General features: G+C 68.8%; 46 protein-coding genes and 6 pseudogenes (1 of these 52 only partly in view). 27 read left to right on the top strand and 25 right to left on the bottom strand.

Annotated elements, in window-relative coordinates; translation table 11 throughout:
- Positions 1-16, bottom strand: a pseudogene (locus ACFQVC_RS28185) (IS5 family transposase) (its annotated part extends 286 nt beyond the left edge of the window); the annotation flags it as partial.
- Positions 17-203: 187 nt separating this feature from the next.
- On the opposite strand from ACFQVC_RS28185, the gene ACFQVC_RS28180 reads away from it, so the two are divergent.
- Positions 204-341 (top strand): hypothetical protein, encoded by a 138-nt coding sequence (locus ACFQVC_RS28180; RefSeq protein WP_381835779.1) that lies wholly within the window; start codon positions 204-206, stop codon positions 339-341.
- A 332-nt stretch (positions 342-673) separates the two neighbouring features.
- Here ACFQVC_RS28180 and ACFQVC_RS28175 read toward each other — a convergent pair whose 3' ends face one another.
- Both ACFQVC_RS28175 and ACFQVC_RS28170 read right to left on the bottom strand, forming a co-directional pair.
- Complete coding sequence (locus ACFQVC_RS28175) at positions 674-1,627, bottom strand: esterase/lipase family protein (RefSeq protein ID WP_381835777.1); 954 nt, start codon at positions 1,625-1,627, stop codon at positions 674-676.
- Between the two features lie 1,581 nt (positions 1,628-3,208).
- Positions 3,209-3,556: a tetratricopeptide repeat protein gene (locus ACFQVC_RS28170; protein WP_381835775.1), complete on the bottom strand. Its 348-nt coding sequence runs from the start codon at positions 3,554-3,556 to the stop codon at positions 3,209-3,211.
- Positions 3,557-3,989: 433 nt separating this feature from the next.
- Here ACFQVC_RS28170 and ACFQVC_RS28165 point away from each other — a divergent pair, with 433 nt between their 5' ends.
- Complete coding sequence (locus tag ACFQVC_RS28165) at positions 3,990-5,504, top strand: nucleobase:cation symporter-2 family protein (RefSeq protein ID WP_381835773.1); 1,515 nt, start codon at positions 3,990-3,992, stop codon at positions 5,502-5,504.
- Positions 5,505-6,214: 710 nt separating this feature from the next.
- Here ACFQVC_RS28165 and ACFQVC_RS28160 read toward each other — a convergent pair.
- On the bottom strand, positions 6,215-7,180 hold the full coding sequence (locus tag ACFQVC_RS28160; RefSeq protein WP_381835771.1) for an alpha/beta hydrolase family protein: 966 nt from the start codon (positions 7,178-7,180) through the stop codon (positions 6,215-6,217).
- A 165-nt stretch (positions 7,181-7,345) separates the two neighbouring features.
- On the opposite strand from ACFQVC_RS28160, the gene ACFQVC_RS28155 reads away from it, so the two are divergent.
- Both ACFQVC_RS28155 and ACFQVC_RS28150 read left to right on the top strand, forming a co-directional pair.
- The gene (locus tag ACFQVC_RS28155) at positions 7,346-7,942 is read left to right on the top strand and encodes a TetR/AcrR family transcriptional regulator (protein WP_381835769.1); all 597 of its coding nucleotides are present in this window, start codon (positions 7,346-7,348) and stop codon (positions 7,940-7,942) included.
- Between the two features lie 333 nt (positions 7,943-8,275).
- A pseudogene (locus tag ACFQVC_RS28150) lies at positions 8,276-9,443 on the top strand (IS256 family transposase).
- Between the two features lie 143 nt (positions 9,444-9,586).
- Here the strand turns inward: ACFQVC_RS28150 and ACFQVC_RS28145 are convergent.
- The 4 genes from ACFQVC_RS28145 to ACFQVC_RS28130 form a co-directional block, all read right to left on the bottom strand.
- A complete protein-coding gene (locus tag ACFQVC_RS28145; RefSeq protein ID WP_381835767.1) occupies positions 9,587-10,927 on the bottom strand; it encodes a tetratricopeptide repeat protein in 1,341 nt (446 codons plus the stop codon).
- Between the two features lie 315 nt (positions 10,928-11,242).
- Positions 11,243-12,007 (bottom strand): bestrophin-like domain, encoded by a 765-nt coding sequence (locus ACFQVC_RS28140; RefSeq protein WP_381835765.1) that lies wholly within the window; start codon positions 12,005-12,007, stop codon positions 11,243-11,245.
- 2,001 nt (positions 12,008-14,008) lie between these two features.
- Complete coding sequence (glsA, locus tag ACFQVC_RS28135) at positions 14,009-16,555, bottom strand: glutaminase A (protein WP_381835763.1); 2,547 nt, start codon at positions 16,553-16,555, stop codon at positions 14,009-14,011.
- Positions 16,556-16,683: 128 nt separating this feature from the next.
- Positions 16,684-16,899: a cold shock domain-containing protein gene (locus ACFQVC_RS28130; RefSeq protein ID WP_381835761.1), complete on the bottom strand. Its 216-nt coding sequence runs from the start codon at positions 16,897-16,899 to the stop codon at positions 16,684-16,686.
- Positions 16,900-17,506: 607 nt separating this feature from the next.
- Here ACFQVC_RS28130 and trpC point away from each other — a divergent pair.
- The 5 genes from trpC (at position 17,507) to ACFQVC_RS28105 (ending at position 23,738) form a co-directional block, all read left to right on the top strand.
- Positions 17,507-18,373, top strand: coding sequence for an indole-3-glycerol phosphate synthase TrpC (gene trpC, locus ACFQVC_RS28125; RefSeq protein WP_381835759.1), 867 nt, complete (start codon positions 17,507-17,509; stop codon positions 18,371-18,373).
- A complete protein-coding gene (gene trpA, locus ACFQVC_RS28120; RefSeq protein WP_381835757.1) occupies positions 18,367-19,242 on the top strand; it encodes a tryptophan synthase subunit alpha in 876 nt (291 codons plus the stop codon). The genes trpC and trpA overlap by 7 nt, the downstream gene beginning before the upstream one ends.
- Positions 19,239-20,315, top strand: coding sequence for an anthranilate phosphoribosyltransferase (trpD, locus tag ACFQVC_RS28115; RefSeq protein ID WP_381835755.1), 1,077 nt, complete (start codon positions 19,239-19,241; stop codon positions 20,313-20,315). The genes trpA and trpD overlap by 4 nt, the downstream gene beginning before the upstream one ends.
- A gap of 10 nt (positions 20,316-20,325) precedes the next feature.
- Positions 20,326-21,684, top strand: coding sequence for a class II 3-deoxy-7-phosphoheptulonate synthase (locus ACFQVC_RS28110; protein ID WP_381835753.1), 1,359 nt, complete (start codon positions 20,326-20,328; stop codon positions 21,682-21,684).
- A gap of 92 nt (positions 21,685-21,776) precedes the next feature.
- Complete coding sequence (locus tag ACFQVC_RS28105) at positions 21,777-23,738, top strand: anthranilate synthase family protein (protein WP_381835751.1); 1,962 nt, start codon at positions 21,777-21,779, stop codon at positions 23,736-23,738.
- Between the two features lie 60 nt (positions 23,739-23,798).
- Here ACFQVC_RS28105 and ACFQVC_RS28100 read toward each other — a convergent pair.
- Positions 23,799-23,957: pseudogene (locus ACFQVC_RS28100) on the bottom strand (IS5/IS1182 family transposase); the annotation flags it as partial.
- Positions 23,958-24,143: 186 nt separating this feature from the next.
- Between ACFQVC_RS28100 and ACFQVC_RS28095 the strand changes: the two are divergent.
- The 10 genes from ACFQVC_RS28095 to ACFQVC_RS28050 all read left to right on the top strand — a co-directional run bounded on the left by ACFQVC_RS28095 (position 24,144) and on the right by ACFQVC_RS28050 (position 31,869).
- Entirely contained in the window at positions 24,144-24,743 is a 600-nt protein-coding gene (locus tag ACFQVC_RS28095) for an acyltransferase (protein WP_381835749.1), read from the top strand.
- The gene (locus ACFQVC_RS28090; RefSeq protein WP_381835747.1) at positions 24,740-25,477 is read left to right on the top strand and encodes an SGNH/GDSL hydrolase family protein; all 738 of its coding nucleotides are present in this window, start codon (positions 24,740-24,742) and stop codon (positions 25,475-25,477) included. Before ACFQVC_RS28095 ends, ACFQVC_RS28090 begins: the two co-directional genes overlap by 4 nt.
- A gap of 132 nt (positions 25,478-25,609) precedes the next feature.
- Entirely contained in the window at positions 25,610-26,041 is a 432-nt protein-coding gene (locus ACFQVC_RS28085; RefSeq protein WP_381835745.1) for a DUF6325 family protein, read from the top strand.
- 76 nt (positions 26,042-26,117) lie between these two features.
- Entirely contained in the window at positions 26,118-26,387 is a 270-nt protein-coding gene (locus ACFQVC_RS28080) for an SHOCT domain-containing protein (protein ID WP_381835743.1), read from the top strand.
- A complete protein-coding gene (locus tag ACFQVC_RS28075) occupies positions 26,384-26,620 on the top strand; it encodes an alkyl sulfatase C-terminal domain-containing protein (protein ID WP_381835741.1) in 237 nt (78 codons plus the stop codon). The genes ACFQVC_RS28080 and ACFQVC_RS28075 overlap by 4 nt, the downstream gene beginning before the upstream one ends.
- Positions 26,583-27,341, top strand: coding sequence for a response regulator transcription factor (locus ACFQVC_RS28070; RefSeq protein WP_381835739.1), 759 nt, complete (start codon positions 26,583-26,585; stop codon positions 27,339-27,341). Before ACFQVC_RS28075 ends, ACFQVC_RS28070 begins: the two co-directional genes overlap by 38 nt.
- Before the next feature lie 201 nt (positions 27,342-27,542).
- Entirely contained in the window at positions 27,543-28,067 is a 525-nt protein-coding gene (locus ACFQVC_RS28065; protein WP_381835737.1) for a DUF1269 domain-containing protein, read from the top strand.
- 238 nt (positions 28,068-28,305) lie between these two features.
- A complete protein-coding gene (wecB, locus tag ACFQVC_RS28060; protein ID WP_381835735.1) occupies positions 28,306-29,445 on the top strand; it encodes a non-hydrolyzing UDP-N-acetylglucosamine 2-epimerase in 1,140 nt (379 codons plus the stop codon).
- 48 nt (positions 29,446-29,493) lie between these two features.
- Positions 29,494-30,906 (top strand): glycosyltransferase family 2 protein, encoded by a 1,413-nt coding sequence (locus ACFQVC_RS28055; RefSeq protein ID WP_381835733.1) that lies wholly within the window; start codon positions 29,494-29,496, stop codon positions 30,904-30,906.
- Between the two features lie 531 nt (positions 30,907-31,437).
- Positions 31,438-31,869 (top strand): hotdog family protein, encoded by a 432-nt coding sequence (locus tag ACFQVC_RS28050; protein WP_381835731.1) that lies wholly within the window; start codon positions 31,438-31,440, stop codon positions 31,867-31,869.
- A gap of 359 nt (positions 31,870-32,228) precedes the next feature.
- Here ACFQVC_RS28050 and ACFQVC_RS28045 read toward each other — a convergent pair whose 3' ends face one another.
- Positions 32,229-32,417 (bottom strand): hypothetical protein, encoded by a 189-nt coding sequence (locus tag ACFQVC_RS28045; RefSeq protein ID WP_381835729.1) that lies wholly within the window; start codon positions 32,415-32,417, stop codon positions 32,229-32,231.
- A gap of 275 nt (positions 32,418-32,692) precedes the next feature.
- Between ACFQVC_RS28045 and ACFQVC_RS28040 the strand changes: the two genes are divergently transcribed.
- From ACFQVC_RS28040 to ACFQVC_RS28020, 5 genes are all read left to right on the top strand, one after another.
- Positions 32,693-33,838, top strand: a complete 1,146-nt coding sequence (locus tag ACFQVC_RS28040) for an SDR family oxidoreductase (protein WP_381835727.1) — start codon at positions 32,693-32,695, stop codon at positions 33,836-33,838.
- A 62-nt stretch (positions 33,839-33,900) separates the two neighbouring features.
- Complete coding sequence (locus ACFQVC_RS28035; RefSeq protein ID WP_381835725.1) at positions 33,901-34,899, top strand: GDSL-type esterase/lipase family protein; 999 nt, start codon at positions 33,901-33,903, stop codon at positions 34,897-34,899.
- Between the two features lie 83 nt (positions 34,900-34,982).
- Positions 34,983-35,897, top strand: coding sequence for an acyl-ACP desaturase (locus ACFQVC_RS28030; protein WP_381835723.1), 915 nt, complete (start codon positions 34,983-34,985; stop codon positions 35,895-35,897).
- Complete coding sequence (locus ACFQVC_RS28025; RefSeq protein WP_381835721.1) at positions 35,894-37,171, top strand: beta-ketoacyl-[acyl-carrier-protein] synthase family protein; 1,278 nt, start codon at positions 35,894-35,896, stop codon at positions 37,169-37,171. Before ACFQVC_RS28030 ends, ACFQVC_RS28025 begins: the two co-directional genes overlap by 4 nt.
- A complete protein-coding gene (locus tag ACFQVC_RS28020; protein WP_381835719.1) occupies positions 37,168-38,139 on the top strand; it encodes a beta-ketoacyl-ACP synthase III in 972 nt (323 codons plus the stop codon). Before ACFQVC_RS28025 ends, ACFQVC_RS28020 begins: the two co-directional genes overlap by 4 nt.
- Positions 38,140-39,117: 978 nt before the next feature.
- Here the strand turns inward: ACFQVC_RS28020 and ACFQVC_RS28015 are convergent.
- The 8 genes and pseudogenes from ACFQVC_RS28015 to ACFQVC_RS27980 form a co-directional block, all read right to left on the bottom strand.
- Positions 39,118-40,188 (bottom strand): COG1361 family protein, encoded by a 1,071-nt coding sequence (locus ACFQVC_RS28015; RefSeq protein WP_381835717.1) that lies wholly within the window; start codon positions 40,186-40,188, stop codon positions 39,118-39,120.
- 226 nt (positions 40,189-40,414) lie between these two features.
- Positions 40,415-41,794 (bottom strand): hypothetical protein, encoded by a 1,380-nt coding sequence (locus ACFQVC_RS28010; protein WP_381835715.1) that lies wholly within the window; start codon positions 41,792-41,794, stop codon positions 40,415-40,417.
- A 123-nt stretch (positions 41,795-41,917) separates the two neighbouring features.
- Positions 41,918-42,454, bottom strand: coding sequence for an SDR family NAD(P)-dependent oxidoreductase (locus ACFQVC_RS28005; RefSeq protein ID WP_381835713.1), 537 nt, complete (start codon positions 42,452-42,454; stop codon positions 41,918-41,920).
- Positions 42,455-42,574: 120 nt separating this feature from the next.
- A pseudogene (locus ACFQVC_RS28000) lies at positions 42,575-43,394 on the bottom strand (IS5 family transposase).
- Positions 43,395-43,925: 531 nt separating this feature from the next.
- Entirely contained in the window at positions 43,926-44,999 is a 1,074-nt protein-coding gene (locus tag ACFQVC_RS27995) for a hypothetical protein (RefSeq protein WP_381835711.1), read from the bottom strand.
- A 676-nt stretch (positions 45,000-45,675) separates the two neighbouring features.
- Positions 45,676-45,996 carry an STAS domain-containing protein gene (locus tag ACFQVC_RS27990; protein ID WP_381835709.1) on the bottom strand — a complete coding sequence of 107 codons (321 nt, stop codon included), beginning with the start codon at positions 45,994-45,996 and terminating at the stop codon, positions 45,676-45,678.
- A 114-nt stretch (positions 45,997-46,110) separates the two neighbouring features.
- Positions 46,111-46,857: a hypothetical protein gene (locus ACFQVC_RS27985; RefSeq protein WP_381835707.1), complete on the bottom strand. Its 747-nt coding sequence runs from the start codon at positions 46,855-46,857 to the stop codon at positions 46,111-46,113.
- 139 nt (positions 46,858-46,996) lie between these two features.
- Complete coding sequence (locus ACFQVC_RS27980; RefSeq protein WP_381835705.1) at positions 46,997-47,890, bottom strand: helix-turn-helix transcriptional regulator; 894 nt, start codon at positions 47,888-47,890, stop codon at positions 46,997-46,999.
- A 216-nt stretch (positions 47,891-48,106) separates the two neighbouring features.
- Here ACFQVC_RS27980 and ACFQVC_RS27975 point away from each other — a divergent pair, with 216 nt between their 5' ends.
- The 3 genes and pseudogenes from ACFQVC_RS27975 (at position 48,107) to ACFQVC_RS27965 (ending at position 51,047) form a co-directional block, all read left to right on the top strand.
- A complete protein-coding gene (locus ACFQVC_RS27975; RefSeq protein WP_381835703.1) occupies positions 48,107-49,084 on the top strand; it encodes an aldo/keto reductase in 978 nt (325 codons plus the stop codon).
- Positions 49,085-49,130: 46 nt separating this feature from the next.
- Complete coding sequence (locus ACFQVC_RS27970; protein WP_381835701.1) at positions 49,131-50,159, top strand: zinc-binding dehydrogenase; 1,029 nt, start codon at positions 49,131-49,133, stop codon at positions 50,157-50,159.
- Positions 50,160-50,194: 35 nt separating this feature from the next.
- Positions 50,195-51,047, top strand: a pseudogene (locus ACFQVC_RS27965) (aldo/keto reductase).
- A gap of 88 nt (positions 51,048-51,135) precedes the next feature.
- Here ACFQVC_RS27965 and ACFQVC_RS27960 read toward each other — a convergent pair.
- From ACFQVC_RS27960 to ACFQVC_RS27930, 7 genes and pseudogenes are all read right to left on the bottom strand, one after another.
- Positions 51,136-51,291, bottom strand: coding sequence for a hypothetical protein (locus tag ACFQVC_RS27960; protein ID WP_381835699.1), 156 nt, complete (start codon positions 51,289-51,291; stop codon positions 51,136-51,138).
- A 406-nt stretch (positions 51,292-51,697) separates the two neighbouring features.
- The gene (locus tag ACFQVC_RS27955) at positions 51,698-53,395 is read right to left on the bottom strand and encodes an alpha-keto acid decarboxylase family protein (RefSeq protein ID WP_381835697.1); all 1,698 of its coding nucleotides are present in this window, start codon (positions 53,393-53,395) and stop codon (positions 51,698-51,700) included.
- A gap of 83 nt (positions 53,396-53,478) precedes the next feature.
- Positions 53,479-54,624: a Leu/Phe/Val dehydrogenase gene (locus ACFQVC_RS27950; RefSeq protein ID WP_381835695.1), complete on the bottom strand. Its 1,146-nt coding sequence runs from the start codon at positions 54,622-54,624 to the stop codon at positions 53,479-53,481.
- Positions 54,625-55,421: 797 nt separating this feature from the next.
- Positions 55,422-55,745 (bottom strand): annotated as a pseudogene (locus ACFQVC_RS27945) (integrase core domain-containing protein); the annotation flags it as partial.
- A gap of 141 nt (positions 55,746-55,886) precedes the next feature.
- The gene (locus ACFQVC_RS27940; protein WP_381835691.1) at positions 55,887-56,360 is read right to left on the bottom strand and encodes an IS3 family transposase; all 474 of its coding nucleotides are present in this window, start codon (positions 56,358-56,360) and stop codon (positions 55,887-55,889) included.
- Positions 56,357-56,674, bottom strand: a complete 318-nt coding sequence (locus ACFQVC_RS27935; RefSeq protein WP_381835689.1) for a transposase — start codon at positions 56,672-56,674, stop codon at positions 56,357-56,359. Before ACFQVC_RS27935 ends, ACFQVC_RS27940 begins: the two co-directional genes overlap by 4 nt.
- A gap of 382 nt (positions 56,675-57,056) precedes the next feature.
- The coding region (locus tag ACFQVC_RS27930) for a hypothetical protein (RefSeq protein ID WP_381835687.1) at positions 57,057-57,303 on the bottom strand (247 nt) is incomplete at its 5' end.

Here is a 57,303-nt window from a genome sequence, read left to right as displayed (position 1 = left end):
GCGGGAAGTCGTGCGGGTTGAATACTCGCGCTCCCTCTCCGGACATCCGCCTGGCCGCAACGGCCCGGCCCGCGTGGACGGGCCCGCCCCCTGCCGGAGTCGGTGACCGGTCCTCGTCCTCATCGGCAGAAGGCTTGTTCGCGGGCGTTCACCTGGGAATACGCCTGCCGTCGGACAGGGGATCGAGCGTCCGGGGAGAGCTGATGGACATCCGGCAGTTGGAGTACTTCCTGGCGATCGTCGACTCGGGGAAGCTCGATGAGGTGATGGGTGTGGCTGGCGTGCTGGGGCTCGCCGAGGCCACCGAGATCTACCGTGCGCTGGACGGCAACCTCAACTGACCACCGCCCACGGCAGGGTGCGGCGGCGGAAGAAGCAGCCGTCCAGCATCGGCAGGGGGCTCACGAGCCGATGGTGTACGCAGCATGCGCCGCCGCCTCGTCCGGGCCGGGGAAGTGGCTGCGCGGGAGCGGGTTCATATACATCGACCATGGTGTGGAACCGCCGCCGCAGGTACTGCTCGGCGTACGGCGGCTCGTTAGCCCAGTTCACCCCTGTGATACGTGCGCTGCACCGCCGGCAGAGGCCGTGGGCGACGGAGATGAGGGGCACGGAAGGATCGGCTCGGGAGCCTGTGTGCCGTCCTCGGCCTCAGCCCGCCTTCGGGCCGGAATCAGAGGGCGGGTGCCCTCGGTACACAGGGAGCGGCCGGGGCTGAGGGGTCCAGGGCCCGTTTGACCAGTCCGATCGCACGCGGGCTGTACGACATGCTCAGGTGGGCGGAGAGGTCGACGGGGCAGCCCTCCTGCAAGGCGATGTTCCGCACCGTCGCTCCGGGCCCCGCCGTCATGAAGGTGCTCTGCCAGGGGGTGGTGATCTCGTCGTACTTCGTGCCGATCACGGTGTAGTCGACCCCGGGAACGGTGTCGCCGTCGGCGTTGAGTTCCTTGATGAAGTCGGACTTCACGAACTGCTGGACGCCCGCCATCCCGAACGGCTTCTCCCCGGCCTCCACCATGTGGAACTTGTCGGCGAGCGTCAGCGTGCCGCTCATGGTGGTGCCGTGGTTGGTCGCACCGAGCTGGACGACCTTCTTGACCTTGTTCTTCGAGGGGTCGCCCGGGTTGGCGCCGCCGTCGGCCTTGAGATACCAGCGGGCCAGGGTTCCGCCCTGGGAGTGGCCGACGAGGTCCACCTGGCCGGAGCCGCTGGCATCAAGCACCTTGTCCACGAAGGCGGCCAGCTCCTTGGAGGACTGCTTGATGTCGCCGTAACCCTTGACGGTGGGAGCGGCACCCGGTGCGGCGTCGTCGGTGTCGCCGTAGTCGAGGGCGTAGACGCAGTAGCCCTGGGCCTTCAGCTCGGGGGACATCCTGGCCCAGTTGTTGTAGCGGTTCTCGTAGGTGCCGTGTACCAGGACGACCGGGCGTGGGTGGGCGGCGCTGGGACGGCAGTTCCAGTCGTTGGCGCCCGGCGGGTCGATGTCGAGACGGGCGATGGAATAGAACATGGCAGGAAGAAAGTTGTCCTGCTCACGGCCGGTCTCCGCGGCCGCGGACGTGGGGGTGGCCAAGACTGTTGCTGCGGCGGCGGCACAGACGGCGGTGACGTATCTGGGTATGTGCAAGACGGCTCCTGAGAAGTGCGTGACTCGGGCAATGCGCGGTGGTCAGCATGAGTGTTGGCCGAGGGGAGAACCTCGGATGGCCCCCTCGGACGTCCTCACCGGATGACGCACCGTCAGCCCTCTGGCTGGTACCGCCCGAAGAGGATCCCGGACCGTCGGCCGTGAGTCCCCGGGGTGATCTTCGGGCGCCTCAGTATGCCCGCCGAGGCGGCAAGCGGCGGCTACTTTCGAGGAACTGGCAGGGCTGGGGCCTTGCCCAGGCGATCGAGCGCGATGCAGCTGGTGCGAAGGCCACAAGGGGCCACAGGAGGCCCAGTTGGTCCTCGGGCGAGCGCCGCTGTGGATCGTGGACGGCACCCTGATCCCGGTCTGCGACCGCACCATGGCCGCGGTCTCGCCTAACTACCGGTTCCCGGGAACGTGCGGAACAGCGGCCCCGGCCTCGGTGGCCACGGCGCCTCGGCGGCCAGGGCGAGCCCCAGAAGCAGCGCTCTGCGCGCCGAACGTCGCAGGTCCTGCCGGGATCTGACGGCTCGTCGGTCGTCTTCGGCCGACCGGACCACGGGACAGTCCACGGCACCCTGATTCCGTCAACGTGACGGGTCGTGGTCAAGGCAAGGTGAATGCTCGCCGTGGGTAATCGATGCGAAGCGGTGTCAGGACTTGATCCACTCGAACAGCCGTAAGGTGGCGCCCATCGCGCCGTACGCGTCCCAAGACCCAGAGCCTTCCGCGCTGTGCGGGGCGCATTCGCCCTCGCCGTGCGCAGGAGGCTCTGCCCGGTCGGCAGGAGGATGCGGCGGCCGGAACCTCACGCGCTAACGGAATTTCATGTGCTGCCGGAACCTCACGTGGTCCGGAACATCGCCTTCCGCTACTCGAACCGCACATCACACACCGACAGGAAGAACTCGCCCCAGTCCGCGTACTTTCCCGGCTGGCCCTGGCAAGATCTCCGCGAAGCCGGGCTGTGCCCCTGTGCGCCGGTGACACCCCGTCACGGGTACCGGCAGTGTCGGCGAGTGTGATGACCTCGGACGAACGTGGGCTCCGCATCTGGATGCGGGCAGGTGGAGCGGGTGTGGTCACTGGGTGGCGTGGTCCGTATCGCCGCCCGTACCCGCGAGTTGACGGTGGCGCGTCCGGATCGCGGTCGAGGGGCGGTGCGGGTGCACAGCAGGTATTCCCGCACACTGGCCGACGTCGCCGCCGGCGGCCGCCCGGTACTGATCAGTCTGACGGTGCGGCGGTTGTATCGCGACGCCCCGCGCTGCGGGCGGCGTACGTTTGCCGAGCAGGTTGAGGGGCTGACGGTGCGCTACCAGGGGAGCAGTCCGCTACCGCAGCAACTCGTGGAGATGGCGGGGGTGTTAGGGTCCGTCTTCAAAGATCCAGCTGGTGTTGGATCATGGGCGCTTGAGGCCCGGCGCGCGGCGCGTCTACTGGGGCCGCCATCGCGACAAAGGGGCTCATCGGGCCGGGCGTCCGGCGGCAGCGGCAATCACGGCGAAGTCGCGGGGGACCGTCACGGAGCGCTGATGGGGAGGTCCACCAGTGCTCCGCAGAAGAGCGACGGAAGGCTCAGGCGTCGCCGAAGTCACCCGCGAGCGCCGCCGCGATCCGCAGCTGCGGCGCTGCTTCCTCGCTCCGGCTCTGCCGCTCGAGTGTCCGGCCCAGCATCAGTCGGGCGTACTGCTCGACGGGGTCGAGTTCGATGATCCTTCGCAGTTCGGCCTCCGCGCGCCGCAGCTGCGCCGAGTGGTAGTAGGAGCGGGCGAGCAGTAGACGCGGGGCTACCTGCTCGGGTGCCTCGTCGACCAGCGGAGCGAGGATTTGCGCCGCGGTGGCGAACTCCTTGGCGTCGAAGAACTGCCGCGCGCGCTTCCAGCGCTCCGTGGCGGTTCCCTGGTTGTAGTAGGTCGTGTCCACTGTTGCCTCCTTCGATGGACCCAACAGCCACAGGTAATTCAATGTTCCACTAATAAGAGCTGCGGCCGGTCACCGTGGCCGGGGGTGTCGTGGCGCCGCGACGTATCTCCGGGTCGCACTCCAGGCCGCCCCCCCCGGCGGCAGCCTTCCTGGGTCGCCGGTGGGGGAGGGGGCGGCGCTGCGGCGTTACGGGCCTTGCGTTGCCGGTTTGGGGTGAATTCTTCCTGATGCGCCAGAGACGTACGAGGTGTGTATGTAGCTTGCAACGAACTTTCAACAAATTGTTGACGCCCCCTTGGGTGGTCACTTGACTGGGTGCCAGTCGGAGATCCCTGCCGATGTCACCGGATGTGAACGGCCGTAGAAATAAGGGCAGTTGACGGCAGGGTGAACCCTCGGCGCGCAATGATGCGCAGGAACAAGAGGAATGATCATGGCGTCGCATGACGGGCAGCTCAGGGTCCATCCAGTCGACGAGAAGCTGCCTGCCAGACGTCTCGTGCCGGCCGCCCTGCAACACATCGCCGCCATGTATGCCGGAGTGGTGGCCCCGCCTCTCATCGTTGGAGCCGCCTGCGGTCTAAGCACCTCGCAGCAGACTCTGCTCATCGCGGCCGGCTTGCTGATCGCCGGGGTGGCAACCCTCCTGCAGACGCTGGGAATCGGGAACTTCATCGGCAACCGTCTGCCGTTCGTGAACGCCGCCTCCTCCGCCGGTATCGGTCCCATGCTCGCCATCGCGGACCAGTCGCCCGATGGGCGCCAACTTCCCACCATCCTGGGCGCGGTCATGGTCGCGGGCGCGTTCTGTCTCGCGGTCGGACCGTTCTTCGGCCGCCTCATGAAGTACTTCCCGCACCGAGTCACCGGTGTCGTCATCACCCTGATCGGCGTCACGCTCATGCCGGTGCCCGTCGAGTGGGCGCGGGGCGGTGACACTGCGGCCGCCGACTTCGGCTCGCCGCGCAACCTGGCCCTTGCGGCCTTCGCTCTCGTCGTCATCCTGCTCATGCAGCGGCTCTTCACCGGTTTCCTGCGGCAGATCGCGCTGCTTGGCGGCCTGCTTCTCGGCACGCTGGCAGCCGTCCCCTTCGGCATGGTGGACACGAGCGGCTTCGACACGGCCGCGATGGTGGCCCTTCCGCAGCCCTTCCAGTTCGGCGTACCGGAGTTCCAGCCCGCCGCCATCGTCTCCATGGTGATCGTGATGCTGGTCCTGATGACCGAGAGCTCCGCGGGGATGCTTGCCCTCGGGGAGATCTGTGACCGGCCGGCCGACCGCGCGACCATCACGCGCGGCCTGCGCACCGACGGTGTCGCCACGCTCGTCGGCTCCCTGTTCGGCTCGTGCGCGACGAGTGCCTTCGCCCAGAACGTCGGTGTCGTCTCGCTCACCCGGGTGCGCAGCCGTTTCGTCGTCGCCGCCGCGGGCGCCACGCTCGTCGTCCTCGGCCTGTTCCCGAAGGCCGGCGCGGTCGTCTCGCTCGTTCCCATGCCCGTGCTGGGCGGCGCCGGGATCGTCCTGTTCGGCACCATCTCCGTGAGCGGCATACGTACCCTGGCAAAGGTGGGCCTGGACGATGCCCCGAACATCGTCATCGTCGCCGTCTCGCTCGGTGCCGGCCTGATCCCGCTCGCCGCCCCCGACGTCAAGAACGCCCAGGGCCATATCGTCGCCGAGGGCTTCTACCACGACTTCCCGCACTGGGCGCAGACCGTCCTGGGCACCGGCATCAGCGCCGGCACCCTCACCGCCGTCGTACTGAACCTGGTCTTCCATCACCTCGGCCGACGGCGCCCCCGCCCGGACGCCACACCGGCCACGGCACCCGAAGCGAAGGCGGCACCGGCCATGCCGGGTACGGTGGACACCGGCCATCCACCGCACCTGCCCCAGAAGGGCGGCCGCGGCGGCACAGAGCTCGACGCACAGACCCGAAGCCGGTGAACGACCGGGCGACGGCTACGGTTGGATCACGCCAGCCGGAGCGGCGGCTCACAGGACCACTGCCCCTCGATGCGGCAGAGCACTCGGGTGTCAGCCACAACCAGCCCTCGATGCAGATGGTCCTCAACACCCTTGACGCGGCTCAACCCGGCTTGCGCCCAGAAGTCCCGCTGCTGAAAACCGGGGTGCACAGCTCGAAGACGACGAAAACTCGTCCCGTACGTCAGTGGCGAGAGCGAGGAGGGCTGCTCGCCGAGGTACATGATCGATCACCTCCACTGAGGAGGGCTGCAGCCAGTCCTGGCGCGGCTGTTGTGCGGGGCATCGGCCGACGCTCCCTCGTCGTGCCACCGTGCTGCCACTGCCCGCCCACGCTGCGTCGTCGGCCGCTTTCCGTCGCTGTCTCGCAGAGGCTGGTCGGCAGAACCCCCATCGCCACCCGCCCCTGGTGCATCGGCGCCCGCACCCGCGTGCCGCTGTACCGCGGAAGTTGTAGGCGACGCGAGGGCTGCCACGAGGGTTGACCGTTGAGCAACCCGGTATATCCCTGATCTTCGGCCTCATGACCAGCTCGCAGAACAGCCTTCGCACAATGCCCCTCGCGATGGGTACTGCGACCTGCCTCAGCTCACCGAACCAGCCGCCGCCGTCGAACAGTTCGACTGCTCCGCCTGTAAGGCGGCCATATCTCGGCGATGTCCCTGGAAGGCCTACTTGGATTCGACTCGTCCTGCCGGGTCGGGGCTGGTCGTCAGTGCCTCGCATGCGTTCGGCCACGCAGGGGTGCCGGGGTGGAGCTGGGTGTTGAGGTAGGCGGCGGTGAGCCGGGCGAGGGCGGCGACTCGTCCGGGGTTCTCGTCCGTGGTCTCGGCGGCGTCGTACCCGGCGATCCCGCCGAGTCCGTGCTCCGCGTCGAACAGGGTGAGCAGGGTCTTGGGGCCAGGGGCGAGGGTGTAGGGGTCGGCGTGCCAGTGCGGCCCCATGTCTGTGAAGTGCCGGGAATCGTCCTTGTCGCCGGCGACCACCAGCGCGGGTGCGGTCATGGTGGAGAAGTCGACGGCTCCGACGATGGGCCACTGCTCGGCCATGGGCCCGTTGAGGACTTCGCCGCCTCTGCCGGGCGCGGCGAGCAGTACGCCTGTTTTGATCCGGGGCTCGGCGAGGTGCACCACTGTGCCGGTGTCGGGGTCGGTGAGCCCGGCGCCCAGCAGGAGGGCGGCGGTGAAGCCGCCGAGCGAGTGTCCGGCGACGGCGACCTTGGTGGGGTCGATCCGCCCCGCGAGCTGCGGCACGGTGCGCTCGATCACGTCGAGCCGGTCGAGGATGTGGGTCATGTCCTCGGCGCGGGAGCGCCAGAAGTCGGGTGCGCCGGGTGCGTCGGCGACCAGGTGGCTCAGGGTCCGGGAGGTGAGGTGGGTGGGCTGGATGACGGCGAATCCGTGCGCGGCCCAGAAGTTGGCGAGCGGCGCGTAGCCGTTGAGCGAGGAGAGGTTGTTCGAGGGGCCGTGACCGTGGGAGAGGAGGATGACGGGGAGGCTGGTTCCGGTCGCGGGTGCGGAGACGCGCACCTGGAGATCCACGGGACGCCCGGGAACGGAGAGGACTACGGGGCTGAAGGACAGGACCGGGACGGGCGCGCCCAAGGCGTCGGTGCTGGGGGCGGTGGATGTGCTCACGATGTGGGTTCCCTTTCGGTGGCACCTGCCGTCCGATGCCAACGACCGGCGACGGGCAGGGCGGTCAGGAGTGGCCCGCTTCGGCTAACCTGAAGCGGAGCGCCGCTCCATTTAGTTTCCGGAGCGCTGCTCCGCTTTGTCAATGGGTGAGGGAAGGATGACGCGATGGCCACCGAGAGCCCGGCAGGGGATTCGCCGTCCCGAGGCAAGCGAGCCGACGCGCAGCGCAACCGGCAGACGGTGCTCACTGCCGCGGCCGAGGTTTTCGTCACCTCCGGCGTCGACGCGCCGATCCGCCAGATCGCGGCACGCGCGGGCGTCGGGATGGCCACGATCTACCGCCACTTCCCGACCCGGGCGGATCTCATCACCGCCGTCTACCACCACCAGATCGAGGAATGCGCCGAGGCCGGCCCGGAACTTCTGGCCAGCGCCGACTCCCCGTTCGACGCACTGCGTCAGTGGGTCGACCTCTTCGTCGACTTCCTGGTCACCAAGCACGGACTCGCCGACGCCCTGCACTCCGACAACGACCGCTTCGCCGCGCTGCACGCCTACTTCCTCGACCGCCTGCTGCCCGTCTGCGCCCAACTGCTCGACGCTGCGGTCGAGTCCGGCGACATCAGGCCCGGCATGCAGCCGTACGAGCTGATGCGCGGCATCGGCAACCTCTGCATCGGACGCGAGGACGACCCCCGCTACGACCCCCGACGCCTGATCGCACTCCTCCTCCACGGACTCCGGCGACCTCATGCGTCCTGATCCCGATGAGCGACATCGAGACCTGACCCCTCACGCCTCCCACGCGAGGCGAGCATTCTCCCCTCAACAGCCGGAGACGCCAGTAGGTCGCGGCACCCCTGGGCTGGTGCTGTCGCTGCCCACGAACATCGAACACGACATCACAGGGACGCTGCTCAACGTCGTGAACATTCACTGGGAGTGTCCGGTTAAGGGTGGATCGCCCATCTATGTCAGGTCAATTTGATCGCTGGCCTGGAGAAGTGGAACCACCAAGTGACTGACGCAACAACAGGGGCCCCTGAGATACCTGCGGTTGAGGCCGTGGACGCGGTCGACGATCAGCTGGTCGGGATGCTCGTGGACCGGGCCCGGTCCGAGGGCCCAGCTGACCGGGGAGGGCGGGCTGCTGCAGCAGCTCACGAAGCGGGTGCTGGAGTCCGCCCTCGAGGGCGAGATCACCGACCACCTTGGGCACGAGAAGCACGAGAAGACGACCTCGGGCAACACCCGCAACGGCGTCCGCTCGAAGACGGTGACGACGGAGGTCGGGCCGGTCGAGATCGAGGTGCCCAGGGGCCGGGAGGGCTCGTTCGAGCCGCAGATCGTCAAGAAACGCCAGCGCCGTCTGACCGGGATGGACGCGATGGTGCTGTCGCTGTCCGACCGCGGCCTGACCCACGGTGAGATCTCCGCCCACCTCGCGGAGGCCTACGGCGCCGAGGTCTCCAAGACCACCATCTCCACGATCACCGACAAGGTGATCGAAGGCATGCACGAATGGCAGAACCGGGCCGCTGGACTCGGTCTATCCGGTCCTGTTCATCGACTGCGTGCACGTGAAGCTGCGGGACGGCGAGGCGGCCAACAGGCCGGATCTGTGTCGTCCTCGCGGTCACCGTCGAGGGCACCCGCGGGATCCTCGGATTGTGGGCCGGAGACGGCGGCGAGGGCGCCAAGTACTGGCTCCAGCTGCTGACCGAGATCAAGAACAGGGGCACGGAAGGCGTCTGCATGGTCGTCTGCGACGGCCTCAAGGGCCTGCCGGACGCGATCGAGACGGTCTGGCCCCAAGCCATCACGCAGACCTGTGTAGTTCACCTGATCAGGGCGTCGTTCCGTTACGCGGCCCAAGCCCATCTACACGGCCCCGACCCAGGACGTCGCCGAGGAGAAGTTCCTCGAGTTGTGCGACGCCTGGGGAAGGAAGTATCCGGCGATCGTCAAGCTGTGAGAGAACGCGTGGGCCGAGTTCGTGCCCTTCCTCCAATTCGACAGCGAGATAAGGCGAGTTGTCTGCACCACCAACGCCATCGAGTCGGTGAATGCGCGGATCCGCAAAGCCGTGAGGGCCCGTGGACATTTCCCGAACGAGCAGGCAGCGATCAAGCGCGTCTACATGGCCATCATGAGCCTCGACCCGACCGGGCAGGGACGCAAACGCTGGTCACAGCGATGAAAGGCCGCCCTGAACGTCATCGAGATCACCTTCGACGGACGGCTCTCCGCCGCTCGCCGCTGAATCCCCAACAACCCCAGAAACACCGTTCGATTTACAGACCCTCGGATGGCAACGCCGTCGACACTCTGGCCGTCGCAAGCGAGGACTGGGCGTCAGGCAACTGTTGAGGAGGGGCCACTGACGGGGGATGCGTGGCCTTGTCGTCAGGTCAGTCGGGCCGCACGAGCGATGAGTACGTCAGCGGTGGGGTGGCGTCGGTGCGGCCGTAGATGCTGGCGCATGACGGTCAGGGCGTGTGCTGTGCGGGTGGAATGCAGGTGTGGGTAGTCATCGAGGAAGCTGTCCCAATGGGTCATGGACTCTTCCAGATGGCCTTGGGCAAGCAGGAGGACGGCCAGGCGGCTGTGGGTGAGTGCGCGGGCGTGGCGGTTGTGCGGGGACCGCGCTTGTAATGAGGCGTCGAAGGAACGGATCGCGGCATGCGGGTCGTCGAGGGCGGCGAGCGTCTCGCCGCGCTGATAATGCAAAGCGGCCGACGGGTAGCTGGAGAAGGGGCCTTCGGTGTCGCGACCGCGGTCAAGGAGGTGCTCTGCGTGGGTGATCGCTTTGTGCGCGGCGCGCCGGTCTCGGCGGTGGGCGTAGGCGATGGCGAGTTGGGCTTGGCAGTACGCCTGGGCGGCCGCGGGCGCGCGCCGAGCCGCCTGCGCCGCCCTTTCAGCCAGCCGAAGGGTGTCGGGAGTGGTGTGGCCGAGCGTGTGCGCGTGGGTGGCCATGGCGCGTAAGGCGATCGCGTGCGTCGCGTGGTCCCCCGCCCACATCGCCAGCTGGGCGGCCGTGACGTGGTACTGCTGGGCATGGGCATCCGATCCGGAGTCGACGCACGTGACGGCCAGGAGGAAGGTCAACTGAGCGGCCCTTGTCATCAGTTGACGCCCTTGGTTCTCGGTGGTGCGAGAAGTGAGCCTCTGGGTGACGTCGTAAGCCAGGTATGCGGCCAGGGGGGTGCGCCCCTGACCGCCGCCATGGGCTTCGAGTAGTTCGGCGAACAGCCGGGTGGAGGAGCCCATCTGCTCGACGTCGACCTCCCGGACTCGGTGTCGGCCCAGCGGTCCCGTCTGTTTCGTCGACGGTGAGGGTGGCTGCGACATGCGCTCGAGGCCCAGGGCGCTGACGATTGCCGTGCTGTAGGCAGGCAGGGACAGACGTTGACTGGGGTCGACTTCAGCACGGGTGAGCAGGGAGAGCCGCCGAACCGGGTGCATCTCCCACGTCCGCGCGACAGCGGTGGCCGGCGCCCGGGTCAGGCCCGCATCGGCAGCGGACACGGGGCGGCCCAGCCTGCGCGAGAGGGCTTCGAGCAGCAGTTGCGGCGCGGGTGGCCGCGGCCTCGTTCCCGACAGCCAGCGTGCCACGGTGGAGCGGTCGCACGTCATGGAGTACCCACTGTCACGGGCCACGAGCCGTATCTGCGCGGCCAGTTGAGAGGAGCTCCAGCCCGCCTCATGCAACAGCTGGCGCAGACACGTATTCGAAGCCTTGGGCACGGGTACTCCTGTGAGCGATGCTGTCGGCAAATGGCCTCTGAATATACGGTTTCCCTTTTAGGCTTTCTTAACTCGGCCCTTTTCAGGCGTGATGGTGGTTGTGGTTGCCCATGGGAACTCGCGGGAGTTCAGAGGGCTGTGAGTAACGTGCGCCAGAACTCCGGGCGAGGGTGGGCTTTGAGCGTGGAAGTGGCGAGCCAGGTCGGCCGGCTGAAAAGGAATGCCCGGTGTTCTCTCCCCGGGTATCGCCGACGTTCTCGCCGCCCCCCGGAGCAGACCGTCTCCGGCCTGGTGCCGATGCGTAACGTCGTTCTTTCATCCGCTTGACGTCGGGAAGAGCAAGGCGAAGGGTTCGGTCATGCCCGCGCTGTCATGGGCGTAGGGGGAGTCGAGGAGCCAGACCAGGAACAGCAGGAACGCCAGCAGTGCGCTGTGGAGTCCGGCCAGGATCAACTCGCGTGGCGAGCGTTGGATCTGCAGGGCGAAGACCATGCCGATCGCGGTGACGCCGCCGGCGATCAGTCCGAACCACACCAGTGCCGGAAGCGTGGGGCCCGAGCCCAGGGACCGGTCGTTGCGTGCCTCTTCGGCGACGGCCACCTGGTCGGCCAGCGCGAAGGCGACCCTGTTTTCGGCGTCGGTTTTCGGTTCGTAGGAGCCGACTTGGCCGCGGACGTCGGCCAGCAGGGCGTCGCCGCGGGCTGTGAGCCCGTCACCGTCCTTCAGCACGCCCCACTCCTTGTGCACGGCGTAGTCGACGTACGCGTTCACCGCGGTACGCAACTCGGTCCGGGCGCCTTGCGGCCACACCGCGACGCGCTCGCTGACCTCGTGCAGGGCGTAGGCCTCCCGCTTGACGGTGTCTTCCGCGGCGTTCTTCGCCTCCCATACGCCGGCGATGGCAAGCCCGAGCACGATGGCGTACACCACGCCGATCATCATCGTCATGTACTCGATGACGTCGGGCGTTTGGTCGGGGTCGAAGTCGTCACTGATTCTGCGGTGCCGGATCACTGCGATGAGCAGGACGACGCTGATCGACGCTGCCATGGCCAGTGTGAGCATGAGCCAGTCGGACATGCAGAGACCTCTCGGATCGTTAGGGAGCCTTCGACGGTCGGCTCGGTGCGTGCGGGCTATTGGCGGCCGGAGGACGTGCGCCCTGAACTGTTGCTGCTCAACGCTGCAGCGGCGAAGACGGCCGGGCCCACGAAAAGCAACATCCGTGTGACGGATGAGGTGCCCTCCTCGGGGCGGCGCGGGGGAGGGTTGGGCGTCAGGGGACGCAAGGACACCGTGGGCTCCGGCTCGGGTTTGGGTTTCGGTTCGGGTGTTGGCTTGGGCTCCGGTACGGGTTTGGGCGTCGGTTCGGGGAGTTCGGGGGGTTCTGGTGGCGCCGTCGGAGCCGGAGGTGCTGGGGGCGGTCGCTCCGGGGGCCGGGGCGGCTTCGGCGTGGGCGGCTGGGGCTTGGGGGGTTGCTTGCGGCAGGCGCGCCTGACGGCGTCGCCGACGTCGCCTTCGCGGGCCAGTCGGGTGAGCTCGTCCATGGGAAGGTCCACGCCTGAGTAACCGCAGCTGTCGCTCGGTGCTCTGGCGTGCGCCTTGGGGGATGACAGGGTCAACGCACCAGGCAGAGCCAGCGCGAGCAGCATCGTGCTGACACCGGCGGAACGGATGAGGCGGGCACTGATCATTGGGTCAGAGTTACCGAGCCGACGACGCTCACGCCGCGACGCCGTTCAATCCCCCCGAAGAGGCGAACTCGCGGCATGTGCCTATGGATTGTGCGCGCCCGCGCACTACTGGGCACTACAGAAAGACCCGGTGCTGAAGGATTTCGCAGGGTGGTCGAGGCCGTCCGGCCCTGCGGCAGCGGGACTCGGCATGCAAGGGACAGGCCGGCCGCGGATCGTCGCGGTGGCGACGCAAGGGGGCGTGACATCCTCCGGCTCCTCCGGCTCCTCCGGCTCCTCCGGCTCCTCCGAGCCGGCCTCCGGGGCCGGGCAGCGGGCGCCTGCGGTAGGTGGAGGGTGGGAGTCAGGAGCGGCCGCGTCTGGAGACGACGTGGCCTTCTGAAAGCGACATACGGCAGGCTTTCTGCCTCCGCGGAGGTGTGTTCGCCCATCCGTCGCACGGTCGAACCTGGACGTTGAGGCATGGAAAGGGCTTGAGGAAGCTCCACCCCAGAGCAGAAGGCACGAGTAGGTGAGGCGATAGGGCCACTTCGGAGCTGCGGGCGCGCTGGGAGGCTGAACGGCTGGCCGAGGCGGAGCGTCGGAGGCCGGCCGAAGAGGCGCTGGTGACGCAAACTCGTGCTCGGTCGGCGGGTAGCGGGCCGTCGCGTCGCCCTGCCGCTTACGGTCGCCGGGCTGTTCCAGCCAGCGCCCTGGACGGGACTCCACAGAACGTGGATCGCGACGCGCGAGGACGCCGGCCTGCTCGACACCGCGCGGGGCCAGCCTCGACCGTTGTGGCTGACCCACCCAGCTCCGAACTACACCCGCAGGTGGGATGAATGTCCTCCCGGAGCACCGGCCCGGGCCGCTCCATGTCCCGCAACCTGCGCGAACCGGTCAAGAGTGATCTCAAGATTGATCACTCCACCGATGCCTCTCAAGGGCGGGAGCCGCTGTCGCAGGAATCGGGCCCCGCTCTTCTGCCGGGGAGCAGGCAGCAAGGAGCTGCGGCCGAGCGCACGACCCACAACGGTCTTTCTCGTGGAGCGGTGAGCTGAGCCAGTAGGCCCCTCGCAGGGTGGCAAAAGGTACGGGATCGGGAGGAGAAGTCATGTCCTGTTTAACCGGGCTTGGCTCTACGGGGCAACGGGTCGCAATGGAGGCGCAACCGGGCGCATGAATCGGAGCCGGCAACGCTGATTCGACGCGAGAGATCCTGCCGAACTCGTGCGTTGCCGCGTGATAGCTGTGTGCAGCGGACGAGCGGCCGGACGTGAGCACTGCCTTGCCGTACGCGCACGGCTCCCGCCCTGACTCGTGTGCGCCGTCGCAGGCGACGCCGGAGTGGTGGACCGGCTGCCCCTCACCGTGTCGTAGACCGTCGTGATGAGGGGGCAGTACGTGGTCAGCGGCGCTGTGGGGGCAGGCTCTGCGAGTCCCGGGCGGGCAGGGGCTCCGGTTCGTTGGGACTCCGCAGCAGAGCCGCCGTCTCGTTCCAGCCTGCGCGTTCGGCGTCGTCCAGAGGGGTGTTGCCCCAGCGGTCGGTACGTCCGGGGCTGGCACCGTGTGCCAGCAGGTAGCGCACGACCTCGGAGCGGCCCTCGGACGCGGCCAGGTGCAGGGGGGTGCGGCCGTCGTAGTCGCCGTCGTCGGGAGCGGCGCCGGTGGCGAGGAGTCGGCGTACCTCGTCCAGGTCGCCCTGCGCGGCAGCCCAGCACAGGTGGACCACCGCCTCGAGGGTGGTCTGGTCGGGGCGGCGGCGGATGTCGCGGCGCCCGGACTGGCCCTCGGCGGCGTCGTGCGGATGTACGACGTAACGTTCCACCAGGCGCTTGCAGAACTCGATGCCCCGTACGGTGTTGCCCTGGGAGTCGAGGCGCGGGGACCACACGGCGATGCCCATGACCTGCGGTACCACGATCATCAGCGCGCCCGAGACGCCGCTCTTGGCGGGCAGGCCGATACTGAAGGCGAACTCGCCGGAGAAGTCGTACATGCCGCACGACATCATCAGCGACTGGCAGTGCTGCACCGTGTCCGGTCCGAAGACCCGGTCGCCGGTCAGGGGGCAGATGCCGCCGTTGGCGAAGGTGGCCGCCACCATGGCGAGCATGTCGGCGTCGACCTCGACCGAGCAGCACTGGAAGTAGAACTCCAGGGCCTCGCGCAGGTCGGTCCCTTCGGGGAAGGCGCCCCGCTCGCGCATGAGGTAGCCGAGCGCGAAGTTGCGGTCCGCCGTGGCGCGTTCGGACAGGTAGACGCTGTTGCTGAATCCCGGCCTGCGGCCGCCGGCCAGGCGTTGCCAGGTGCGCTCGACGTGTTCGTAGCGGTCGGAGAGGGGTTCGCCGGGGCGGATGAGTGAGGCGGAGATGATCGCCCCCGCATTGATCATCGGGTTGTGGGGGAGTCCCTGCTGATTGAAGGTCACTTCGTTGAAGCCGAGGCCGCTGGGTTCCCTGCCGACGTGCTGGTGAGTGCCGTCGATGCCGTGTTCTTCCAGCGCGAGACAGTAGCCCACCGTTTTCGACACCGACTGCACGCAGAACATCGTGCGGGCGTCGCCGGCCAGGTGGCGCTGTCCGTCCACGGTGCACACGGCGATGCCGAAGGAGTCCGGGTCGGTACGGGCGAGTTGGGGGATGTAGTCGGCGACAGCGCCGCCGCGCTCATCGCGCAGCTCCTCATAGGTGGCGTCGATCTCCCGGGCGAGCAGGCCGAAATCGGGCACGATGAGCTGGTCCTGCACCACACGGCGCAGCAGTCCGCCGTGTTCGCGTACGAGGGCCGCGAACTCGTCGAAGTCGAGCTCGCGTTCACCTTCGAGGGTGGCGGCGAGGGTGTCGGCGATCCTCGGGTCGTCGCTGAGGATGCCGGCTTTGGTGATCCGTGAGACCAGTTCGAGGCGGGAGAGACTGCCGTTGCCGTCGTCGTCGAATGCGTCGAACACGGCCCGCAGGGGGTCTTCCTCCGCGTCCTGGCGCCCCGCGGGGCGGTGAGTGTGGGGCGTAGTGGGCACGTGGCCATTGGTGGCGGAGCGGGATGCTGGGATGCCGGAGGGGTCGCGGTGTGGCATGGCGGTTTCCTTGCGCTGGTGGTGATGGTTCGGTTCCGGTAGGCGTAGGGGGGCGGATGCGGGCAGCGGCGGCGTCAATGCCCGCTCGACGCGGGCCATGGCCTGGCTCAGCTCGTCGATCCGCCCGCTCAGCTCTCCGACGCCGTCGGATTCAGAGGTGTCGGGTGGCGCGGCAGTGGCCGTGCGCGCATGCTGCCGGGCCTCCTCCAGCGCGGAAATCACCACGCCGATCAGTGTGTTGACCAGAACGAAGGAGGCCAGGAGCACGAAGGAGACGTAGAACGGGACGGCCCAGGCGCTGACCGCGAGGCCGTCGCGGACCATGTCGCCCAAGCCGTCCAGCGTGATCAGCAGGAAGAGCGTCAGGGCGGCGCTGCCCACCGAGCCGTAGTGTTCGGGGTCCGCCTGCCCGAAGAGCATCCAGCCGATCATGGCGTAGACGTACAGTGCCAGGCCGCCTACCACCAGGAATCCGCTGGCGCCGGGGATGCTGCGGCCCACTGCGGTGGCGATCAGCCGTACATGGGGCAGCATCCGTACGGTGCGCAGGACCCGGGCCAGACGCAGCAGCCGCGCCACGCTGGCGTTCGCGCTGAGGAACGGCAGGAGCGTCAATGCCAGGACCAGGGCGTCGAATACGTTCCAGCGATCTCGGAAGAACGTCCTGGGCCGGTCTGCGCAGGCGGCGGCTCGCACGATCAGTTCCGCTGCGAACAGCGCGAGGAACACGTTTTCAAGGCCATGCAAGACATGGCCCCAATGGGCCACCGCCCCGGGATAGGTCTCCAACCCCAGAACCGTCGCATTGCCCAGCACGGACACGAGGATGGCGATGCCGAAGGCTCGTGTGTCCCGCACAAGGCGTGCTTTCGCTGCCACTTCACGAGCACTCATGCAGGGATCGCCCTCTTCCTTGCCGACTGAGGAGTGTGCGCGGCGGCCGACGGATCAGGCGGGGGACCGCGCCGAGGGAGCACGAGTCGGAGGTGCGGATGGCCGCCGCCCGGCTAGGGGCGGACTTTCCGGGCCTCGAAACGTCCAAGGCCCAACGCCAGGACGAAGGAGACTTGTTGGCCCTCGGACAGCGTGCTGCACTCCTCCAGGTCCTCGCGGCGTACGAAGACAGCGTCCAGCTGCCCGTACGGCACGACGAAGCCATATCCCTGCTTCCGGTTGAACCACTGGACGTAGCCGTTGATCCGCTCCTCCATGAGGGATGTCACGCCTCCATTTCGCACACAGACGGGGAGTCCGCCGGCAGCGAGGGGCGTGCGAGGCGGTCTTTCCAGTTGAGCGCGGTGTCCTTCGGTGCGGAAGGGCTGGGCTGCCGTGAGGGTGATGCACGCGCTTCCACTTTGTGAACTTGTGATCCGTGTCGTGTGGCCGGCGACCGTCGCCCGCGGCGCCCTGGGGGCGCGGTGAAGGGGGTCGGTGAGGCGAGTGCGGGATGTCGGGAGAACGTCACCCGCCGAGCCTTTGACGTCAGTTGTGAGCGCGGGTGAGGTCTGCGGCGGAGGGTCTGTGGCGCCGGCGGCGATCGCTCTGTTCTGTGGGAGTGCAGCGGTCCAACTTGGGGGTGAAGCGCCGGGCGTCCGGGATTCACAAAGGCGCAAAGCCGCAACGCGTGCACGCTGCGTTACCGACAACCCCCCTTCCCTCGCTGGCAATTCGAGACCTTGATGGGAGAAGGCCCGGTCAGTCTCCTGTGTCTTTCACTGACGCTGCACAGCATGGGGGCCGCCTGGGCGTTGCTTGGTCAGAGGCAGGACGCCCGCCGCCGTCTCCCACGACGCTGCGCGAAGTGCGTCCCGTAGGGAAGAGGCGACTCTGGTGGACTTGCTCGCGAGGATGGTGGATTCGGTCCACGTTGAACTGCGCGAACACAAACAGAGGGTTCCGATGCGGTTGTTGGTCCAACAGGCGTTGGCGAACCCAGCGCGTCGCGATGTGCTGAGTGCGCTGCGCGCCCCGGACGGGGTACAGGTGATCGCGGAGGTGAAGCGGGCCAGTCCCTCCCAGGGTGCTCTGCCCCTGCGCACGGATGTGGTCACGCTGGCGGTCGGCTACCAGTCGGGAGGAGCCGCCGCCGTCAGCGTCCTGACACAACGTCAGCACTTCTGCGGAAGTCTTGCCGATCTCGACGTGGTGTGTCCCGCGGTGGATGTCCCGGTGCTGCGCAAGGACTTCATCATCGATGAGTACCAGCTGTGGGAGGCCAGGGCGCACGGCGCGGTTCTTGTTCTGCTGATCGTCGCCGCTCTGGACCAGCCGACGCTCTCCACACTGGTGGAGCGGGCCCATGCGATGGGTCTGACCGCGTTGGTGGAGACCCATGACGCCGACGAGGTGGACCGGGCCCTGGATGCGGGTGCGCAGGTTATCGGGGTGAACGCACGGGACCTTCGCACCCTCCGGGTGAGCCCAGATCGTTTTGCCGATCTGGCGCCCCGGATCCCGGAGGGCGTCGTGCGGGTCGCGGAGTCCGGTGTCCGAGGCCCGGATGATGTCCGGGCTCTGGCGGCGGCGGGCGCCGACGCCGTGCTGGTGGGTACGCACGTGGCGACTTCTTCGGATCCGCGGAATGCGGTGGCTCAACTGGTAGCGGCCGGCCGACGAAAGGGGGATGCCCCACCTGACGTGCAGGCAGACCCCCCTCCACGCTCCCACCGCTCCGGGGCGGAGCGTCTGTCATGGTGACGAACCTGGACGGACGGGCGCGGCCCGCACCGCAGTTGGGCGATGCCTTCGATACCGCCCGTGCGGAGCAGCGTGCGGCGCTCATCGGCTATCTGCCGACCGGCTACCCCAGTGTGCGGGGGTCGATCGCGGCCATGGAGGCCATGGTCGAGGGCGGCGTGGACGCGGTCGAGGTCGGCCTGCCCCACTCCGACCCGGTCCTGGACGGCCCCGCCATCCGCTCTGCCGTCGAAGCCGCGCTGCACGCGGGGACGCGCATCGCACACGTGATGCGGGCCGTCAGCGCCGTCGCGGCGACCGGGGCGCCGGCCGTGTGCATGTCCTACTGGAACCCCATCGCCCGCTATGGCGTCGAGCAGTTCGCCCATGATCTTGCCGGCGCCGGAGGCTGCGGGCTGATCGCCCCGGACCTGCCCGCGGAGGAAGCGGAAGGCTGGCGGACGGCCAGCGACCGGAACGGACTGGACCGGGTCTTCCTGGCCGCGCACTCCTCCAGCACGGAGCGCCTGACGACGATCGCCACTGCCTCCAAAGGGTTTGTGTACGCCACCGGTGTCACGGGGGTCTCCGGCAGCAGCGGGCTGGTCCCCGCCCGCGCCCGGCATCTGGTGACGCGCGTGCGTCAGGTCACCGACCTGCCGGTGTGCGTCGGCCTCGGGATCTCCACCGGAGAACAGGCCGCGCAGGTAGCCGAGTTCGCGGACGGCGTGATCGTCGGCTCGGCGTTTGTGCGCCGACTGCTCGATGCGCCCGATGAGCGCACCGGCATCCGTGGAGTACACCGGTTCGCGGCCGACCTCACCGCCGCTGTGCGGTCCGCACCCGCACCTGTCCGTACGACCCGTACCAGTCGAGGAGACTCCTCATGACCGTCATCACCGAGCCCACCTGGCCCGGACTGCTCACCGAGCTGCTGGAGGGCCGCAACCTTCCCGCCGACAGGGCCACCTGGGTGATGGAACAGGTCCTGCGGGGGCAGGCCGATCCCGCACACGTGGCTGCCTTCCTGACGGCGCTGCGCGCCAAGGGCGCGACGTCCAGTGAGGTCGAGGGTCTGGTGGCGGCGATGGAGCGGCACGCCGTGCCCGTGGCCGTCGAGGGCCCGACGGTGGACATCGTCGGCACGGGCGGAGACCACGCACACACCGTCAACATCTCGACGATGGCCGCGATCGTGGCGGCCGGCACCGGAGCGCGCGTCGTCAAGCACGGCAACCGCGCGGCCTCCTCGTCCTGCGGGTCCGCCGACCTGCTGAACGAACTCGGCATCACCTTGAATCTGTCCGCCGAGCAGACCGCGCACAGCGCCCGCGAGGTCGGCATCACCTTCTGTTTCGCTCCGCTGTTCCATCCGGCGATGAAGCACGCCGCCACGACCCGCCGGGCCCTCGGGATTCCGACGGTGTTCAACCTGCTGGGTCCGCTGACCAATCCGGCCCGGCCGCAGGCGCAGGCCATCGGGGTGGCCGACCCGGACACCGGCCCTCTCATCGCCGGTGTCCTCGCCCGGCGGGGCACCGAGGCGGTGGTCTTCCACGGCGACGACGGCTTGGACGAGCTCACCGTCACCAGTACCTCGACGGTGTGGACGGTCACCGGCGGGCAGGTTCGCCAGGAGCACCTCGACCCGCTCGACCTCGGCATCCCACGCGCGAGCCTCGAGGAACTGCGCGGCGGTGACCCGGCGCACAACGCGGCCGTCGCCCGCAGCCTGCTGGCCGGGGGACGGGGGCCCATCCGCCATGCCGTGCTGCTGTCGGCCGCGGCCACCCTCGCCGTCGCCGACCCCGTCGGCACGGCCGCCAAGCCGATCACCGAACGGATCGCCGCACACCTGCCGACAGCCGCTGCCGCCGTCGACTCCGGAGCTGCTGCCGCCCTTCTCGACCGGTGGGTCACCACCACCCGCTCGCTGGCGACCCCGCCGGTCCAATCAACCTGAAGGCACTGCCATGCACACCGACCACCTCCCCGAAGAGCCCTGGGCCGACCGCCCCGCACTCCAGCAGCCGTCCTGGCCCGACCCGGTCTCTCTGCGGCATGTACGGGACGAACTGGCCGCGAGCCCCCCGCTCGTACTGACTCAAGAATGCGACCAGCTCACCCGACGACTGGCTGCCGCGTGCCGGGGCGAGGCATTTCTCCTCCAGGGCGGCGACTGTGCCGAAACCTTCGCCCAACTGGACGCCTCCGCCATCCACGGCAAGCTCACCACCTTGCTGCAGATGGCCACCGTCCTCAGCTATGGCGCCGCCATGCCGGTGGTGAAGGTCGGACGGCTGGCCGGCCAATATGCCAAACCGCGCTCCAAGCCCACCGAAACCCGTGACGGCGTCACCCTGCCCGCCTACCGCGGAGACGCGGTCAACGCACGGGAGTTCACCACCGACGGACGTATCGCAGACCCGCACAGGCTCTTGCGCACCTACCACGCGTCAGCGGCAACGCTGAACCTGGCACGCTCCTTCCTGGGCAATGGCCTTGCCAACCTGCGCCAGGCCCACCTGCGCAACCGAGGCTTCGCCGCCGGAGCCCCGGAGCACCCCAGGTACGCGGCACTGGCCGGGCAGGTCGAGCAGGCCTTCAGGTTCATGGACGCCTGCGGGGCGACACCACAGCACGCGCAGGCAGCCGAGTTCTTCGTCAGCCACGAGGGCCTGCTCCTGGACTACGAGGCGCCCCTGACCCGTCCGGCCTGCCCAGCGGGACCGCACTACAACACCGGCGGCCACATGCTGTGGCTCGGCGATCGGACCCGCGGCTTGGAGCACGCACACGTGGAGTACTTCTCCTCGATCCGCAATCCCATCGCGGTCAAGCTCGGCCCCACCGCGACGCCCAACGAAGCGCTGGCACTGATCGACAAACTCAACCCCGACCACCAGCCGGGACGGCTCACCTTCATCACCCGCTTCGGGGCCAACCTCGTGCGCGACAAGCTCCCCGACCTGGTGGAGAAGGTCTCCGCCTCCGGCAGTCCCATCGTGTGGGTGTGCGACCCGATGCACGGCAACACCCAGGCGACCACGAACGGGATCAAGACGCGCGACGTCGACGACATCCTGGACGAGGTGACGGGCTTCTTCGAAATCCACCGCGACCTCGGCACCCACCCCGGCGGCATCCATGTCGAACTCACCGGCACGGGCGTCACCGAATGCCTCGGTGGCAGCCGCCCCGTCACCTCCGGCGACCTGACGAGCCGCTACGAATCCGGCTGCGACCCTCGCCTCAACCACTACCAGGCTCTCGACCTGGCCTTCCACATCGCCGACCTCTGCCTGAGGCGTCACCAGCCACAACCGGCGTGAGTACGCCCCTTCCTCCGCCGCTGTGAGTACGCCACTTCCTCACAGCCCCATCTGCCCGACCCACCCCGGCGACTTGTGAAAGGCGATGTGCGATGCCCCCGCCACAGCCCATTCCCGCTGCCCTGATCGAGCACCTGCTCGCCCCCGGTGCCTCTCCTTTCGCGCTCCTGCGCCGCAGCGGGCCCGACGGGGCACCCGGCAGCGCCGTCGAACTCCTCACCGGCACCGTCCAGCAAGTGTCCGCCATCGCCGACATCCCCGTGCCCGACACGACACAGGCTCGGACCGAGGCCGAGGCCGAGGCCGAGATCGGGACCGAGCCGGACACCGAGCAACACGACGTACTCGCTCTGGTTCCGTACCGGCAAATCACTGAACGCGGCTTCGCCTGCCACGACGACCACACGCCCCTGCTAGCCCTCAGCATCACTGGCCAACAGGCCCTGCCCCTCGACGAGTTCCTGTCAGCACTGCCGGATGCGGACGTACCGATGGGAGAACTCACCTTTTCTCCGGACGACGAGACCTACGCCACCGTCGTCAAGCGCGTCCTGGCCGATGAGATCGGCCGCGGCGAAGGCGCCAACTTCGTCATCCGCCGCGACATCACCACCCACCTGCCCCACTACAGCCTGCGCACTGCCCTGGCCCTCTTCCGCCGTCTCCTCGTCGCCGAACGAGGCGCCTACTGGACCTTCCTGGTCCACACCGGCGACCGCACCCTGATCGGCGCCAGCCCCGAGACCCACGTCAGAGTGGCCGCGAACACGGTGACCATGAACCCGATCAGCGGTACCCATCGCTATCCGCCCGGCGGTCCCAGTCGGCAGGCCCTGGAGAGTTTCCTCGCGGACCGGAAGGAGACGGAGGAGCTCTCCATGGTCCTCGACGAGGAACTGAAGATGATGTGCAACATCGCGCACGACCGCATCCGTATCGACGGGCCGTCCCTGAAGGAAATGGCACACCTGGCTCATACCGAATACACCCTCAGCGGTCACACCCGGCGTGATGTCAGGGACGTGCTCAAAGAGACCATGTTCGCCGCCACCGTGACCGGCTCCCCCCTGGAGAACGCCTGCCGGGTCATCCGTCGCTACGAGCCGACCGGACGCGGCTACTACGCCGGGGCGCTCGCCCTCATCGGCCGCGACCCCGCCGGACAGCGCACCTTGGACGCCCCCATCCTCATCCGCACCGCCGACATCGACTCCACCGGCCGCCTCGTCATTCGCGTCGGCGCCACCCTGGTGCGCCATTCCACCCCCGAAGGCGAAGTCGCCGAAACGCACACCAAAGCCGCCGGACTGCTCACCGCCCTACGCTCACGGCGCCCGGCCACCCGCATCCCGGACAGCACACGCCGCCTTGCCCCCGTCCGCGAGATCCAGCAAGCCCTGGCCGGCCGACGCACGGCCCTGTCCCCCTTCTGGCTGGACACCACAACCCACCCGGGCCCTGCCGGTCAGAGTGGGCTGTCCCTGTTGGTCGTGGACGCGGAAGACGCCTTCACCGCCATGCTCACCCACCAACTGGGCGCCTTGGGGCACTCCGTACGCACCATCGCCCACACCGATCCCGACCTGTCCCGCCAAGTAGCCGGCCACAACGGCCCAGTCGTTCTGGGGCCCGGCCCGGGCAATCCCTTGGACAATTCACCCGCCATGACCCGCCTGCACCAAGTGGCCGAGGAACTCCTCGCCGCCCGCCACCCCGTGCTCGGCGTCTGCCTCGGCCACGAGATCCTGGCGCACGCCCTCGGCCTGCCCCTGGTCCGCAGGCCTCTGCCCTACCAAGGGGCCCAGCTGGACATCGACCTGTTCGGCACCCATGAACGCGTCGGCTTCTACAACACGTTCACCGCCCGCGCCGACGACGCCCTCACCGAGAACCTGGCGCGCCACCGCAACACCGAACTGAGCCGCGACCGCACCACCGGAGACGTCCACGCCCTGCGCGGACCAACTGCCGCCGGAGTCCAATTCCACCCCGAGTCGGTTCTCACCCTGGCAGGCACCACCATCCTCGCCCGGCTCCTGGCCGGTATCCGCTGAAGTGTGTTGCGTAAGGCGCCGTGAACTGGCGGGCCAAGGAGGGTAGTGGGCTGGTTCTGTTCATGTGGCGAGGGCGAGGTCATGCATGTGGGCGACGGCGGGAACGGCGTGCTGGAGGCCGTCGCCGCGTTGCCGGCAGTCGCGGAGGATCTTGGAGTTCTTCATCCGGCCGATGACGTGTTCCACGCGGGCGCGTACTTCGCAGTGCCCGGCGTTTTCGTCCCGCATTGCATTTGGCTGTGGGTGCGGCGTGACCGATGCTTTGCCCCTCGTAGGGAGTATTTGGCGCAGTGGCATGCGTGATCCAGTGTGAGTGGGCAGTCTTTATCCATGTGGCCCCGTTTCTATAGCCAGTTCAAGGAGCGGTTGTGTAAGTCGGCTTGCAACGCCGTCCATTATCTGTGGGTGACGGCAGCGAAACTGGGAGGAATCACGGCTTCCCGGCCGGCGCGATTTCGGTTTGCCTACCTGGGGGAAGGGGTGTGCCTCGCCTTCCCGCCGGGCGCCCTCTTCGGCGAGCAGCGCATCGCGATCGGACAGGACACCTTGGTGGGAATCGAGGTCAGTATGTCGGCCGGGCTTGTACCCGGCCAGGATTTGGGGCCCGATCTGATCGTCGAGATCGGCCGGCGGTGCACCATCGGCCGTGGCAGTCCCATCGTGGGCCACCATTCGGTGTGGATCGGGGACGACGTGTTCATCGCCCCCTACGCGTACATCACCGACCAGAACCACTCCTTCGGCGACCCCGGCAGGCCCATTGGCATTCAGCCGCCGGTCAACCACCCGGTGACCATCGGGGACGGTTGCTGGCTGGGCGCCGGAGTGATCGTGCTGCCCGGCACCCAGTTGGGGCGCAACGTCGTGGTCGCGGGTGGTGCGGTTGTCCGGGGCGCAGTGCCCGACCACTGCGTCGTCGCCGGCGTCCCGGCCCGCATCGTCCGCCGATACGTCCCGGGGTGCGGCTGGGAGCCGACGCCCCGTGATCGAAAGGAGACAGCATGAAGAAGCCACCCGAGGGCGACATCCCCATCATGATCGTCGGAGACTCCATCAGCCACGGCAGCAGCGGTGACTGGACCTGGCGCTACTTCTTCTGGAAGCACCTGAAGAAGTGTCAGGTGAGTGTTGACCTCGTCGGACCGAAGGACACCCTGGACAACATCCGTACCGCCCAGGTCGGAGACGATGACGACACCTATGCGGACTCCGGGTTCGACCGGGATCACGACGCGCAGTGGGGCCGTCCCTACCTCACCGAGAAGGAAGAGATCCACGACAAGGTCGCTGAGTACCAGCCTGAGTATCTGCTCGTGCTGCTCGGTATCAATGATCTGTTCTGGTACGGAGTTGAACCGACGCAGTTCACCGCGAACTTGCGTGAGTTCATTGGGAACGCGCGCGCTGCCGCCCCGGAAATCCGCATCATCGTGGGCACTGTGCTGGAGACCCAAAAGGCCTTGGACGAACCCGAATTCGGGGCACTGGTCGATGCCACCAACGCGCAGCTTCGAACGGTGGCGGCCGAAGAGAACGTCGTCGTCGCCGAGACGGCCGCGGAGTTCAGAGCCGCTGAACACACATGGGACGGCACACATCCCAATCCCGATGGAGACTTGCGTATCGCCGCGGCATTCGCGGACGCGCTTTCCCGCTGCTACGCGCTCGGTGAGGCCTATTCACGGCCCTTTCCTGCCCAAGCCGGCGTCGACGTCAAGGCCAAGCGGAGCATCGACTGACACAGGGCCGGGCGGCGCCCGGTCGGGGCCGGCCCGTCGGCAGCAGCCCCTGTTCGTTCCCGGATGCGGGGTGTGAGGGCCCGTGATCGGATTACCCAGTGAGATCCGGTTTCCGGGGTGAGAGGAGCTGTCATGGGCCCGGTGGAGTTCATCGTGCTGGCCTTTCCCGAAGAGCAGCTGAGGCGTGAGGCGGTGGACGCGCTCGCGGGGATCCGCAAGTCCGGGTCCGTGCGGCTGATCGACTCGCTCGTGGTCGCCAAGTCCGACGCCGGAAAGGTCGCCACGGCTGAGCTGGGCGACTTCGAGGAACTCCAGGACGTCGTGACCGGCCATGACGAAGCGAACTTGATCGGCCCGGAGGATGTCGAAGAGGCGGCGGCTGTTCTGAGTCCCGCCTCGTGCGCGCTGCTGCTGCTCGTCGAGCACGTGTGGGCGGCCGAAGCGAGCGAGGCCGTCAGAGAGGCGGGCGGACGCATCGCGGCCTCGGTCCGTATCCCGCCGGAGCGGGTCGAGGAGGCCCGCGCCGTCTATGCCACGGCCCTCGCGGCCGGAGACGGGAGCTGATCCGGCGATGTTCTTGCGTCCCAGACCCGTCCTCCGCCCGGTGGTACGCCCCAGGGGAGCCCCGCTCCTGCGCGGCATGCTGGTCGGCGGCACCGCCTATGCCGCCGGCCGCAGCGCCGCCCGCAACGCACAGCGCGAACAGGATCAGAGCGCGGCCATCCAAGACCTCCAGGCGCAACAAGCCCAGCAGGCGCAGCAGCAGTCCGCACCGCAGCCGCCGGCCGTTCCCACCGCCGTTGGTGTGTCGGTGGCCGATCAGCTCATGCAGCTCGGCCAGCTTGTCCAGCAGGGGCTGCTCAGCCCGGACGAGTTCGCGGCGGCCAAGGCGAAGCTGCTCGGTTCATGACCGGTGGCGAGCGGGCCCAGGCCGACGGTCCGGCCTGGGACGATGAGCGGGACTTCGCCGATGCGGACCGGGGCTTCATCACCCGGCCCGACGCCCTGCTCGGCCGTAGCACCACCCTTGAGGCCGAACTTGCCGCCGGGGCCTTGCACGCCTCGGGCGATCTGCAGGCGCTCACGTTCTTCGGCACACTCCTCGATGAACCAGACACCGCCTTCGCCATCGTCACGCCGTAGCCCCGGCGACCGGCCGGGTCCGCCCACCGACGGCCCGCTCGTCCTGGTGGCGGTCGCCGACGAGCGTGCGCTGCCCGTCATCGGCGGCCTCCTGGAACGTGAGGGCTACCGCGTGCACCGGGCCGCCGACGGGTCCGCGACGCTGCGGGCGCTGCGCGAACTGCGCCCCGACGCCCTGCTGTTGGGGCTGCGGCTGCCCGGCGGTGATGCCTGGAAGCTGCTTGCCCGGGCCCGCGCCATGAGTGACCTGCCGATCATTCTGCTCGACCAGGTGTACGTCGCCGACGCCGCTGCCCGTGCCTACCGCGAGGGGGCCGACGATTACCTCACCTACGCCACGCCCGCCGCTGAGGCCTTGCCCCGGCTCGCCGTTCGGCTGCGCCGCATGGGAACTCCGGCCCGCCAGGCCGCAGTCCTCGATGACGGCTGGCTGACCGTCGACCTCACAGCGCGCATCGTCATGGTCGGTGGCCGGCAGGTTCCGCTCGCTCCGCTGGAGTTTGAGCTGCTGCACGCTTTCGCCCGGCACCCGGGGCAGGTGCTCGGCCACGCCCAGCTGCTGCGGATCGGATGGGACGACGCGGCGGAGGGGGACGTCTCCCGGGTGAAGTACGCGCTGCGCCGACTGCGGCGCAGCATCGAGGCGGCGACCGGCCAGAAGGTGCCCGTGGTCGCGGTGCGTGGGATCGGGTACCGCTATGAGCCGCCCCGGGTGATGTGACGCGCTCTTCGGCCGGACAGACCGGGCCGATGACCTGGACGCTCCGAAAAGGAGCATCCAGGTCGGTGGCCCGCGACCGAAGTCCGGAGCAGCCGCGCGGGCTTCTTGTGGGCCATGGTCCGTATGGGCCGCCCCGGAGGCGTCAGAACCATCAACCGGAATAAATTTGAGCAATCACCCGCCGGTTAGGAGCCGCATCTGATGAGCAATCTGTTCGTCGTCGCCTACAACGACCTCGCCACCGCCAACCAGGTCCGCGACAAGCTGTTCGAGCTCAGCACGGAACACCTCGTCGAGCTGGAGGACGCCGTCGTGGTCGAGCGCCGCGACGACGGCAAGATCAAGCTCCACCAGGCCGTGAACCACACCACCACCGGTGCCGCGGGAGGTGCCTTGTGGGGCGGCCTGATCGGCATGCTCTTCTTCGTGCCGTTCCTCGGTGCCGCCGTGGGAGCGGCGGCAGGCGCGGCCGGGGGAGCGGCCACCGACACCGGCGTCAACGACCAGTTCATGAAGGACCTGGCGCAGAATCTGCGTCCGGGTGCCGCCGCCCTGTTCGTCCTGGTCAAGCAGGCGGCGGGCGACAAGGTCATCCCCCAGCTGGCCACGTACGGCGGCCAGCTGGTGCAGACCTCCTTGAGCCAGGAGGACGAGGACCACCTGCGGGAGGCCGCCAAGGCGGCGCGGGCCCGAGCGGGGCAGGAGGCTCCTCAGCCCGCGGCCTAGCCGCGCCCGACCTGGAGGGAACCTTCGCCTCCGGCGGCCTTTACCGGCCGTCCGGGGGCGATCCTTCGTGCGGCAGACCTGGCTCCGTTCGGGACTTTCGACCGGGGTCTTCGGCCCTCCGGGGGCGGATTGACCGGCTTGCCCCCGTGCCGGTCACCGTTGCGCCACCGAACGCCCACCCTGCCTCCGCACCATGCAGTACGGCACTCCACGGTGATCAGAGAAGGCAGGTCCACGCATGGCTCAGCTCCTCCCGGCGGCTCCGCGCTCCGTCGCTGTTGTCCTCGGCACCCGTCCCGAGCTGGTGAAGCTTGCTCCGCTGCTGCGCGTTCTCGGCCCGGCCGCCCGGGTGGTGCACACCGGGCAGCACTGGGACGAGGAACTGTCCGGGCGGATCATGGCCGAACTCGGACTGCCCCGCGCAGATGTGCTCGACGGGATCGGCGGCCGACCGCGTGCCGTCCAGGTGAGCCGAGCTCTGGAGCAGTTGGACGCCCGGTTCGCCGCCGACCGGCCGGCCGCCGTCGTGGTGCAGGGCGACACCAACGCCACCCTGTCCGGTGCGCTCGCCGCCAACGCCCGCCGGCTGCCGCTCGTGCATGTCGAAGCGGGACTGCGCAGCCACGACCGGGCCATGCCCGAGGAACACAACCGGGTCCTCGTCGACCGGCTGTCCGACGTGCTCTGTGCGGCCACCGACGCCAACCGGGCCGAGCTGCTCGCCGAGGGGCACGAGCCCTCCCGGATCGCCGTCACCGGGAACACGGTCGTCGATGCCGTACGAGACCAACTCCCGTCGCGGCGGACACGTTCGGCGATCCTGGCCGAGCACGGTGTGCGCCCCGACAGTTATGTGCTGGCCACCGTGCACCGGCCCGAGAACACCGACGATCCTGACGCCCTGCGCGCCATTCTCACGGCGCTGCAGAGCCTCACCGCCGCGGGCACTCCGGTCCTGCTGCCGCTGCACCCGCGCACCCTCAAGGCCGTCTGGCGACTCGGCCTGCGCCGGTTGCTGCACGGCCTGACGGTCGTCCCGCCGTTGGGCTACGGGGAGTTCCTTGCCCTCGCCCGGCACGCCGCGCTGCTGGTATCGGACTCGGGTGGGATGCAGGAGGAGTGCACCGCGCTGGCCCGGCCGCTGCTGGTGGTACGCCGTTCCACCGAGCGCCCGGAGGCCATCGATGCGGGCTTCTGTGCCCTGGTACGACCCGGTGCCGAGCTGGCCGAGACGGCGCATGCCTGGCTCGCCGACGCCCCGGCCCGTCGTTCCCGGCTGGCCACGGTTCCCTCTCCGTATGGGGACGGTCGCGCCGCCGAGCGCATCGCGGGACTCATCGCCGAACTGGCCGCCACCAAGGCGCTCTTGGTGGCATAGGGAGCAACCAGTGCCATCCAGGTAAGGCACGGACGGAAGGGAGAGAGTATGGACGGTGTCGTGCTCGGAGACCGGCTCAACGACGCACTGCTTCTGCTGGTACTTGTCTGCTTCGCGTACTCGGCTCTGGTCCTGTCCCGCTTCTTCGTCTACTGGCTTGCGGTATCCCGTGCCTACCACCGGCGACAGCCCGATCCCTCGGGAGACCAGGCGGCGTACGACTGGCACGTCTTCGTGCCCTGTCGTGACGAGGAGGCGGTGGTGCATGACACCCTGGACGCACTGCGCACCGGCTTCCCCGCCTGCCACGTGTGGCTGATCGACGACGCCAGCGAGGACCGCACCCTGGCGCTCGCTGAGCGGTACGCCCACGCGGATGACCGCGTCCATCTTGTCGCGCGGCAGCTTCCCCGGGCGCGCATCGGCAAGGGCGCGGCGCTCAACTCGGCCTATCAGCAGCTGAGTTCATGGCTACCGGTGTCGGCGGACCGTTCACGGGTCGTGGTGGCCGTGGTGGACGCCGACGGGCGGCTCGCGGGCGGCGCATTGGCTCACGTTGCCGGAGCTCTCGCCGACCCCGCCGTCGGAGCGGCACAGATCGGTGTGCGCATGCGCAACGCCGACGATCCCCGGCCTCGGCCCGACCGCGGTCGACTCGGCAACGCCTGGGCCCGTCTCCTGGTCCGGACGCAGGACGTGGAGTTCTCGGTGAACAATGCCGGCATGCAGCTGCTGCGCCGCCGCACCGGCAGTGTGGGACTCGGCGGCAACGGTCAGTTCGTCCGGCTGACCGCGCTCGACTCGCTCGCCGGCACGCAGCTGCGTCCCTGGTCGCAGCGGGCCCTCCTGGAGGATTACGAGTCCGGGCTCGAACTCCTGCTGAACGGCTGGCAGGTGACGCACCTCCACGACACCTACGTGACTCAGGAGGCAACCGCCTCGGCGCGCCGCTTCCTCGCCCAGCGCACACGCTGGGCCCAGGGGAACCTGCACTGCCTGAGCTACACGGGCCGCGTGGTGCGCTCCACGCGCCTGCCTTGGTTGGGTAAGGCGGAGATCCTCTACACCTTTCTCCAGCCCGTGGCCGCCGTCACCCTGACGGTCACCACGCCCCTGTGCCTACTGATCCCGTTGCTCACCCATGACGCGCCGGACAACGCTCTGTACACGCGCACCATGGATGGCCTCGCAGACCACATGACCCTGCTGTTACTCGTCCCGGTCGTGTTCGGGGTGCTGCCGTTGATGGCCTGGGGCCTGCGCTATCGCCGCGACCGCTGTCCCGGCCGTGGCCTGCTGGCCGGCCTCGTGTGGGGCCTGGCCATGTGGCTGTACGCGTATCACCTGTTCGTGGTGTCCACGCGAGGCGCGGTCCGTATCGTCCTGGGTCGGGAAGGCTGGGCCAAGACGCGGCGGAACGCCGAAGCGATCGGGGTGGGGCCGGTGGCCAAGGAGGTCTGAGAACAGCCGAGGTGACGTGGTGGACGGTGGTGCCCACCCCGGCCCGGCCTTCTCGCAGCCGGTGCCGCGGACCCTGTCTCCAGCCGTCAAGCCAACAGGCCGGCCGTCGCAGTGTCGGATTGGAGCGTGGCCAGCACCTTGCATATGGGCCTTCCGCCGCCGACAGCGGAAGGCCCTGTCCCTGTATAGGTACTCACCGGTCGCCACAGAAGCGGAAGATTATATTCCGCCACCGTAGGAGTGCGGAATGGCCGGTTTGCACCTCATGGGCATCCGGATCCCGGCCGTCCGCGCCGCACGCCGGGCGGGGCGCCCGCCGTCGACGGCCGTCATGGTCTCGCCGACGGTGGCCGCCACATCAAGGTCGCCATCCGAGAGAAACATTGCGAAGGCTCGCGAGAAGAGGAGGACGGCCGTTCTTCCGAAGGGTGAGAACTCGGTGCTCGCGGCGGTGAAAGAAGGAATTACTTTAGGGGGCGACACCAGCAAAAAATAGTGCGCACTATGTTTCCCTGATGATCAAATATTGGCATGGCTCACAGTGATTATTTCGTCCACAGCGCCCCCCTGCGGTGGTCAGACCGCGGAGCCCACGGAGGCATCGATGACATCGCGCAGATCGGGCTGGTCAGGGAGGCCGTGCTCGCGTTCCTCGAGCCGCGGCCGGATGTGTTTCCCTATGGCGTCACGTTCGTGCGGCACGATGTGGAGTTTCATCGTGAACTCGGCCATCGCCGAGAGCCATTGCCCATCGAGATCTGGGTGGACCGCATCCGCGATCGTTCCTTCCGATTGCAGAGCAGAGCACGTGCGGGCGGCGCTGCGGTGCTGAGTGCCAAGTCAGTGATCGTCGCACGCGAGGTCGCGCCTGACAGGCGCGTGCTGTCCCGTCCTCTCAACGCGGCCGAACGTGAGTACCTGCAGGGATTCGAGATTCCGAAACTGCGGCGTCGACCGAGCTGAAACGCCCTCCGGAGACCGGTCCCGGCCACGCTTGTCGACCTGAGAGTCCGAGAGCACCTCAGATCGGCCACGGGACCGGCGGACGACACGGCGTGACCGCCCAGTCCGCCGAGAACGAGCGGCGCAGAGGCGCAGCCTGACTGAGCCAACACCTCTGTGCAGTTCCCCGACGACCTTCCCAGGCGTTCGCGGGCCCGCGCTGATCAGGGGCCCGACGGCGCCATCCATGGCCGTAACGGTGTGTTACGGCCATGGAACGGTGTTCGCGTGCCATCGAGTGGCTTCGCCGACTGCCGAACCAAGGCGCGGCGCCGGGGCCGGGTCTGCCGCGGGTCGGGGCCGCTGAGCATCGCCCTGACTCACTCTCCCTGGGGCCACTCCAGCCGTCGCAGAGTCAGCCGGGCCTGGTCGGCCCACTGCGCCAAGTCTTCCTCGTTTTCGGCCCAGTATCCGTGCTCGTCGGCGAGGAGGGCTCCGTGTGCGGGGAGCGCCGCCTTCGGCCGGCCTTGCGTCCGGCCGAAGGCGGCGGGGCCTTGTTGTACGCCCATGGTCGTCACTTCGTCTCAGGGGGGGGCGGCGTCACAACCAACATGTCATGACGCGGAGTTAGGTGCATTCTGCACGGCATTGCATCGGCCAGGTGCTGTCCGGGGACACGCGCGTAAACCGGCTGAGCAGCACACATGGACAAGATCCGCACCTCGGACTACAGCCGGTGACCGCGCATTGGCGGCTCGGTTTTTGGCGCACAAACCTGGTAGGCGACGCCTGGGGGAGCCGAGGCAGAGCCTGGGGGGAGCAGAGGAAGAAACGAGGTACAGCCATGCACATCGCGCTCGCCGGAGGATCCAGCTTTCTCGGTCTTCGGCTCGCCGCGGAGTTCCTGACCCGTGGCCACCGAGTGACCCTCCTCGCCACCTGTGACCCCGCCACGGTCCGAGTACGCCTGTTGCGGCGCCTGATACTCCTCGGCTACCCGCGTGAAGCGGTCACGGCCGACGGAGAACGGCTCGACGCCGCCTATGTCGACCCCGAAGCCCCGCACTTGGGCGTCGGCCGCCTCGCGTGGGAAGCACTAGCGGAGCGATTCGACGCGCTGTGGCACTGCCCAGCGGCCCCGGACCCCTCGCAGTCCTGCGACTTCGCGGGGGGAGTGCCCGCCAAGGGTGCCCGCGCTCTGTTGCCACTGGCCGGGCATGGGTACCGGGAGACCGTCTTCCACCAGGTCAGCACGGTTCTCGCGCACGGCGCCCAGCCGCCGGGCACCGTGCCGGAGAGCGGCGCCTTCACCGCGCAGGGGCCCTGCCGAAATCCCTATGAGAAAGCGCACGCCGACGCCGACCGGTATGTCAGCATCGTCGCCGCGCAAACCGGGATTCCCGCAGTGGTGCACCGCACCGGGCTGCTGATCACGGATCTCGCGCACCACCCGGAACTTCCCCGCCACCTCCTGGCCCAGGTCGCGGCGGTCGCCGGACAGCTCTTCGCGACCGCCGAACGCGAGTACCACCTGACGCTCGCGCTCCCCGGAGACCCGGAAGGCAGCCTCAACCTGCTGCCAGTTGTCAGCGCCGCGCGCGCGATGGCTGAGATGGGAGAGCGCACACACGAGCAAGGGGCCCGCATCGTGCACGTCGTCAACGGCCGCAGCACCCCGGTGTCGCGTGTGCTGCACGCCTTCGAACGGCTCTTTCCCGTACGGCTCTTGCTGCGCCCGCCCGGGGCCGCGTATTTCCCCGTCGATGTCCGCGGGCTGCCTGGCGGCCTGCACGGAGTCCTGCCCTACCTGCGTCAGCGCCACTCATACGAGACCAGCGCGCTGCGTGACTTCGCAGTGGCCCTGAACTCGCCCGCGGTGTCGGTGGACTACCTCGTGCGCGGGATGAAAGGCGTCCACGTCCCCACCAGGCCACCCGTGGATTCGCCGGCATGGACGGGCGCCGCAAGCCCTCCGGCGCTCACCCGCTGAGTCCAGCCGTCGTCTCACTCGTCACTTCAGCACCCAACACCCCCAGATGCTCCGGAGGTTCCATGAATGCGCACGTGCCCGCACCCGGCGCCCGCCCCCGCCACGCCCCTCGTGCCACCGATGCCCTGCACCTGACGGGCCGGGCGCGCAAGACGTTGCGCAAGGCACTGATCAGGGCCTACGCGACGGCCGTACTGACGAGCCCTCCGTCTGCGGACCGCTCGCATGTCCCGCTGTGCGAGCGCCGGTACGGTGACGCAACGGGAAGCCCTGTGCCGCTCGCCTTGCTCGGCGACTCCCTGTCCCTGTCGGTCGGTGCCGGCAGCGGCAACAAGGCCGTGGGCGCGATCCTCGCCGAACGACTGGCCGCCGAGGCCGGGGTCCCCGTCGAGCTGACCACCGTGGCGCGCTTCGGGGCGACAGCGGGCGGACTCGCCACCCAGGTGTCCCGCCTGGTCGGGCGCAGCTACCCCGGGGTCGCCGTCATGTGCGTCGGAGGAAACGACGTGATGGTCCCGGGACGCATGCGCACCTCGGCCCGCCGCCTGCGCTACGCGGTTCTCGCGCTGCGGGAGGCCGGCTGGTCGGTGATCGTCCTCACCTGTCCGGAGATTCGGGCGCAGCCCGCGCTGCGCTCCTGGGTCAGGCCGATCGCCGGCTGGCGCAGCAGGCGTCTGGCCACCTTGCAGACCAAAGCCGCGCTCCGCGCGGGAGCGCACACGGTCTCCCTGTTCGACCGCCAGGTCCTGCGCGGCAAGCGCGGCGAGGGGATGGTGTCGTCCGACTCCTTCCACCCCTCGGCGAAGTGCTACAGCTACTTCCTCGAGCGCGTCGCTCCCCTCGCGCTCGCCGCCTACGCAGAACGCACCGGCCATCTGGAGGCGCGCGGCGGCCGCGAGGTGACGCTGCGGGATGCGGCCCGTGCCTCCGTGCTGGTGCCGGGACTGCAGTGCACGCCCGGGCGGCCCGGATACGCGTTCACCCGCGCGCTGCACCAGGAAGGAGCCGACCTGGCTGCTGAGTCGGTGGAGCAGAGCACGCCGGGCCGAAGAGCCGGCTAGCCGCACAGCCGACCGTCCGGCCCTGCCGTGCCCGCCCCTTGGGCGCCGGCACCAACGTGGGGGAGACAAGGAGAGCACCCTTCATGCGCGCAGTCGACCTGCTCACCGAACTCGAGCCCGTCGTCGCCCAGAACCTCGACCGTCACCTGCGGGTGGCCCAGGAGTGGATGCCGCACGGCTACATCCCGTGGGAGCAGGGCCGCAGCTACACCGAACGCCCGTGGGAGCCGGAGCAGTCGCCCTTCGCCCCGGAAGTCCGGGCGGCCCTGGAGATCAACCTGCTGACCGAGGACAACCTGCCCAGCTACCACCACGAGATCGCCGTGCGGTTCGGCCGCGAGGGGGCGTGGGGTACCTGGGTGCACCGGTGGACCGCGGAAGAGGGGCGGCACGCCATGGCCATCCGCGACTACCTCCTGGTCACTCGCGGCGTCGACCCCGACGACCTGGAACGCCAGCGCATGGCCACCATGGCCACGGGCTACGACGCCGGGGACAAGACGGTGGCGCGCAGCATCGCGTATGTCACTCTGCAGGAACTGGCCACCCGCGTCTCACACCGCAACACCGGCCACAAGACGGTGGATCCGCGGGCCGAGGCGCTGCTGGCCCGGGTGGCGACGGACGAGAACCTGCATATGGTCTTCTACCGGAGCCTGGTCTCCGCCGCACTGGAGATCGACCCCTCCGCCATGGTCAAGGCCATCTGCCACGAAGCGGCCGCCTTCCAGATGCCCGGCACGGTCATCCCCGGCTATCGCCGCAAGGCCATCGCGATCGCCCGCTCCGGGATCTACAACCTCGGCGTGCACCTCGACGACGTGCTGCAACCGCTGCTGCGGCACTGGAAGTTCTTCGACCTCACCGGCCTCGACGGCGAGGCCGAGCGCAGCCGCGAGGCCCTGGCCGACGGCATGGAACGGCTTCGGACCGACGCCGACCGGCAGGCCACCCGGTTCGCCGAACACGCACAGCGCCAGCAGGTGGGAGCACGATGACCACGACACACCGGCCAACTCCCGTCCCTGTCACGGGTATTGGTGCCATCACTTCCCTGGGCCTGGGTGCGGAGGCCACCTGGCAGGCCGTGCTGGCCGGCACCTCCGGGGTGCGGCAGCTGAACGACCCCTGGGCCACGGACCTGCCCGTACGCATCGGGGCCCCTGTCACCGCCGAGCTGCCGCTGGAACGCAAAGAGGCCCGGCACATGGACCGGTGCAGCCAGTTCGGTGTGGTCGCCGGACGTGAGGCGTGGCAGGACGCGGGCTTCGAGGGCGCGGCCGGCACAGAGAGCTGTGCGCTCGACCCGCGTCGGGTGGCCGCCGTGGTGGGCGTCGGAGTCGGCGGACTCGACACGACCCTTGACCAGTACAACGTCCTCAGTGGCAAGGGCGCCCGCGCTATCAGCCCCTACTCGGTGACCATGCTCATTCCCAGTGGCCCGGCCGGTCACGTCGGCCTGGACATCGGCGCACGCGGCGGTGTGCACACCGTGGTCAGCGCCTGCGCATCTGGCTCCGAGGCGGTGCTGCGCGGCGCGCAGCTCATCCACGCCGGAGACGCCGACGTGGTGCTCGTCGTGGGCACCGAGGCCGCGATGGTGCCGCTGACGATCGCGGGCTTCGCCGCGATGCGCGCCCTGTCCACCCGCAACGAAGACCCGACCGCAGCCTCCCGTCCCTTCGACGCGGAGCGCGACGGATTCGTCCTTGGCGAAGGCGGTGCCGCACTCGTCCTGGAACACCCCGACCACGCCCGGGCCAGAGGCGCGCAACCCCGTGCCCACTTCCTGGCGGGCATCACCACATCGGACAGTCACCACGTGGCCCAACCCGCCCCCGAAGCCCGCGAAGCGGCCCGAGCCATCAGCCTCTCCTTGCACCGCGCCGGAGTGGACCGCGACGACGTGACCCACGTCAACGCGCACGCCACCGGCACCCCGGCAGGCGACCTTGCAGAGGCGCGCGCCTACCGCGACAGCCTCCAGGCCTCAGCCGACCGGGTGGCGGTCTCGGCGACCAAGTCGATCACGGGGCATCTGCTGGGTGCCGCCGGAGCATTGGAGGCGCTCCTGACCGTGCGGGCCTTGCAGGAGCGCACCGCCCCGGCGACCTTGAACGTCGACACGCTCGACGACGGCGTCGAACTCGACGTCGTCCGCGATCGGCCACGCCCTTTGCCTCCGGGGCCGAGCGCGGCTGTCAGTTCGTCGTTCGGCTTCGGCGGGCACAACGTCGCCCTCGTCTTCGGCGCCGAACAGGAGACCGGATGAACCACTCCGCCGTCCTGGCCGGACTCGGCACCTGCATGCCCGGCGCGGTGATAACGAACGCAGAGTTGGAGCGCCGCCTCGACACCAGCGACGACTGGATCGTCGCACGCACCGGAATCCGCGAACGCCGTATCGCCAGAGGCGGCACCACCGTGCTCGACTTGGCCCGCGAGGCCGGCCGCTGCGCTCTGGCCTCAGCGGGCGAGGAAGACGTGCAAGCGGTGGTCCTGGCCACGACCACCCCGTATCGGCCCTGCCCGGCCATGGCCCCCGAACTGGCAGCTCAGCTCGGCCTGCCGGGCGTCGCCGCGTACGACATCTCGGCCGTGTGCAGCGGCGCCCTGTACGGCATCGCCAATGCCGCCGGACTCATCGCGGCGGGAGTCGCCGAACGGGTACTGCTCGTCTGCGCCGAGACGTACTCGACCATCCTCGACCCCGATGACCGCGCCACCGCCGTCATCTTCGGCGACGGAGCCGGCGCGGCCGTGCTGAGGCGCGGCGATCCGTCCGAAAAGGGCGCGATACTCGCCCTGGACCTGGGCAGCGACGGCCGGCAGGCCGAACTCATCGCGCGCGACCCGGACACGGGCCACTTCCGCATGGACGGCTCCGCCGTCTACCGCATGGCCGCCCGCACCTTCTGCGCGACGGCCCGCCAGGTCCTCGCGAAGACCGGCTGGAGCGTCGACGACGTCCACGCCTACGTGCCTCATCAGGCCAACCAGCGCATCACCGACGCCGTCGTGAAGGAGCTGGGCCTGACGCCTCAGGCGGCCGTGTCGAACATCGACAAGGTCGGCAACACGTCGGCGGCCTCCATCCTCCTCGCCCTGGCCGACGGCAGCCGCGCCGGCCGGCCCGCCGCCGGTCACCGCACCCTGCTCGCCGCGATGGGCGGCGGCCTGACGTGGGGGTCGGCGACGCTGGTATGGCCACAGCTGGACGCGCTGTCCGTCGAGCTGTGACCACTGGACACGGTGTGCCCGCACTCCTTCCGCGAGGAGGGTGCGGCCAACCCGGCCCTGCAACGATCCGACGCACAGTGCCGCACATCCCGAAGCTGTCCGTCGCCCGGGCCAGTCGCCGGCTTCGAGGAGCGGGACTCCGACAGCCTGCGTACCCGCCTCATTGGCGGTCCACAGCCTGGTCGGCGCAAGGAGAGTCCGGCTCGGCGGCGCAGGCGGCGAGCGGCCCGGCGCAGCTTGACGAACGGCGCCAGTGGCCGTGGGACGGACGACCGGGGCCGCCCCCTTCGCGTGAGGGGCGGCCGCCCGCGTCCGCGTGCGGGGAACGTCCTGCGGTGGGCAGTCCAGAAGGCCGCCGAGGAGGGGTACGTGCTGCGATGCGGCACTTGACGGAGGGCGCACGTCCCGCGCCCGCTGCCACCTCGGCGCCGGGCCCGGCCTCGACGGCCAGCCTCCATGTGTTCGGGGCATGTTCGAGCCTGAGGAGTGCGTTTCTTGGTCAGAGAGTGAGCGCCACGGCCACCATGACCACTCCGATGGCGAATGACAGCATCAGCGCCCTGAGGAACGTGGTGTTCAGCGCCAAGGGCCGTGTTCGCTCACGGCCGGCGCCCAGGTGACGGTCTGCGTAGTCGTGGTGGGGACGGTCCAGCCAGTAGGCGCCCGATAACTCTGCCCGACCACCCTCGGATTCCGCCTGAGACTCCATGCCAGGACCAACGTTTCCTCATCGCGTCGGGAACGCTCCGGAAGCCTCCGTCATCTGTTCGAGATCCGGGTGGAGAAACGGGCCCCGGTATGGGGCGTGAGTAGTTGAGGTAAGGAAGCCCCGGTCAAGCATCCGCCGAGGTGGGGCGGAGCCGGCGCCGTGCGCTCGAGTACCACTGCCACAAGCGCTGAGCAGAGCCATCGGGCAGCTGATACCAGTCAAGACAACGGTCTGTCCCACGATGTCGCACTCCCGCATCCACCTCAACATCATCCGAGTCGGCGACAGTTGGCGTGCTCGCGCGCGGCACACGGCGCCCGCAGCCGTGGCCCGGGCCTGTGACCGGTGGCAGGATCGCGGGCTCGGGCAGCTGGCGCGTGGTCACTCTTGGCCACCTGCTCCTGAGCGGGAGGCGGGAGTTCGTTGGTGCCGACGTTGGCGAAGTTGTCGATGACCGAGGGATCGTGGGTGGATGCCTGGCCGGGCTTGGACTCGGAGGCGATCGCCGGGGACCACACCATGCAGCTTGGCCCGCCTTCGGTGGCGGTCGTCTCGAAGGTGTAGGTCTGTTCGCGCCCTGCCTCGAGCGACCGGGTGCGGTCGCATTCCACGACCTGCGGGATCAGTGGGTCGGCTTCATCCAGCAGGAGTCGGCAGCCGTGCGGGAGACGCTTGTCGGTGAAGTTGACGTAGAAGGGGGTGGCGTAGACGAAGCGGACTGGATCGACGGTGTCGTCCGGGCCCTGGTTGCCGATGGTGAACGACTGCTCGGCCGCTTCGCCGGGGGCGATGGCGGAGGTGGTGAAGGCCAGGTGGACGTTGGCCCGGTGGCCGGTGATGGTGGGGGGCGCGCTGCGGCGGATGGCGGCGTCGGGGACGTTGTAGTTGTCGCTGAAGTTCGCCTCCTGGTCCGCAGTCACATCCGGAGAGACGATTGCCGCCCCGTAGGTGGAACCGAGGAGGTTGGTGCGGGCCGCGGTCAGGGTGAAGGTAACGGCGAACTTCTTGCCCGGGCCCAGCCCCTTGGGAACCGCGCACTCGGTGATCTCCGAGACCAGCGGGTCCGGTTTGTGCAGCTTTCGCTTGCACCCCTTGGGCACGGACGCGAAGTTGAAGTACGTGGGCGTGACGTACACCAGCCTGCCGGGCTTCGTGGTGGCCTTCTGGCCGTGGTTGGTGACCGTGAACGTCTGCTTGTCCGTGCCCTGCGGGGCGACCGCCAGGTTCGTCACGTCCAGTGCCAAGTCCACCTCGGCTCCAGGCTCCTTGGACGGTGTGGGCTCGACGCTCTGCGCGGCTCCCATGGCTGAGGCGGCCATCAGGACAGCCAGAGCGGACACACTGAGATTCTTGTACGTACGCGGTTTCACGATGCGGCTCCGATCGCAGGGGAAATCCCGGTCAGTGACGATGAGTAGTCCATCAGGGCCCTGCGTGCGCATCGCGACGTGACGGTACAAAACACCCGAAGGCCCGGTGGTACACCTGCGAGTGCGCTCCCTCTCGGAGAACCGGCCGAGCCGATCCGGTGCCGTACAAGCCGGGGGACGGGCGGGAGTGCGCTGTTCAGTCGGTCCGGTAGCCCGTTCGTTGCTCGACCAGTACCGACTTGACGGCTAGTTGGTCGAAGTAGGGGTGGAAGGCGCGACGCAACCGGGCTCTGGCGCTGTCCACGTCGGTGGACAGCAGGCCGTCGGCGGTCTTGAAGAACGCGCGCCAACTCTCGCACGCTTCCTCCACGTGCCCGTGCCGTACCAGCAGCTCGGCGCGGAGCGCGTGGGTGAGTGTGTGACCGCGACGGTCGTCCGGGGACCGGTGCCGGCTGGAGGCTTCCAATGCCTCGGTGGCCCCGGTGAGGTCTCCGAGCCTGTGCAGCGCCTGTGCCCGCTGGAACTCCCGTGCCGCCTGCGGGTATGTGGCGAAGGGTCCTTCGAGCGTGCGGGATTTCGTTGCGGCCTGTTCTGCTGCGGCCAGGGCTGTCAGTACCTGGCGGCGGTTGTGGCCGGACGCGGCCCGGGCGACGGCGATTTGAGCGTGGATGAAGGAGCGCACGGCTGTCGGGGCCTTCGCGGGCAGAGCGGAGCAGGCGTTCTCCGCGTGGTTCAGGGCGGTGTGCCGATGCCCGAGTGCCAGTGCCTGACTGCTCAGTCCCCGCAGGATGACGGCCCATGCCGTGTGGTTCTCGGCTTCGTTGGCCAGACGTAGGGCCGTGGCGTAGTAGCGCTGGGCCGCGCCGTGGAGGCCTGCGTCGCTGTAAAGGCGCGCCGCGATGTACGTCAAGTGCGCGGCCTCGGTGAGGAGTTCAACCCGGATCTGTTCGTCGGCCGGTCTGGTGAGCCAGGGCACCACGTCGTCGGCGAGGAAGACGGTGAGGGCGGTGCGGGCATGCCCGCCACCGTGCCGGTCAAGGCCGGCTGCGAACGAGCGGACCGCCGCTTTGAGGGTGGTGACTTCCGTGCGCCCCGCTCGCGGCAGCGCGGAGCGAGATCCGCTTCCGGCCGGTCGCCTTCCGGCCGGTCGCCGGGACGGTGCGCGCCAGTGGGGTAGCGCGTGAGCGTCGGGCTGGTAGGGAGACTGCTGCAGGACCGCTCGCTGTACGGCATCGGAGGCGATGCCGGTCAAGTCGGCGAGGTGGGTGACGGCGCTCGCGTCCTTGCGTGGGGTGACGCCGGATGTCTCTTCCCGGTCGGAGCCGGGGAACCCCGCTGCGGGCACGGTGACGGTTCGGCCGAGCCGCCGGGAGAACACCTCGGCGATCAACTGGGGCGCCGGAGAGCGCGGTTGCGTACCCGCCAACCAGTGGGCGACCGACGACCGGTCGTAGACCAGCGTCAGCGCGATCTCCTGTGCGGCCCTGTTGACCGCTTGTGCCAGGTTCTCGAAGGTCCATTCGGCCTCGGCCAGCAGGGCCCTCAGCCGGTCGTTGGGAATGCGGTTGCCGCTCACCTGTCTCCTTCACCCACGGACCCGGCGCGTTCCGTCGGTTCGGGCGACGCCTGCGGTGGTCACTGCGGGTAGGACTCTTCCCCGGTCGGTCCGCGCATACGGGGGCGCGTGAAGCACGCGGGCTCAGCTGCGTGCTTCCGGTGTTTCCGCGCGTCCGCCGTCGAGGCCCGTCAGGTCGGGAGGGAGCATGCCGGGCGCGAGGCCGGCGGGGCGTGGGACGCCCGGATGGCGGTAGAGGAACGGCGGCTTGCCCGACTGGATCCCCCAGATCGCGCCCGGGCCGCCGGCCGTCAGCTGATGGATCACCACATCGGCCACCGTGCCCGGCTCCAGGAGCGGGAACCCTGCTTCTTGAAGCCGTCCGCGCATCGGCCGCAGCAACGGTGTGTCGGTGAAGGCCGGGCACACGGCCCCCGCCGTGATGTTCTCCTCGGCCCACGTCGGGGCCAGGGAGCGGACCAGGCCGACGACCGCGGCTCGGGTCATCGTGTAGAGGGGGAAGGCGCGGAACCCGGTCAGGGCGGCCAGCGAGGATCCTGCGACGATCGAGCCGCCGCCCGCCCGCCGCAACGCCGGCAGCGAGGCCCGGAAGCCGTACACCACCGCGTCGATGTTCACCGCGGTCAAGGCGTGGTAGTCGTCGAGATAGAACTGCCTCAACCCGGCCTCCCGGGCTCACGAGTTGGCTTCGCGACCCTCGTGCTGCACCACAGGCCCCGTCTTCATGCACGGCACGGCCAGATTCACCCGCCCTCACGCCCGTTTTCGATCACATCGCGCTCATGAACGATAGGGAGACAGCTTCTTATAGCAGGTCAGAGCTGCGGCCAGGCCGACGAAGGCGAGGAAGTGACTGCCCTTTCGTTCGTATCGGACGGTCAGCCGGCGGAAGCCGAAGAGCCAGGCGATGGACCGTTCGATCTTCCAGCGGTGGCGGCCGAGCCGCTCGCTGGACTCGATGCCGGGGCGTGCGATGCGTGGGACCAGGCCCCGGCCGCGGAGTCAGGCGAGATGGTCGGCGGAGAAGTGCGCCTTGTCCGCACGGATCTTGACTGGTCGCCGTCGGCGTGGACCACGCCGCGAACGGATGGCAGGTAGCGCCAGGATGAGCGGCTTGAACACCTGGCTGTCATGCAGGTTCGCGCCGGACACGGCGACCGTCAGCGGGATGCCCTGGGCCTCGGACAACACGTGCAGCTTGCTGCCCTGCTTGCCGTGATCGACCGGGCTCGGCCCGGTCCGCGGGCCCCCTTTTTTTCGCCCGGACGGAGGCCGCGTCAACGATCGCCGAGGTCCAGTCCACCTCGCCCCGGGCCTCGAGTTCGTTCAGCACCGCCCGCTGTAGCCGCCGCCACAAGCCGGCCTCGGTTTATACCGTGAAGCGGCGATGCACGGTGGCGGGCGACGTGCCGAATGGCGGCGGCAGATGCCGCCAGGCACATCCACTGGTCAGTACATACACCACCGCCGTGAACACGGTCCGCTCGTCGGACGGAGCGGTCCCACCACCTTGCGGACGAGCACCGAACGACGGCAGCAACGGTACGACCACTTCCCAGAGTTCATCAGGAACCGGGCGCTTCAACAGATCAGCACCCACGACCGGCATCATTCCGCTGTGCCGAGGTTCAGTAGTTGTCACCGGCCTAACCGGATGACGTGGCGAGCGGGCTCAGTCGCAGCTGTCCGGTTGGCACAAGCGAGGCAAGCAGCCTGTCACACCCTCATGCGGAAACATTCATGGCACCGGCTACGGAGGGTGCGTGACAGGCTCGATGGCTCCCGATGGGCGCTCACTCGGTACCCAAGCGACGCAGGACCGCCCTGGCCGGCAGGGTGGGCGCCGCGCTCATCGCCGCCCTGCTGTTCACGCCCGCCGCCGACGGTGCGCCCCGCTCGGCCGACGCGTGCCGCACGTCGGAAACCCGCCTCCCGCGCGGTGACTGCGGACCGTTCTGGCAGGTCGTGGCCGAGGACTTCAACGGCGACCGGGTGCCGCTGGGAGCGTTCAGCGACTGCGACCACGCCCCCGACACGCAGGCCGCGTACTGCGGTGGCCTCAGCGGGAAGTACCGCGACAACTGGTGGGCGTATCCCACGGGGTGGCGCGATACGGCCAACGACCGTGACCTCATTGGATCAGGTCGGTGTGCGGATGCTCGGGGGAGGTCGGACAGACGTAGAGCTGCAGGTTGTCGGCGCTGCCCACTTCGACCGCAGTCGGCTGCGAGGGGTCCTGGCCAGCGTAATGGGCGGCGTAGGCGGCGTCCTGGTCTTCGTACGGCGCCCAGTTGCGTCCCTCATCACCGTCCCATTCGAAGGAGCCGATGGTCAGCAGCGGGACCATCTGAGCGTCGCAGACAGCGCAGTACCGGCGGTATGGGTCGGTGCGGCCCCAGGGCGGCCAGCCCCCGGCCTTCCAGCCCGGAGCGTCAGCCAGATGGACGTCATAAAAGTCAGCCGGATCGTCCGCGTACGAGCTGTCCACGCCCACGCCGGCTGCCTGCCACCGGCTCCAGTCACCCACCGCCAGCCGCATCTCCGGGCTCAAATCAAGGCTGTTGGGGTACTCGGTGATCTCTTCTGGCGCCAGCAGACACGGCTCCGGCACATAGCCCGGGTAGTTCGCCTCATACGGTTGTGGTGGTGTGACAAGGACATCGGCGACCGAGGCGGCAGACCGCCAGAACAGCGCAGTCGCGGGCTTGTACTCCGGATCGTGGTCATAGGGACACCAGAGGACCTGGAGCAGATCGGCCTGGCCGGGCGGCCGCAACAGGGGTACGTCACGCAGATACAGCTGGGCCACGGGCAGCATGGGGACTGGGCACTCCGCGGGCCACGGAGGGCTGGCGTCGAGTCGTTCCGCGAGCCTCGCTGCGCTCCGTTCCTTGATCGCCTCCTCCTCGGGCGCTAGCCCGGAACCACCGGAATCAGGGTGCCGCCGGGCCCGCATGCGTCGCTTATGCCGCACAATGGCCGGCGACTGGCGGAACCCACTGTCACGGTGCAGGTGCGAGCTTTCGCAGTGTGGCCACGGCTCCTCGGCCGGCCACAGCAACGGCCCCCCGACCGAGCTCTCCTTGACCGAAGGCGACCCCGGGCGGGGATGCAGCCGCATCGCAGGACGCGCCAACGAAGCCAGCTCAGGAAAGACCGCGGTCACATCTACAGGCCGCGGCGGAGTCGTACGCACAAAGACCATGCCGGTGATCCTGCCACCAGCCACCGACAGCCCCCTGCCGCCTCAATCGGTGTCGTTCGCTTCGATGCTCAGCTGGTCAAGTCCAACGCACGCAGACTGGGCCACGGTGACAGCGAGCCTGCCTGTGTGACACCTATCGTGCTTCGGATCAGCCGCACGAACAGCACACCACATGAGACACCCTCTATGAACGGCTCAGCCGAGCAACCCGTCGTGAGCATCCAGTGGCCGCAGTCGGCAGTCGTCTTTGGGCAGCGATTCCTCATGCGGTTCGTCAAGCCGCGACAGCACTGTTCGGGCTGCCCACGGACATCGGGATCGTCTTGGCGAGCCGTCGGGCGAGCTCTGGCCGGGCGGGCAGCTCATCTCCCCGGCTTGGCATGGCTTTTCATCCCCCGGGTGAGGGCTCAGCTGCTTGTGGCGGGACGCTGTCGGTTCCGGTGGCGGGGGAGGGGATGGAGATCGGTGCGGTCGAGTGCCTGGCGATTGGGCGGGACTTGTTGTGGTGAGGGCGGGGCTGCCGGCGGCGTGCTGGAGCGCACTGCGGATGCCGAGCAGGGGTGTGGAGGCCGGCATTGATGCCCCTTTGGATGTCGAGCGGTGCCTGTGGTTGCTCGCGCTTGGGGCTGCGGTTCCGAGTCCCCTTAACAGCGTCTCTGCGGGAGAGCGAAGGCCGTCAGTTCATGGGGAGGAAAGACGCGTCCAGGCGGGTGCATGCCAGCGCTTCGCGGATACTGTCGCTGGTGTCGGACAGCGCGAGACTGCCTCCGGCGTTGCTCAGCGCGTGCCGGATGCCGAGGAGTGTGTAGAGGGTGGCGTGGTCGCACTGGGTGACACCCGACAGGTCCATCCTCACATGTGGTCGGCCCTGCTCGAGCGCGCTGACGGCGATGTCGCACAGCGCGGAGATGTTGGCGGTGTCGAGTTCACCGGTGAGTTCAAGGTGTAGGAAGCAGGCGTCACCGGACGTGTCCTGGTGGATCGTCAAACGGTCCATGAGCGGCTCCACAAGTGCCGACCCCAAGGATGATCCCACCACTGGAACGTCCAGGGTCGGCATGTGGAGCCAGATCACCTGGCGGTGGGTTCCGAAGAAACGCGAGTTGACATGTCAGTGGGCGCCTTGGGTTGGTGCTGCGTAGTCTGCCGCGATGTTGATGGGGACGATGAGCCGGTAGATCTCACGGGCGGCGTATCGCTTGAGGCAGCGGATTATCTCGCGGCGCATCTCACCTTCGGCGAGGCGCCGTCGCAGGTAGTCCTGGAAACGTTCCTGCCAGCGCAGGCGGCCCAGGACGATCCGGTGGACCGCGGCGTTGGACTGGCGGTCTCCGCAGTGGTTGAGCCTGCGGCTCTGGGGCTTGCCGGAGGATGCCTCCACCCTCCACCGGGCTGATGCCACACAGAGCGGCAAAGGGCGCCTCGCTGCCGAGGTGTTCAGGGTTGTCACCGGACGTGAAGAGCAGGGCCGCCGCGCTGTCCGGGCCGGGTCCTGGACGTCGAGCAGGCCCGGTGTACTTGCCTTGATCGCTTCGGCTCTCTGCCTGGTGAGGTTGTTGATCTCCTCCGTCAGTGCTGGATGCGGTGGGCAAGCAGCCGTGGGGTGTCGTGCGACCCCGTCGGCCCGGAGGACCTCCGTCTCCGCCAGCGTGGTGCACTGGTTGAAGAGCTTGAGGTTGCTCGGCCCGGCCAAGGACTCGCGCCGTTCGGTATCGGCGAATACGAGAACGCTCTTGAGCTGGTTGATCGCCTGAGGGCGCGCGCCGCGGCGGCCCGCGCCCTGGGAATCGCCGCGGGCTCCTTCCAGTCCGCCAGCCTCCGCATGCGCCGATGGCAGCAGGCGCCCGGCAACGCACACGCGAACCAGGCCGCACTGCTACGCGTCGCCGACATCGCTATGCGGCACGGCATAGCGCCACGTGGTGGCTCCACGTCCTGACCTGGGAGCGATCGGTGGACGCGCAGGCTGAGCTCCGATGACGGTGCTGGGGCAGCAGTCAGTTTCGGTGAGGTGTGGTGCCGGGCGTCGCGACGGATGGCGTGGTCATGTCGAGCAGGAGCAGCGCATCGTGGTCGGGGCTGCCGGGTTCCGCGGTGTAGACGCCGATGCGCTGACCAGGGGTGCCTTCTACGTGCAGGGACTGCGAGGTGAGGGTGACGGTTCCGACCTGCGGGTGCTTGAACGTCTTGTGGGCGGGCTTGCGGCCGGTCACCTCGTAGCGCTCCCACAGACCTGCGAAGTCGGGGCTCTTGAGGAGGAGTTCGCCCACGAGATTGCTGAGGTCCGGGGCGTCCGGAGCGGTGCCGGCGATGGCGCGCAGGCGGGCGACGCACGCGGTGATCTGCCGGTCCCAGTCGGTGAAGAGGTCGCGGGCCGCGGGGTGCAGGAAGAGGTAGCGTGCCAGATTGCGGTGCCTGATCGGCCAGTCGTCCAGGCCCGTATACAGGGCGAGACCGCCGGGGTTCCAGGCGAGCATGTCCATGCTGCGGCTGATGACGTAGGCCGGGTTCGGGCGCAGGGATTCGAGGAGCAGTTTGAGGTGCGGGCGCACGGCACGGCTGGGCGCGGGCGGGGGCTCGGAGACGTAGCGGGCGGCGCGGGCGGCGAGTTCGCGCAGGTGCTGGTGCTCCTGGTCGTCCATGTGCAGGGCGCGGGCGAGGGAGTCGAGGACGGCGGGGCTGGGGCGGGTCTCCTTGCCGCGTTCCAGGCGCACGTAGTAGTCGATGCTGATGCCGGCGAGGGTGGCCAGCTCCTCGCGGCGTAGCCCGGGGGTGCGGCGGATGCCCGTGCCGATGGTGAGGCCGGCGTGTTCTGGGCTGGTCTGGGTGCGGCGGGCCCGCAGGTAGCGGCCCAGCTCGGCGCCCTCGCTGTGCGCGCTCGTCGATGCCATGACTCCAGTCTCACCCGATGAACACCCGCCACGCAGGGCCGAGGGGGGCCCTGTCATTACCCCTGAAGAGCCCGCCCTGCCACAGAGGCGCGATCCGGGCGAAGGTGAAGGAGCAAGACGCCGGTATCCCGGTCTCTTCCCCGTCAGCTCAGGCGCGATCTGCCGGGCCGGGTGAGAGCGAGGGGCCGGGTACGCCACGGATCGAAAGAGGGCGAGATGCGGTACATCAAGCTGCGTGACCTGGAGGTTTCCCGGATCGGGCTGGGCGCGATGGGTATGTCCCACGGCTACACCGGCTCGGGCACCGATGACGCGGAGTCGATCCGGACCGTGCACCGGGCGCTGGAACTGGGCGTCACGCTCATCGACACGGCCGAGATCTACGGGCCGTACACGAACGAGGAGCTGCTCGGCCGGGCACTGAAGGGGCGCCGGGACAAGGTAGTGCTGGCCACGAAGTTCGGCCTGGTCTCGCACGGCGGCGAGGGCGCCTGGAACCTGGATTCCAGCCCGGCGAACATCCGCACCGCCGTCGAAGGCTCCCTCAAGCGCCTCGGCACCGACCACATCGACCTCTACTACCAGCACCGCGTCGACCCGAACACGCCGATCGAGGAGACCGCTGGCGCCGTGGGGGAGCTGATCGCCGAGGGCAAGGTGCGTGCCTTCGGGCTCTCGGAGGCCGGCCCCGACACGATCCGCCGCGCCCACACGGTGCAGCCGGTCACCGCAGTCCAGTCCGAGTACTCCCTGTTCACTCGCGGGATCGAGGAGAGGGTCCTGCCCGTCCTGCGGGAGCTGAACATCGGCCTGGTGCCGTTCTCCCCGCTGGGCCGCGGTTTCCTGACCGGCACGGTGCGCTCCACCGACGAGTTCGACGAGAACGACTTCCGGCGCGACAACCCGCGCTTCACCGGCGAGAACTTCCAGCGCAATCTGGCGCTCGCCGACGAGGTCAAGGCCCTGGCCGATGAGGCCGGTGCCACGCCCGGTCAGGTGGCGCTGGCCTGGCTGCTCGCCCAGGGCGACGACATCGCCCCGATCCCCGGTACCAAGCGGGTGTCCCGCGTCGAGGAGAACACCGCCGCCGACGCCGTCACGCTGACCGCCGAGCAGCTCGACAGGCTCTCCAGCCTGCCGCCCGCTGCCGGCGCCACCCACACCGAGGCCCAGGCCCGAATGCTCGAACGCTGACAGCCGTCACGACCCCAGCAAAACCCCCGATTGGAGTGGCACCCTCATGCGTGCAGCAGTGATGCACGGAGCCGGCGACGTCCGCGTCGAGGACCGGCCCGACCCGAAGATAGTCCAGCCGGCCGACGCGGTCGTCCGCGTGGTCGCCTCCTGCGTGTGCGGCAGCGACCTGTGGCCCTATGCAGCCATGCCCGCCACCGACACCGGCCGTCCCATGGGCCACGAGTTCCTCGGCGTCGTGGAGGAGACCGGCGCGGACGTGACCGCCCTGAAGTCCGGCGACCTGGTCGTCGCCCCCTTCACCTACAGCGACAACGCCTGCGACTACTGTGCCAAGGGCCTGCACATCTCGTGCCGCAACGGCGGCCGTTATGGCTTCGACGGTGTCGATGGTGGTCAGGGCGAAGCCGTCCGTGTCCCGTACGCGGACGGCACCTTGGTGAAGCTGCCGGTGGCCGCCGACTCTGCGCTGCTGCCCTCCCTGCTGGCACTCTCCGACGTGATGACCACTGGCCACCACGGCGCCGTCACCGCCGGCATCGGCCGCGGTGACACGGTGCTCGTGGTCGGGGACGGCGCGGTCGGCCTGTGCGCGGTCATCGCCGCGCAACGGCTCGGGGCCGAGCGGGTCGTGCTTGCAGGACGCCACTCGGCCCGCACCGACCTGGGCCGCAGGTTCGGTGCCACCGATGTCGTCGCCGAGCGCGGTGAAGAGGGCGTCGCCCGCGTCCACGAACTGACCGGGGGCGTGGACAAGGTGATCGAGGCCGTCGGCACCCGCCAGGCCCTGGACACCGCGCTCGGCGCGGTCCTGGACGGCGGCACCATCAGCCGCCTGGGCGTCCCGCAGTACGAGCAGGGGCCGATCGGCCCGGCCCTCTTCATGCGGAACATCATGCTGACCGGCGGCGCCAGCCCCGCCCGCGCCTACATCGAGCAGCTGCTGCCCGACGTCCTTGACGGCACCATCGCCCCCGGCCTCGTCTTCGACCGGACCTTCCGCCTCGGCCAGACCCCGCACGCCTACCGGGCCATGGCCGACCGCCAGGTCCTCAAGGCCCTCATCCGCCCCTGACCTCCAACTCGCCCGCACCACAAAGGACTTCCCCCATGCGGCACGTGACCTTGAACAACGGTGTCCAGATGCCGCTCCTCGGTTTCGGCGTTTACCAGATCTCCGCCGAGGACACCGAACGCGCCGTCTCCGACGCGCTGGCCGCCGGTGATCGCCTGCTCGACACCGCAGCCGCCTACGGCAACGAAGAAGCGGTAGGCCGCGCCATCAAGTCCAGCTGTATTCGGCGCGAGGACCTGTTCGTCGCCACCAAGCTGTGGGTCCAGGACGCCCCCGCCCAGGACAACGCCCGGCGCGCTTTCGAGACGTCCCTGACCAAGCTGGGCCTGGATCACCTCGACTTGTACCTGATGCACCAGCCATTCGGCGACGTCTGCGGCCAGTGGCGCGCCATGGAAGCCCTCAACCGCGAGGGCACGGCGAAGGCGATCGGCGTCGCCAACTTCTACCCCGACCGCTTGATCGACCTCATCGTCAACAACGAGATCACCCCGGCCGTCAACCAGATCGAGACCCACCCGTTCTTCCAGCGCGCCGACTACCAGGACCTGATGCGCGAGCACGGCGTGCAGATCCAGTCCTGGGGCGGCTTCGCCGAGGGCAAGGACGACCTGTTCATCAACCCGCTACTGGCCGAGATCGGCAAGGAGTACGGCAAGTCCGTCGCCCAGGTCGTGCTGCGCTGGGTCACCCAGCGCGGCGTCATCGCCATCCCCAAGTCCGTACGCGCTGAGCGCATGGCGGAGAACATCGACGTGTTCGACTTCCAGCTCACCGACGAGCAGATGGCCCAGATCGCCTCCCTGGACACCGGAAGCTCTCTGTTCTTCGACCACCACGACCGCCGAGATCGTCACGTGGCTCGCGGGGCGCCGCCTGGACACCTGAGCCGCACCTGTGCCGGTGGGTACGAGGTGAGCGGCGTGAGGTGGGTGTACTTCGGTGACCGTGACTCGGGGATAGCGCTGGATTTCCGTCAGGGTCCGTTCGACGGTGCGGCCTGCCGGCTCGTGCAGTGGAAGCGGGCTCCGAACCGTAGGGCGACAAGGCAGCGCCCCACGATGGCGAGCAGATCGGTCCCGAGGAGATCTACCTGCACGATCTGGAACTCGGGTAAGGGCTCCATGGTCACGCTCTCAGGGTCCCAGAGCGGTTGACGAGTCTCACGCGTCTCCTCGCCACCTGGCGCCCGCGTGCGCCGTGCCGCCCAGGTGCTGCACCGTGCGCCCGCTCCTACGCTGACGTGTAGGTACTCGTGGACGACGTCATCTCCCTGAGTCGTGACCGGGTCGGTCGGAGTCTCAGGAGCGTGTCATTTCCTCGGCTCTCGTGTCTCATGCGAGTCGACCGTAACGTGCACCGCCGCGCGTGCCGCCGTTCGGTCGAGTTCGCTATGTCTCAGGGGACGTTGAGGACGATCTTTCCGTGGGCCTGGTGGGAACGGAGCCTCGTGCTCAGGCCGCCGCGGGACCGGCCCAAGGCGCGGGTGGCTCACCGGCCCGGGGCCGTTCCGTCGGGAGCGCAGGCCGCAGGCGGCGTCATGTCGGCCCGCGGCGAGCCGTGTCGAGATCTCTCGTCAGGGAGGTCAGCAGCGGCGGGGTGTCGAACCGGTCCAGGTGGACCTCGATGAGGGAGGCGCGGCCTTGCTCTTGACCCTCGGTTCGCGCCTGCCGCAGCGCCGAGCGCAGCTCGTCGGGGGTGCGGACGGTGAGCGTGAGCGCGTGTTCCTGGCCGCCGAGGGCGGCGGGCAGGGACGTCCATTGCCAGGGGACGATGTCGTGGTAGTCGGAGTCGGGTTCGCGGATCGCCCGTTCGACGGTGTATCCCGCGTTGTTCAGGAGCAGGATCACGGGAGTCAGCCGGCGGTGGAGGATGGTGCCGAGTTCTTGGACGGTGAGTTGGGCGGCGCCGTCGCCGATGATGAGGAGGGCGGGGCGCTCCGGTTGTGCCAATTGACTGCCGAGCAGTGCCGGCAGGGTGTAGCCGATGGATGACCACGTGGGCTGGCCCTGCAGTGAGCACCCTGGCGGCAGGGCCAGGGCTGCCGCGCCGTAGAAGGCTGTGCCGACGTCGGCGAGTACGTAGGTGTCGGGTGCGATCCAGTCCTGCACCGCGGACCACAGGGCGTCCTGGGTGAGAGGCCGGTCATCGTCGTCGGATGCGTGACGGGGCCTGGGGCGTTGTGTGGTGGAGGACACGGGCCGTGGGGACTCGCGGCGCTCGTCCACAGCGTCGGCCAGGGCCGACATCGCGTCGTCGAGTTCGATCCCCTCGTAAGTGGTCCCGCCCAGACGGGCTCGGTGCAGGTCGAGGAAAACGGCCTGGTCGCTTCCGATGCTGTGGCTGAACAACCCGGTGACCATGTCGCTCAGGACCGCCCCCGCCACGATCAGATGGGGGCTCTTCTCCACTGCCTGCCGGGTGTGTTCGGACGGTGTCATGACGCCGCAGTAAGTTCCGGCAGCTGCTGGGTGGTTCTCGTCGAGGATGCCTTTGCCGGCGGTCAGGGCAGCGACCGTGACTCGCCCGGTGTCGGCGATTCGGCGGACGGTGGGCTGCAGGCCGCGCCGTTCCAGAAGGTTCCCGGCAAGGAGTGTGACCTCGTCATCGTCGGCGGCGAGCCGGGCGCGCAGGTCCCGGCCGAATGCGGCGAGGGACTGCTGGTCGCTGTGGCGCCGTGGCAGCGGGAGGCGCAGCGGCGAGGAGGGTACGAGGGTGTGCACCAGGTCGGTGGGCACGCTGAGATACACCGGCTGTAGGTTGTCGAGCGCGGTGGTCAGCGCACGGTCGATCTGTGTGTGCGCGGCGGAAGGGGTGAGGATCTCCGCGCTTGCGGTGACCTCCTGGTAGGCGCGCAAGAAGTGCTGGAAGTCCCCGTCCGCGAGCGTGTGATGAACCATCGCCCCCCGCCGGGCCACGGCGCTGTCGGGGGAGCCGGTGAGCTGGAGCACGGGGACCGACTCGGCGAAACTGCCTGCGATCGCGTTGATCGCGCTGAGTTCACCGACGCCGTAGGTGGTGACAACTACGCCCAGGCCGCGGACCCTGGCGTAGCCGTCTGCGGCGTACCCCGCGTTGAGTTCGTTGGCGGCCCCCACCCACTGCAGGGTGGAATCGGCGAGCAGCGCATCCAGGAGGCCGAGGTTGTAGTCGCCGGGGAGCCCGAACAGATGGTCCACGCCGAGCTGTTGGAGTCGCAGTGCGAGGTAGGTGGCGACGGGGATGTGATCGGGCACCGGAGGAACCGCACACGATTGGTGCGGGTGATGGGCGTGCTGAGACATGCGGTCAGCCTCGTCTGTCTCGAAGGTGCTCGTGGTCAGAGAGAGGACTTGAGGGCGCCGCGGAGATGGCCGCGGTCGAGGAAGAGTGGTGCGTCGTGTTCGGCGGCCAGTGCGATGCGCTGCCGGGCGATGCGGTCGGCGGCCGTGGTCGGCGGCACGCCCTCGGCAGCTGCCTGACCGAAGATCTCGGTGGTCGTGTCGAAGATCTCGGCGACCTTGGCCTTGGTCTTGTCGAAGGACTCGCCGCTTCGCTCCGCGGAGACCTGAATCACTCCGCCGGCGTTCACGACGTAGTCAGGGGCATAGAGGATTCCGCGGCGCTGCAGCAGGTCCGCCACATCCGGCCTGGCCAGCTGGTTGTTGGCCGCTCCGCACACCACCGACGCGGACATGCGGGAGACCGTCCGGTAGTTGAGCGCTGCGCTCATCGCGCAGGGGGCGTAGATGTCCAGTGGCCTGGTGATGAGCGTGTCGGTGTGGGGGGCGGCCTCGATGCCGGGATGAGCGCGGCGTACGCGGTCGACGGCGTCCTCGCGGGGGTCTGTCACGACCACGGTGGCCCCTGCGGCAGTCAGGTGCTCCGCCAGGCGTCGTCCCACCTTGCCGACTCCGGCGATGCCGACGCGCCGGGCGTGGAGCGAGGGGGAGCCCCAGCGGGACTGGGCACAGGCTCGCATGGCCTGGAACACACCGTATGCGGTCAGGATCGAGGAGTCCCCGGATCCGCCGAGCTCCGCGGAGCGGCCCAGGGTGTACGCGCACTGGGAGCCCACCACATCCATGTCGGCACTCTGGGTGCCCACGTCACAAGCGGTGATGTAGCGGCCCGACAGTGACTGGACGAAGCGGCCGTATGCGGACAGCAGTTCCTCGGACTTGGTTCCGCCGTCAGCAGCGGGCCGGGGGTCCCCGATGACGACGGCCTTCCCGCCGCCGAAGTCGACGCCTGCCAGGGCGTTCTTGTAACTCATGCCGCGCGACAGATCGAGCACGTCCTTGACGGCGTCGCCCTCGCTGGCGTACGGGTGGAAGCGGGTGCCGCCGAGGGCGGGACCGAGCGCTGTGGAGTGGATGGCGATCACGGCTTTGAGACCGGTGCGTTGGTCACGGCACCACACCACCTGTTCGTGGTCGTTGCCGGATTCGCTGATCGTGTCGGCTGCCCGGGTGAGCATGGCCATGAAGGACCTCCTGTCGGGGCTGACCGTCGGGGCGGTGAAGACCCGGCGGCGTATGGGGCGATCACCGTCCGTGCGCCCCTGAGGGTGTGAGCGGCGCCGAAGCGGTGGCGGGGGTGTCCCACCAGTGAAGCGGCGGCGCGCCGACGGCAGGGCCATCGGCCGAGCTGACGTCGTTGAAGGTGTTGAGAGGCATTAACCTCCCGTCATGTACAACGTGTTGAAAGCACGTCAAGGACCTTCCCGCCGTGCGGGCCGGCTGCGCTGCGGTCCACCCACCTCGGGATGCGCGCGGCAGCGGGCGAATCCGTTGCGCGGCTTCTGCTCAGCGCGGTCCACGCCGGCCGAGCGAAGTCCTGTCCGGGCCTGCGTGAACTCCCGCCAGCGTTCGCACGCCCCTCTACATGGCCGCCCGTAACGTCTGCTGTGACGAGGGGGTGCAGCTCACGCCCCGGCTTCGCGCATGGGCATTGGAGCGCGGCACAACCGTCTACAACCCCGGACCAGCCGCATCGGCACGGCCGGGCAAGAAGTACCTGCTGGAGCTGACGAACGCCCGCCTCCTGGTGCTCCCTGACCAGGGCGTCCACGCCAAAGGATCAGCCTCAGTTCTCCACTGATCTCCACTGAGCGTCGTGGCGGTCCGTTCGCACGCCTCAGTCGAGCGCCCGACCTGCCCGCCCATGGGGCTGAGGGGCTTCCAACCTGGTGTGGCTGCCCGCGGGTTGGATGTTCCTGCACAACGTTGACTTCTCTCCCTGTCAAGCCCCGGGTTTTGTGGACGGTGGGATAGCTGGGTTTCAGGGGGTCAGTGAGGCGCCGGTTGTTGCGTGGTGGGCCTCGACTTCGGCGGGCGGGAGGTGGCCGAGTTCTCTGTGGAGCCTTCGCTGGTTGAACCAGTCGATGTACTCGGTGACGGCGATCTCGACGTCGTTGATGCCGGTCCAGGAGCCGCGGTTGCGGATCAGCTCGGCTTTGAACAGGCTGTTGAACGCCTCGGCGAGGGCGTTGTCGTATGAATCTCCTCGAGATCCGACCGAGGCGACCGCGGCTGCCTCCTCGAGGCGCTCGGTGTAGCGAATCGCTCGATATTGAACGCCGTGATCGGAGTGATGGACCAGGCCGGCCTCGATGCGCTCCTCGACCGGCTCGCCGAGGTCCCCACTCCCGCCGGACCCACCCCACGCGAGATGTCTCCGCCGAGCACCGCCACCCTGCTGCCGATCATCGAAGTCCGACAAGGCGGCAAATGACAAACCCGCAGGTCACAGATTCCACAGAAAGGCCGTGTAGACCCAGCCGGAGAACGTCTTGATGTAGGTGATGTCCGCGACCCACAGCTGATTCGGTGCGGTGGCGGTGAGCTGCCGCTCGACCAGGTCGGCGGGCTGGTCGGTCTCGGGAGCGGGCTTGGTGGTGCGCGGGCTTTTGGCCCGGATCACTCCGCGCAGTCCGGCCCGAGGCATGAGGCGTTCAACGGTGCAGCGGGCCGTCTCTTTTCCATCACGGACTAGGGCGGCGTGGACTGTCCGGGCCCCGTAGACGCCGTAGTTGTCGGTGTGGATGCGGTGTATCTCCTCGGTGAGGTGCTCGTCGCGCCGGCTGTGGGCCGACGGCGGGCGGGTGTGGGCGGTGTAGTAGGTGCTCGGCGCGATCGGCGTGTCCGTCTCGGCGTGGACGTCGCAGATCGGCTGGACGTCGAACAGGTTCTTGTGCTGGTCGATGTAGGCGACCTTCATCGCAGTGGACGGTCCAGCTCCGCGGCGAAGAAAGCCGAGGCGGACTTCAATATCGCGTTCGCCTGCCGCAGTTCCTTCACCTCCCGCTCCAACTCCGCGGTCCGGGAGGCCTCTGCACTGGTGGTCCCGGGCACGACGTCCTCGTCGATCTCGGCCCGTTTCATCCACCCCCGCAAAGCCTCAGGGTGCACGTCCAGCTGGTCGGCGACGCGCTTGATCGCCCCAGCCCTGCCGGCCGGGTCCTTGCGGGCCTCGACCGCCAGACACGTCGCGCGTTCACGCAGCTCGTCGGGGTACTTACGGGGAGCAGCCATGATCGGCATCCTTCCGGGTCTTGATGATCTCCATCAAACCCGGGGCGATTCAGCCATCGGCCCGCCGGATGACACTGCCCTTCCATACGACCGGGCCGCCACTGTCGTGGAGGTCCTGCGGTATCACCTCGACTCCAGCTGTCTGATCGCACGCGCCAGCGAGGACCTCCTGTCTGATCTCACGGGCGGCTGGCTGCTGGATCCTGCCTTGACTCCGCAGCGGCCCGCGCCGCGCACTCGGACCTGCTCTTTGCGATGCCAGTAAGAGCCGATTCGCTTGAGGGAGATAAATTCGTTGAAGTTACTTTTCCCGTATTTCGGAGCGAAAATCAGGACAGGGAAATAATCAACTCTCGGACTTCAAAAGGAAGCTGATGGCACGTCAGATCTCAAGAGGACCCGAATACCCGTCCCGGTGAAGATCAGGCGAGGCAGGCCGCATCCCGCCCCGCAGCCAGCCCCAGAAATTCGCGGAGCGAATTTCTGCAGGCCGAATTGCGGAGCAATTCGAGCCGCGGACAACGGAGTTGGCCGCACCGGCGACGGAGTCGCCGGCCAGCCGCGCGGAGCGCGGCGTCTCTTCCGCCGCGTAGCGGCGGCGCGTCGTGTCTGCGGAGCAGACCGCGCGC

Source organism: Streptomyces monticola (genome assembly GCF_042665355.1).
Lineage (GTDB): Bacteria > Actinomycetota > Actinomycetes > Streptomycetales > Streptomycetaceae > Streptomyces > Streptomyces monticola.
Note: the sequence above shows the minus strand (reverse complement) of the source record. Positions and strands in the feature narration are given on the sequence as shown.

Excerpts from the sequence above, each read along its gene's own strand:
- ACFQVC_RS28075 (WP_381835741.1), top strand. The coding sequence starts at position 26,384 with ATGACCGGTGGCGAGCGGGCCCAGGCCGACGGTCCGGCCTGGGACGAT.
- ACFQVC_RS28110 (WP_381835753.1), top strand. The coding sequence starts at position 20,326 with ATGCACACCGACCACCTCCCCGAAGAGCCCTGGGCCGACCGCCCCGCA.
- ACFQVC_RS28105 (WP_381835751.1), top strand. The coding sequence starts at position 21,777 with ATGCCCCCGCCACAGCCCATTCCCGCTGCCCTGATCGAGCACCTGCTC.
- ACFQVC_RS27950 (WP_381835695.1), bottom strand. The coding sequence starts at position 54,624 with ATGGCCATGCTCACCCGGGCAGCCGACACGATCAGCGAATCCGGCAAC.
- ACFQVC_RS27940 (WP_381835691.1), bottom strand. The coding sequence starts at position 56,360 with ATGAAGGTCGCCTACATCGACCAGCACAAGAACCTGTTCGACGTCCAG.
- ACFQVC_RS28025 (WP_381835721.1), top strand. The coding sequence starts at position 35,894 with ATGACCACGACACACCGGCCAACTCCCGTCCCTGTCACGGGTATTGGT.
- trpD (WP_381835755.1), top strand. The coding sequence starts at position 19,239 with ATGACCGTCATCACCGAGCCCACCTGGCCCGGACTGCTCACCGAGCTG.
- ACFQVC_RS28050 (WP_381835731.1), top strand. The coding sequence starts at position 31,438 with ATGGCTCACAGTGATTATTTCGTCCACAGCGCCCCCCTGCGGTGGTCA.
- ACFQVC_RS28045 (WP_381835729.1), bottom strand. The coding sequence starts at position 32,417 with ATGGGCGTACAACAAGGCCCCGCCGCCTTCGGCCGGACGCAAGGCCGG.
- wecB (WP_381835735.1), top strand. The coding sequence starts at position 28,306 with ATGGCTCAGCTCCTCCCGGCGGCTCCGCGCTCCGTCGCTGTTGTCCTC.
- ACFQVC_RS28035 (WP_381835725.1), top strand. The coding sequence starts at position 33,901 with ATGAATGCGCACGTGCCCGCACCCGGCGCCCGCCCCCGCCACGCCCCT.
- ACFQVC_RS27995 (WP_381835711.1), bottom strand. The coding sequence starts at position 44,999 with ATGGTCTTTGTGCGTACGACTCCGCCGCGGCCTGTAGATGTGACCGCG.
- ACFQVC_RS27980 (WP_381835705.1), bottom strand. The coding sequence starts at position 47,890 with ATGGCATCGACGAGCGCGCACAGCGAGGGCGCCGAGCTGGGCCGCTAC.
- ACFQVC_RS28140 (WP_381835765.1), bottom strand. The coding sequence starts at position 12,007 with ATGTCCGACTGGCTCATGCTCACACTGGCCATGGCAGCGTCGATCAGC.
- ACFQVC_RS27970 (WP_381835701.1), top strand. The coding sequence starts at position 49,131 with ATGCGTGCAGCAGTGATGCACGGAGCCGGCGACGTCCGCGTCGAGGAC.
- ACFQVC_RS27990 (WP_381835709.1), bottom strand. The coding sequence starts at position 45,996 with ATGGACCGTTTGACGATCCACCAGGACACGTCCGGTGACGCCTGCTTC.
- ACFQVC_RS28055 (WP_381835733.1), top strand. The coding sequence starts at position 29,494 with ATGGACGGTGTCGTGCTCGGAGACCGGCTCAACGACGCACTGCTTCTG.
- ACFQVC_RS28030 (WP_381835723.1), top strand. The coding sequence starts at position 34,983 with ATGCGCGCAGTCGACCTGCTCACCGAACTCGAGCCCGTCGTCGCCCAG.
- ACFQVC_RS28070 (WP_381835739.1), top strand. The coding sequence starts at position 26,583 with ATGAACCAGACACCGCCTTCGCCATCGTCACGCCGTAGCCCCGGCGAC.
- ACFQVC_RS28040 (WP_381835727.1), top strand. The coding sequence starts at position 32,693 with ATGCACATCGCGCTCGCCGGAGGATCCAGCTTTCTCGGTCTTCGGCTC.
- ACFQVC_RS28020 (WP_381835719.1), top strand. The coding sequence starts at position 37,168 with ATGAACCACTCCGCCGTCCTGGCCGGACTCGGCACCTGCATGCCCGGC.
- ACFQVC_RS28085 (WP_381835745.1), top strand. The coding sequence starts at position 25,610 with ATGGGCCCGGTGGAGTTCATCGTGCTGGCCTTTCCCGAAGAGCAGCTG.
- ACFQVC_RS28165 (WP_381835773.1), top strand. The coding sequence starts at position 3,990 with ATGGCGTCGCATGACGGGCAGCTCAGGGTCCATCCAGTCGACGAGAAG.
- ACFQVC_RS27975 (WP_381835703.1), top strand. The coding sequence starts at position 48,107 with ATGCGGTACATCAAGCTGCGTGACCTGGAGGTTTCCCGGATCGGGCTG.
- ACFQVC_RS28065 (WP_381835737.1), top strand. The coding sequence starts at position 27,543 with ATGAGCAATCTGTTCGTCGTCGCCTACAACGACCTCGCCACCGCCAAC.
- ACFQVC_RS28080 (WP_381835743.1), top strand. The coding sequence starts at position 26,118 with ATGCTGGTCGGCGGCACCGCCTATGCCGCCGGCCGCAGCGCCGCCCGC.
- ACFQVC_RS28155 (WP_381835769.1), top strand. The coding sequence starts at position 7,346 with ATGGCCACCGAGAGCCCGGCAGGGGATTCGCCGTCCCGAGGCAAGCGA.
- ACFQVC_RS27935 (WP_381835689.1), bottom strand. The coding sequence starts at position 56,674 with ATGGCTGCTCCCCGTAAGTACCCCGACGAGCTGCGTGAACGCGCGACG.
- trpA (WP_381835757.1), top strand. The coding sequence starts at position 18,367 with ATGGTGACGAACCTGGACGGACGGGCGCGGCCCGCACCGCAGTTGGGC.
- ACFQVC_RS28180 (WP_381835779.1), top strand. The coding sequence starts at position 204 with ATGGACATCCGGCAGTTGGAGTACTTCCTGGCGATCGTCGACTCGGGG.
- ACFQVC_RS28090 (WP_381835747.1), top strand. The coding sequence starts at position 24,740 with ATGAAGAAGCCACCCGAGGGCGACATCCCCATCATGATCGTCGGAGAC.